The organism is Pseudomonas sp. LjRoot71 (assembly GCF_964253255.1).
Lineage (GTDB): Bacteria > Pseudomonadota > Gammaproteobacteria > Pseudomonadales > Pseudomonadaceae > Aquipseudomonas.
In genome coordinates, this window is the sequence record NZ_CAXURA020000001.1 from 1 (window position 1) to 57671 (window position 57671).

At 61.5% G+C, this 57671-nt stretch carries 46 protein-coding genes (1 of these 46 running past the window's edge); 28 read left to right on the forward strand and 18 right to left on the reverse strand.

Features of this window, described 5'->3' with window-relative positions; all coding sequences use genetic code 11:
• Positions 1–97 precede the first annotated feature (97 nt).
• A complete protein-coding gene (locus tag ACSQ17_RS00005) occupies positions 98–1120 on the reverse strand; it encodes a zinc-dependent alcohol dehydrogenase family protein (RefSeq protein WP_436067053.1) in 1023 nt (340 codons plus the stop codon).
• 261 nt (positions 1121–1381) lie between these two features.
• Here ACSQ17_RS00005 and ACSQ17_RS00010 point away from each other — a divergent pair, with 261 nt between their 5' ends.
• The 4 genes from ACSQ17_RS00010 to ACSQ17_RS00025 all read left to right on the forward strand — a co-directional run bounded on the left by ACSQ17_RS00010 (position 1382) and on the right by ACSQ17_RS00025 (position 8391).
• On the forward strand, positions 1382–2299 hold the full coding sequence (locus tag ACSQ17_RS00010) for a LysR family transcriptional regulator (RefSeq protein ID WP_233684904.1): 918 nt from the start codon (positions 1382–1384) through the stop codon (positions 2297–2299).
• 173 nt (positions 2300–2472) lie between these two features.
• Positions 2473–3711: a multidrug efflux RND transporter periplasmic adaptor subunit MexE gene (mexE, locus tag ACSQ17_RS00015; RefSeq protein WP_436067054.1), complete on the forward strand. Its 1239-nt coding sequence runs from the start codon at positions 2473–2475 to the stop codon at positions 3709–3711.
• Between the two features lie 100 nt (positions 3712–3811).
• Entirely contained in the window at positions 3812–6991 is a 3180-nt protein-coding gene (locus ACSQ17_RS00020) for an efflux RND transporter permease subunit (RefSeq protein ID WP_436067055.1), read from the forward strand.
• Positions 6988–8391 carry an efflux transporter outer membrane subunit gene (locus tag ACSQ17_RS00025; protein WP_436067056.1) on the forward strand — a complete coding sequence of 468 codons (1404 nt, stop codon included), beginning with the start codon at positions 6988–6990 and terminating at the stop codon, positions 8389–8391. Before ACSQ17_RS00020 ends, ACSQ17_RS00025 begins: the two co-directional genes overlap by 4 nt.
• A gap of 365 nt (positions 8392–8756) precedes the next feature.
• Here the strand turns inward: ACSQ17_RS00025 and ACSQ17_RS00030 are convergent, their stop codons facing one another.
• Positions 8757–9761, reverse strand: a complete 1005-nt coding sequence (locus ACSQ17_RS00030) for an AraC family transcriptional regulator ligand-binding domain-containing protein (RefSeq protein ID WP_436067057.1) — start codon at positions 9759–9761, stop codon at positions 8757–8759.
• 121 nt (positions 9762–9882) lie between these two features.
• Here ACSQ17_RS00030 and ACSQ17_RS00035 point away from each other — a divergent pair, with 121 nt between their 5' ends.
• Together ACSQ17_RS00035 and ACSQ17_RS00040 are read left to right on the forward strand one after the other, a co-directional pair.
• On the forward strand, positions 9883–10680 hold the full coding sequence (locus tag ACSQ17_RS00035) for an SDR family NAD(P)-dependent oxidoreductase (protein WP_436067058.1): 798 nt from the start codon (positions 9883–9885) through the stop codon (positions 10678–10680).
• A 39-nt stretch (positions 10681–10719) separates the two neighbouring features.
• Positions 10720–11772, forward strand: a complete 1053-nt coding sequence (locus tag ACSQ17_RS00040) for a hypothetical protein (protein ID WP_436067059.1) — start codon at positions 10720–10722, stop codon at positions 11770–11772.
• Positions 11773–11815: 43 nt separating this feature from the next.
• On the opposite strand, the gene ACSQ17_RS00045 is transcribed toward ACSQ17_RS00040, so the two are convergent.
• Together ACSQ17_RS00045 and katG are read right to left on the reverse strand one after the other, a co-directional pair.
• Complete coding sequence (locus ACSQ17_RS00045) at positions 11816–12286, reverse strand: ATP-dependent zinc protease family protein (protein WP_436070398.1); 471 nt, start codon at positions 12284–12286, stop codon at positions 11816–11818.
• Between the two features lie 244 nt (positions 12287–12530).
• Positions 12531–14741 carry a catalase/peroxidase HPI gene (gene katG, locus ACSQ17_RS00050; RefSeq protein WP_436067060.1) on the reverse strand — a complete coding sequence of 737 codons (2211 nt, stop codon included), beginning with the start codon at positions 14739–14741 and terminating at the stop codon, positions 12531–12533.
• 230 nt (positions 14742–14971) lie between these two features.
• Between katG and ACSQ17_RS00055 the strand changes: the two genes are divergently transcribed.
• Positions 14972–15160: a hypothetical protein gene (locus tag ACSQ17_RS00055; RefSeq protein WP_436067061.1), complete on the forward strand. Its 189-nt coding sequence runs from the start codon at positions 14972–14974 to the stop codon at positions 15158–15160.
• 70 nt (positions 15161–15230) lie between these two features.
• Here the strand turns inward: ACSQ17_RS00055 and ACSQ17_RS00060 are convergent, their stop codons facing one another.
• Positions 15231–15731, reverse strand: a complete 501-nt coding sequence (locus ACSQ17_RS00060; protein ID WP_436067062.1) for a DUF1203 domain-containing protein — start codon at positions 15729–15731, stop codon at positions 15231–15233.
• Between the two features lie 278 nt (positions 15732–16009).
• On the opposite strand from ACSQ17_RS00060, the gene ACSQ17_RS00065 reads away from it, so the two are divergent.
• Positions 16010–16510, forward strand: coding sequence for a disulfide bond formation protein B (locus ACSQ17_RS00065; protein ID WP_436067063.1), 501 nt, complete (start codon positions 16010–16012; stop codon positions 16508–16510).
• Between the two features lie 285 nt (positions 16511–16795).
• Complete coding sequence (locus ACSQ17_RS00070) at positions 16796–17800, forward strand: TRAP transporter substrate-binding protein (protein WP_436067064.1); 1005 nt, start codon at positions 16796–16798, stop codon at positions 17798–17800.
• Positions 17801–17809: 9 nt separating this feature from the next.
• Here ACSQ17_RS00070 and ACSQ17_RS00075 read toward each other — a convergent pair whose 3' ends face one another.
• Positions 17810–19027 carry a CynX/NimT family MFS transporter gene (locus tag ACSQ17_RS00075; protein ID WP_436067065.1) on the reverse strand — a complete coding sequence of 406 codons (1218 nt, stop codon included), beginning with the start codon at positions 19025–19027 and terminating at the stop codon, positions 17810–17812.
• On the reverse strand, positions 19020–19478 hold the full coding sequence (locus tag ACSQ17_RS00080) for a nucleoside deaminase (protein WP_436067066.1): 459 nt from the start codon (positions 19476–19478) through the stop codon (positions 19020–19022). The genes ACSQ17_RS00075 and ACSQ17_RS00080 overlap by 8 nt, the downstream gene beginning before the upstream one ends.
• 105 nt (positions 19479–19583) lie before the next feature.
• On the opposite strand from ACSQ17_RS00080, the gene ACSQ17_RS00085 reads away from it, so the two are divergent.
• Positions 19584–20435 (forward strand): LysR family transcriptional regulator, encoded by an 852-nt coding sequence (locus ACSQ17_RS00085; RefSeq protein WP_436067067.1) that lies wholly within the window; start codon positions 19584–19586, stop codon positions 20433–20435.
• Here the strand turns inward: ACSQ17_RS00085 and ACSQ17_RS00090 are convergent.
• The 9 genes from ACSQ17_RS00090 to ACSQ17_RS00130 all read right to left on the reverse strand — a co-directional run bounded on the left by ACSQ17_RS00090 (position 20383) and on the right by ACSQ17_RS00130 (position 38062).
• The gene (locus tag ACSQ17_RS00090; protein WP_436067068.1) at positions 20383–21870 is read right to left on the reverse strand and encodes an efflux transporter outer membrane subunit; all 1488 of its coding nucleotides are present in this window, start codon (positions 21868–21870) and stop codon (positions 20383–20385) included. The genes ACSQ17_RS00085 and ACSQ17_RS00090 overlap by 53 nt on opposite strands.
• A 142-nt stretch (positions 21871–22012) precedes the next feature.
• Complete coding sequence (locus ACSQ17_RS00095; protein ID WP_436067069.1) at positions 22013–25120, reverse strand: efflux RND transporter permease subunit; 3108 nt, start codon at positions 25118–25120, stop codon at positions 22013–22015.
• The gene (locus tag ACSQ17_RS00100; protein ID WP_436067070.1) at positions 25117–28215 is read right to left on the reverse strand and encodes an MdtB/MuxB family multidrug efflux RND transporter permease subunit; all 3099 of its coding nucleotides are present in this window, start codon (positions 28213–28215) and stop codon (positions 25117–25119) included. Before ACSQ17_RS00100 ends, ACSQ17_RS00095 begins: the two co-directional genes overlap by 4 nt.
• On the reverse strand, positions 28212–29441 hold the full coding sequence (locus tag ACSQ17_RS00105) for an MdtA/MuxA family multidrug efflux RND transporter periplasmic adaptor subunit (protein ID WP_436067071.1): 1230 nt from the start codon (positions 29439–29441) through the stop codon (positions 28212–28214). The genes ACSQ17_RS00100 and ACSQ17_RS00105 overlap by 4 nt, the downstream gene beginning before the upstream one ends.
• Before the next feature lie 206 nt (positions 29442–29647).
• A complete protein-coding gene (tpx, locus tag ACSQ17_RS00110; RefSeq protein ID WP_257778454.1) occupies positions 29648–30148 on the reverse strand; it encodes a thiol peroxidase in 501 nt (166 codons plus the stop codon).
• A gap of 141 nt (positions 30149–30289) precedes the next feature.
• Complete coding sequence (locus ACSQ17_RS00115; RefSeq protein ID WP_436067072.1) at positions 30290–31633, reverse strand: alanine/glycine:cation symporter family protein; 1344 nt, start codon at positions 31631–31633, stop codon at positions 30290–30292.
• Positions 31634–31930: 297 nt separating this feature from the next.
• Positions 31931–35599, reverse strand: a complete 3669-nt coding sequence (locus ACSQ17_RS00120; RefSeq protein WP_436067073.1) for a translocation/assembly module TamB domain-containing protein — start codon at positions 35597–35599, stop codon at positions 31931–31933.
• Positions 35596–37323 (reverse strand): autotransporter assembly complex protein TamA, encoded by a 1728-nt coding sequence (locus tag ACSQ17_RS00125; RefSeq protein WP_436067074.1) that lies wholly within the window; start codon positions 37321–37323, stop codon positions 35596–35598. The genes ACSQ17_RS00120 and ACSQ17_RS00125 overlap by 4 nt, the downstream gene beginning before the upstream one ends.
• Before the next feature lie 97 nt (positions 37324–37420).
• Positions 37421–38062 (reverse strand): GNAT family N-acetyltransferase, encoded by a 642-nt coding sequence (locus ACSQ17_RS00130; RefSeq protein ID WP_436067075.1) that lies wholly within the window; start codon positions 38060–38062, stop codon positions 37421–37423.
• A gap of 142 nt (positions 38063–38204) precedes the next feature.
• On the opposite strand from ACSQ17_RS00130, the gene xthA reads away from it, so the two are divergent.
• From xthA to ACSQ17_RS00150, 4 genes are all read left to right on the forward strand, one after another.
• Positions 38205–39020, forward strand: a complete 816-nt coding sequence (gene xthA, locus ACSQ17_RS00135) for an exodeoxyribonuclease III (protein ID WP_436067076.1) — start codon at positions 38205–38207, stop codon at positions 39018–39020.
• Between the two features lie 104 nt (positions 39021–39124).
• Positions 39125–40507: a phosphate ABC transporter substrate-binding/OmpA family protein gene (locus tag ACSQ17_RS00140; RefSeq protein ID WP_436067077.1), complete on the forward strand. Its 1383-nt coding sequence runs from the start codon at positions 39125–39127 to the stop codon at positions 40505–40507.
• A gap of 172 nt (positions 40508–40679) precedes the next feature.
• The gene (locus ACSQ17_RS00145; RefSeq protein WP_436067078.1) at positions 40680–41666 is read left to right on the forward strand and encodes a TerC family protein; all 987 of its coding nucleotides are present in this window, start codon (positions 40680–40682) and stop codon (positions 41664–41666) included.
• 4 nt (positions 41667–41670) lie between these two features.
• Entirely contained in the window at positions 41671–41874 is a 204-nt protein-coding gene (locus tag ACSQ17_RS00150) for a hypothetical protein (RefSeq protein WP_267925804.1), read from the forward strand.
• Between the two features lie 54 nt (positions 41875–41928).
• Here ACSQ17_RS00150 and ACSQ17_RS00155 read toward each other — a convergent pair whose 3' ends face one another.
• Positions 41929–43158, reverse strand: a complete 1230-nt coding sequence (locus ACSQ17_RS00155) for an acyl-CoA dehydrogenase (protein WP_233684874.1) — start codon at positions 43156–43158, stop codon at positions 41929–41931.
• 158 nt (positions 43159–43316) lie between these two features.
• Here ACSQ17_RS00155 and ACSQ17_RS00160 point away from each other — a divergent pair, with 158 nt between their 5' ends.
• The 10 genes from ACSQ17_RS00160 to ACSQ17_RS00205 all read left to right on the forward strand — a co-directional run bounded on the left by ACSQ17_RS00160 (position 43317) and on the right by ACSQ17_RS00205 (position 54768).
• Positions 43317–44249, forward strand: a complete 933-nt coding sequence (locus ACSQ17_RS00160; RefSeq protein ID WP_233684873.1) for a LysR family transcriptional regulator — start codon at positions 43317–43319, stop codon at positions 44247–44249.
• Between the two features lie 3 nt (positions 44250–44252).
• Positions 44253–44597 (forward strand): low molecular weight protein tyrosine phosphatase family protein, encoded by a 345-nt coding sequence (locus tag ACSQ17_RS00165; RefSeq protein WP_436067079.1) that lies wholly within the window; start codon positions 44253–44255, stop codon positions 44595–44597.
• Between the two features lie 124 nt (positions 44598–44721).
• A complete protein-coding gene (locus ACSQ17_RS00170; protein ID WP_436067080.1) occupies positions 44722–45123 on the forward strand; it encodes a MerR family transcriptional regulator in 402 nt (133 codons plus the stop codon).
• A gap of 29 nt (positions 45124–45152) precedes the next feature.
• Positions 45153–46316 (forward strand): isovaleryl-CoA dehydrogenase, encoded by a 1164-nt coding sequence (locus tag ACSQ17_RS00175; protein ID WP_436067081.1) that lies wholly within the window; start codon positions 45153–45155, stop codon positions 46314–46316.
• A gap of 70 nt (positions 46317–46386) precedes the next feature.
• A complete protein-coding gene (locus ACSQ17_RS00180; protein ID WP_436067082.1) occupies positions 46387–47994 on the forward strand; it encodes a carboxyl transferase domain-containing protein in 1608 nt (535 codons plus the stop codon).
• A gap of 63 nt (positions 47995–48057) precedes the next feature.
• Entirely contained in the window at positions 48058–48858 is an 801-nt protein-coding gene (locus ACSQ17_RS00185) for a gamma-carboxygeranoyl-CoA hydratase (protein WP_436067083.1), read from the forward strand.
• Positions 48855–50810: an acetyl/propionyl/methylcrotonyl-CoA carboxylase subunit alpha gene (locus ACSQ17_RS00190; RefSeq protein ID WP_436067084.1), complete on the forward strand. Its 1956-nt coding sequence runs from the start codon at positions 48855–48857 to the stop codon at positions 50808–50810. Before ACSQ17_RS00185 ends, ACSQ17_RS00190 begins: the two co-directional genes overlap by 4 nt.
• A gap of 106 nt (positions 50811–50916) precedes the next feature.
• Positions 50917–51819 carry a hydroxymethylglutaryl-CoA lyase gene (locus tag ACSQ17_RS00195; protein WP_436067085.1) on the forward strand — a complete coding sequence of 301 codons (903 nt, stop codon included), beginning with the start codon at positions 50917–50919 and terminating at the stop codon, positions 51817–51819.
• A 192-nt stretch (positions 51820–52011) separates the two neighbouring features.
• Positions 52012–53967, forward strand: coding sequence for an acetoacetate--CoA ligase (locus ACSQ17_RS00200; RefSeq protein ID WP_436067086.1), 1956 nt, complete (start codon positions 52012–52014; stop codon positions 53965–53967).
• Positions 53968–54039: 72 nt separating this feature from the next.
• Positions 54040–54768, forward strand: a complete 729-nt coding sequence (locus ACSQ17_RS00205) for a substrate-binding periplasmic protein (RefSeq protein WP_436067087.1) — start codon at positions 54040–54042, stop codon at positions 54766–54768.
• A gap of 29 nt (positions 54769–54797) precedes the next feature.
• Here ACSQ17_RS00205 and ACSQ17_RS00210 read toward each other — a convergent pair whose 3' ends face one another.
• On the reverse strand, positions 54798–56024 hold the full coding sequence (locus ACSQ17_RS00210; RefSeq protein WP_436067088.1) for a PilT/PilU family type 4a pilus ATPase: 1227 nt from the start codon (positions 56022–56024) through the stop codon (positions 54798–54800).
• A 143-nt stretch (positions 56025–56167) separates the two neighbouring features.
• Here ACSQ17_RS00210 and ACSQ17_RS00215 point away from each other — a divergent pair, with 143 nt between their 5' ends.
• The 4 genes in view from ACSQ17_RS00215 to ACSQ17_RS00230 are tightly spaced (at most 10 nt apart) and all read left to right on the forward strand, a layout consistent with a single transcriptional unit that may run on beyond the window.
• Positions 56168–56446, forward strand: coding sequence for a peptidylprolyl isomerase (locus ACSQ17_RS00215; protein ID WP_090253882.1), 279 nt, complete (start codon positions 56168–56170; stop codon positions 56444–56446).
• A 6-nt stretch (positions 56447–56452) separates the two neighbouring features.
• Positions 56453–56815 carry an MmcQ/YjbR family DNA-binding protein gene (locus ACSQ17_RS00220; protein ID WP_436067089.1) on the forward strand — a complete coding sequence of 121 codons (363 nt, stop codon included), beginning with the start codon at positions 56453–56455 and terminating at the stop codon, positions 56813–56815.
• Positions 56816–56825: 10 nt separating this feature from the next.
• A complete protein-coding gene (locus tag ACSQ17_RS00225; RefSeq protein WP_436067090.1) occupies positions 56826–57536 on the forward strand; it encodes an AzlC family ABC transporter permease in 711 nt (236 codons plus the stop codon).
• Positions 57533–57671, forward strand: partial view of an AzlD family protein gene (locus tag ACSQ17_RS00230; protein WP_436067091.1) — the start only. It continues 170 nt past the right edge of the window; only the first 139 of its 309 coding nucleotides appear in the window; the start codon lies at positions 57533–57535; its stop codon lies beyond the right edge, outside the window. Before ACSQ17_RS00225 ends, ACSQ17_RS00230 begins: the two co-directional genes overlap by 4 nt.

Sequence of the window (57671 nt, forward strand, 5' to 3'; positions counted from 1 at the left end):
ACATTATACGAACTAGCATGCTGCGAGCGGTGAACCCAGATCACTCAGGATTCACTGCTCTCGCCCTAATTCGGGCTTCGCATAATGTGAGTTATGTTTAACCTGCACCAAGATCCAGCACTACACGGCCACGGCTTGGGCACGTTTCCATGTAACGATGCGCTTCGACTACTTCGTCGAATCTGTACACCTTGTCGACCAGCGGCTTGAGCAAACCATCTGCCGTCAGCTGATTGATGCCTTGCACGGCCTTGGCAACAGCGGCTGCATCCTGCGGAATATTCAGCTCTTCCTTGCCGGTGAAGTTGCCGATGCAATGCACGAAGAACTGAATGTTCTTCTGGAACGCTGCGCAGGCTGGGAACGGCGTTTCGTTGCCGCCTTGCAGATCAAACAGGATCAGTCGACCGCGTGGCGCGATGGCATCACCCAGCAGGCACATCTGCGGGCCTCCGAGTGCGTCCATCACCACGTTCACGCCACGGCCATCGGTGAGCTTGCTGACGCGGCTGACCAGATCCTGCTCCTCAGTGAGGATGATGTGATCAGCGCCCAGCTGCTTGAGAAAATCGCTGTCCTCGGCAAAAGCTGTGGCTGCAATGACCGTTGCGCCCAGGGCTTTGCCCATTTGCACGATGTACGGACCCCAACAGCGGCTTGCGGCCGTTACCAACACGGTTTCACCGGGCTGCAAACGTGCCAGTTCGTTGAAACCGAACCAGCCGACCATCGACGGCAGATAGTGCACGGCGGCCTGTTGTACGGTCAGGTTGTCCGGGTAACGCGCCAAGGAACTGCGTGGCAACACCACGTGCTCTGCATAACTGGGATAACGGTTGGCGCTGTGCCCCGGGAAGCTCGCTACTCGATCGCCCACCGCCAAATCAGTCACGCCATCGCCGACGGCCAGCACCACACCGGCCAGTTCGTGGCCCAGGCCTGCTGGTAATTGCGTCGGTGTATTGGCCAGGTTCTGCCGCCAGAGCACGTCGTACCAGCTGACACCTACGGCTTCAACACCGACCAGCACTTCACCTGCAGCGGGCGCAGGTGCTTGGCGCTCTTCGATCTTGAGGACATCGGCCTCACCAAATTCGTGGAAACGCACTATGCGGGACATCGCAAACCTCTTCGTTTGACCCATTCAGGTCGCGGCAGCTGTTCAGCATTTCTGCGCGATACAGTCATGGCGACCTCTTATGGCCACGGACTTTATCCGGGCTTTGCCATCAATTCCACCGCTCAGGGCTGATATTCACCATGCTTGTCGGTGATGATGCGTCACGCACACATCATTTCTCCGCGCATATTGCCTGGTGACAGCATTCGGCATTAGCCTGATTCGCGCGCAAAACCGCAGCCACTCCAGAATGGACACCGGATGAACCGTAACGATCTTCGCCGCGTCGATCTCAACCTGCTGATCGTCTTTGAAACGCTGATGCATGAACGCAGCGTGACCCGTGCGGCGGAAAAACTGTTTCTCGGCCAGCCGGCTATCAGTGCTGCCCTCGCCCGTTTGCGCAGCCTGTTCGATGACCCATTGTTTGTGCGCACCGGCCGCAGCATGGAACCCACCGCCCGCGCCATGGAGATTGCCGCCCTGCTCTCGCCAGCGCTGGATTCGATCTCTACGGCAGTCAGTCGTGCAGCAGATTTTCATCCAGCCACCAGCAATGCGGTATTTCGTATTGGCCTGTCGGATGATGTCGAATTCGGTCTATTGCCACCGCTGATCAAACGCCTGCGCGCCGAAGCACCCGGCGTGGTACTGGTGATTCGCCGTACCAACTACCTGCTGATGCCTGCTTTGCTGGCCTCCGGGGAGATTTCCGTGGGCGTTGCCTATACCGAGGAATTGCCCGCCAACGCCAAGCGCAAAGTGCTGCGCCGTAGCAAGCCGAAGCTGCTACGTGCCGATACCGCACCAGGCGCGCTGAGCCTGGATGACTTCTGCGCCAGGCCGCACGCGTTGGTGTCCTTTGCCGGCGACTTGGGTGGTTTTATCGATACCGAACTGGAAAAACTGGGTCGCAAGCGTCGCGTAGTACTCGCCCTGCCCCAGTTTAATGGCCTGGGCACCCTGCTCGCCGGCACCGATATTCTCGCCACCGTGCCGGATTACACCGCAGCAGCATTGACCTCTGCGGGCGGGGTTCGTGCCGAAGAACTGCCCCTGCCGACGCAGACCTTCGAACTGCACATGGCCTGGCGTGGCGCTCAGGACAACGACCCGGCGGAACGCTGGCTGCGTTCGCGCATCCAGATGTTCTGCGGTGATCCGGACAGCCTGGAGTAAGCCCTGCCCCGCAATCAAGGTGCGTCCGAGCACCTTGCCCACATAGTTGAAATCGATATAAGCCCCTTCATCATCATTCACGATGATAGTCACCTTCGCAGCATTCGATTCGTTCAACGCCAAAGCGCGCAGCAGACTCCGCCCCATCACAACACCCTCGGGCGGATACACACATGGAACAGTCCAATAACAATCGCTGGCATTTCCCTTTGGCCCTGGCCGCAGTGCTGGTCTTGAGCGCATGCGGTAAAGCGCCGGAAACTGCACAGCAGATGCCAGCAGCAAAAGTCAGCGTGGCAGCAGTCATCGAACAGCCGATCAATGAATGGGATGAATTCACCGGACGTCTGGAAGCGCCTGAATCGGTCGAGATCCGCCCACGGGTATCCGGTTTCGTTGATCGCGTTGCCTTTGCCGAAGGCAGCCTGGTGAAGAAAGGCGACCTGCTGTTCCAGATCGACCCCCGGCCGTTCCAGGCCGAAGTTAAACGCTTCGAGGCTCAGCTGCAGCAAGCCCGTGCTAGCCAGGCGCGCACGCAAAGTGAGGCCAATCGCGGCGAACGCCTGCGCCAGAGCAACGCCATCTCTGCCGAACTGGCGGATGCCCGCGCCAGCGCCGCCGCCGAAGCCAAAGCTGCAGTGGCCGGCATTCAGGCAGAACTGGATAACGCCCGTCTCAACTTGAGTTTTACCCGCGTTACCGCGCCGATTGATGGCCGCGTCAGCCGGGCAGAAATCACCGAGGGCAACCTGGTCAATGCCGGGCAGAGCCTGCTGACCACCCTGGTCAGCACCGACAAGGTGTACGCCTATTTCGATGCTGATGAGCGCGTGTTCCTCAAGTACGTCGAGTTGGCACGCCAGGCCGGTGCTCAGGCGCGTGATGCCAGCCCGGTGTACCTGGGCCTGTCCAGCGAAGACGGTCACCCGCACCTGGGACAGTTGGACTTTCTCGACAACCAGGTTAACCCGCAGACCGGTACCATCCGTGGCCGCGCGGTGTTCGATAACCGTGATGGCCGCTTCACACCGGGTCTGTACGCACGCCTGAAACTGGTTGGCAGCGGTCAGTACGCCGCCGCGTTGATCAAGGATGAAGCGGTCGGCACCGACCTGGGCAAGAAGTTCGTCCTGGTGCTCGACAAGGACAACGCCGTGCAATACCGCGCCATTGAACTGGGGCCAAAGCTCGAAGGCCTGCGCATCGTGCGTCAGGGCCTGGTCAAGGGCGAGAAGATCGTGGTCAACGGCCTGCAACGCGCCTTCCCCGGTGCCACAGTCGACCCGCAGAACGTACCCATGGCCGACGAGGCCACCCTCGCCCAACTGCTGCGCCTGCGCCAGTCAGTCGATGAGCACGATGCGCCACGGGTCGCCAAGCAAGATACCAACAGCGGCAAGCCGCGCGGCTGACATGACGCCTGGGGCGTACTGCGCCCCCTACCCGACAACCTGATTCGTAGGGTGCGCGTGGCCGTTTGGGCCTGGCGCACCAGCGTCCGAGGACTTTCTGATGAACTTCTCGCAATTCTTTATTCAGCGGCCGATTTTCGCCGCCGTGCTGTCACTGCTGATCCTGATCGGCGGTGCCATCTCGCTGTTCCAGCTGCCGATCAGCGAATACCCGGAAGTGGTGCCGCCCACTGTGGTGGTCCGCGCGGCCTTTCCTGGTGCCAACCCCAAGGTCATCGGTGAAACCGTTGCCTCGCCGCTGGAACAGGCGATTACCGGTGTGGAAGGCATGCTCTATATGTCTTCCCAGGGCACGGCCGACGGCAAGATGACCCTAACCCTGACCTTCGCCCTCGGTACCGACTTGGACAAAGCCCAGGTGCAGGTGCAGAACCGCGTCACCCGGACCATGCCGACCCTGCCCACCGAAGTGCAGCGTCTCGGCGTGACCGTCGACAAGGCCTCGCCCGACCTGACCATGGTCGTGCACCTGACCTCGCCGGATGACCGCTACGACATGCTGTACCTCTCCAACTACGCAGCGCTCAACGTCAAGGACGAGCTGGCGCGTCTGGATGGCGTGGGTGATGTACAGCTGTTTGGCTTGGGTAACTACTCGCTGCGGGTCTGGCTTGATCCGAACAAGGTCGCGTCACGGGGCCTGGCCGCCAGCGACGTGGTCAATGCCATTCGCGAACAGAACCGTCAGGTTGCAGCCGGCTCGCTCGGTGCGCCGCCCTCGGATGCCGGCAACAGCTTCCAGCTGTCGATCAACACTCAAGGCCGTCTGGTCAGCGAGGAAGAGTTCGAGAACATCATCATTCGCGCCGGTGAAAACGGTGAAATCACCCGTTTGAAAGACATCGCGCGCATTGAGCTGGGCTCCAGCCAATATGCCCTGCGCTCCTTGCTGAACAACAAGCCGGCGGTTGCCATCCCGGTTTTCCAGCGTCCCGGATCCAACGCCATCGAGATTTCCGATGCGGTGCGCGCGCGCATGGCTGAGCTGAAACAGAGCTTCCCGCAGGGTGTGGACTACGAGATCGTCTATGACCCGACCATCTTCGTGCGGGGCTCCATCGAGGCGGTGGTACATACCCTGCTGGAAGCCATCATTCTGGTGGTGCTGGTGGTGATTCTGTTCCTGCAAACCTGGCGCGCGTCGATCATTCCGCTGGCCGCCGTGCCGGTATCGTTGATCGGTACCTTTGCCGTGATGCACATGTTCGGCTTCTCGCTCAACGCGCTGTCGCTGTTCGGCCTGGTGCTGGCCATCGGCATCGTGGTGGACGACGCCATCGTGGTGGTGGAAAACGTTGAACGGAATATCGGCCTGGGCAAAACCCCGGTAGAGGCCACCAAGCAGGCGATGAAGGAAGTCACCGGCCCGATCGTCGCCACGGCCCTGGTACTGTGCGCGGTGTTTATCCCCACAGCCTTTATCTCCGGGCTTACCGGGCAGTTCTACCAGCAGTTTGCGCTGACGATTGCCATCTCCACGGTGATCTCGGCCTTCAACTCGCTGACCCTGTCCCCTGCCCTGGCCGCCGTGCTGCTGAAAAGCCACGACGCGCCGAAAGACCGTTTCTCCAAGGTGCTCGACAAACTCTTTGGCGGCTGGCTGTTCAACCCGTTTAACCGCGCCTTTGACCGCGCCAGCCATGGCTATGTCGGCACGGTGAAGCGCGTCTTGCGCGGCAGCGGCATCGCCCTGTTCGTTTACGCCGGCTTGATGGGGCTGACCTACCTGGGCTTTGCCAGCACGCCGAGCGGTTTCGTGCCGGCGCAGGACAAGCAGTACCTGGTGGCCTTCGCCCAGCTGCCGGATGCCGCGACCCTGGACCGCACCGAAGACGTGATCAAGAAAATGTCGGAAATCGCCGGCAAGCATCCTGGTGTGGAAAACACCGTGGCCTTCCCCGGCCTGTCGATCAACGGCTTCACCAACAGTCCGAACAGCGGCATCGTCTTCACCCCGCTGAAACCGTTCGATGAGCGCAGTGATCCGTCGATGAGCGCCACGGCGATTGCGGCCGAGCTGAACGCGCAGTTCAGCGAGATTCAGGACGCCTATATCGCCATCTTCCCGCCACCACCGGTGCAGGGTCTGGGCACCATCGGCGGCTTCCGCCTGCAGGTGCAGGACCGTGGCAACCTCGGCTATGACGAGCTGTACGTGCAAACCCAGAACGTTATCGCCAAGGCCCGCGCGCTGCCAGAGCTGGATCCGATGTCGGTGTTCACCAGCTACCAGGTGAATGTGCCGCAGATCGATGCCGCCATCGACCGCGAAAAAGCCAAGACCCACGGCGTGGCGATCAGCGACATCTTCGACACCATGCAGATCTACCTGGGTTCGCTGTACGCCAACGACTTCAACCGCTTTGGCCGTACCTATCAGGTCAACGTGCAAGCCGAGCAGCAGTTCCGCCTGGAGCCGGAGCAGATCGGCCAGCTAAAGGTGCGCAATAACCGCGGGGAAATGGTGCCGCTGTCGGCCTTCCTCAAGGTGGATGCCAGCTCAGGCCCGGACCGGGTGATGCACTACAACGGCTTCCTCACTGCCGAGATCAACGGCGCGGCAGCGCCCGGTTACAGCTCCGGCCAGGCCGAAGCGGCGATGGCCAAACTGCTCAAGGAAGAACTGCCCAACGGCATGAGCTTCGAGTGGACCGACCTGACCTACCAGCAGATTCTCGCAGGTAACAGCGCGATCTTCGTCTTCCCGCTCTGCGTACTGCTGGCCTTCCTGGTACTGGCCGCCCAGTACGAGAGCTGGAGCTTGCCGCTGGCAGTGATCCTGATCGTACCGATGACCCTGCTGTCGGCCATCACCGGGGTGATCCTGGCGGGGGGCGACAACAACATCTTCACCCAGATCGGCTTGATCGTACTGGTGGGATTGGCCTGTAAGAACGCCATTCTTATCGTCGAATTCGCCAAGGAGAAACAGGAAGAAGGCATGGACCGCGTGAGCGCGGTACTGGAAGCCTGCCGCCTTCGTCTGCGGCCGATTCTGATGACCAGTTTCGCCTTCATCATGGGTGTGGTGCCGTTGGTGCTGTCTTCCGGCGCTGGCGCAGAAATGCGTCATGCCATGGGCGTGGCGGTATTCAGTGGCATGCTCGGCGTGACCTTCTTCGGCCTGCTGCTGACCCCGCTGTTCTATGTGCTGATCCGCGCCTTCGTGGAGAAGCGCGAGGCGCAGAAAGTAACCCGTCTGCAGGAGGTGCAGGTATGAAGTCCCTTAACGCCAAGCCTCTGGCCATCAGCCTGCTGACCCTGGCGCTGACGGCCTGCGCCGTAGGCCCGGACTACCAGGCCCCGCAGACCGAGGCCGGCACACTGAGCAGCGCGCAAAGCAGTAGCTACGACCGCTCGCGCTTTGAAGCCAGCTGGTGGCAGCAGTTCGATGACCCGGTACTTAACCAGCTGGTCGAGCAATCGTTGCAGGAGAACCGCCAACTGCGCGTGGCCTTTGCCCGCCTGCGGGCGGCCCAGGCCATCCGTGATGACATCGGCAACGATCAGCTGCCGACCATCACCAGCCGCGCCAGTGGTGAGTTTGGCAAAGCCCAGCAACCCGGCGTAACCGAGCAGCGCGTGCGCGGCGAACGTTACGACCTGGGCCTGGACATGCTCTGGGAGCTGGACCTGTTTGGCCGCATCCAGCGCCAACTGGAAGCCAGCGATGCCGAGTTGGATGTGGCCGAAGCCGATTATCAGCAGCTGCAGGTCAGCCTGATCGCCGAACTGGTAGATGCCTACGGCAGCCTGCGCGGCGCGCAACTGCGTGAGCGTATCGCCCGTGACAACCTGAACAACCAGCAGGAATCCCGCGCCATTACCGAGCAGCTGCGTGAAGCCGGCGTTGGTAGCCAGCTCGATGTACTGCGCAGCGACGCACGCCTGGCCAGCACCGAAGCCAGCCTGCCGCAACTGCAAGCGCAGCAGCAGCGCGCTAAACACCGCATCGCCACCCTGCTCGGCCAGCGCCCGGATCAATTGAGCGTGGACCTCTCGGCCCAGGATCTGCCCGCCATCGCCAAGGCCCTGCCGGTTGGCGACCCCGGCGAGTTGCTGCGCCGCCGTCCGGATATCCGCGCCGCCGAACGGCAACTGGCCGCCGCCACCGCCAATATCGGCGTGGCCACCGCGGATCTGTTCCCCAGAGTGAGTCTTAGCGGCTTTCTCGGCTTTACCGCCGGGCGTGGCTCGCAGCTGGGCTCGTCCGCGGCGCAGGCCTGGGGCCTTGCGCCAACCATCAGCTGGGCCGCCTTTGATCTGGGCAGTGTGCGTGCGCGCCTGCGCGGGGCCGAAGCCGAAGCCGATGGCGCACTGGCCAACTATGAGCAACAGGTGCTGCTGGCCCTGGAGGAATCCGCCAACGCCTTTAGTGACTACGGCAAACGCCAACAGCGCCTGCTCGCCCTGCTGCGCCAATCCGACGCCAGCCGCGCCGCCGCCGAACAGGCCCGCGTGCGCTACCGCGAAGGTGAAGTGGATTTCCTCGTGCTGCTGGACGCCGAACGCGAACGCCTAAACGCCGAAGACGCCCAGGCCCAGGCGGAAGTCGAGCTGTATAGCGGCATCGTCGCCATCTACAAGGCCCTTGGCGGCGGCTGGCAGCCTAACGCTTAACCTTGAGAACCTGTTTACGATCTCGCGAGCTAGAGACCTGCAAGGCGCTACGTAGTAACAGCCCTCGGCTGGTCAAAACGGCAAGGAAGCGGAGTTTACTGGTGTAAATGAGCATTACTCGTTTCACTCGCCCTTCGGGTCGCGCTAAAGCGCGTTAGCCGCAAGCGGCTTACCGAGCCTGTGTTTAACGCAGCAGGGCCGAAGCGCAGCAGATTGTAAGCCGGTTCTTACAGACTCTCCCCCCGGTTGGCTTGGCCAACCCCTTCGCGCCCCACGGCAGTTGCTCCTTGCCGTGGGGATTTTTTATTTGCATGGGCAGTGAACCCTTTACCAAGTAGAAGTCCGACTCAAAAGATCGAACGGAATTACCCGTGCCGCTGGGCCTGGCGATAGTGCCGGGGGCTCTGCCCCGTCCAACGGCGGAAACTACGGGTGAAGGCGCTGTGCTCGGAGTAACCCAGGAGCATGGCGATATCCATCAGACTCAGGCGTGTCTCGCGCAAGTAACGCTCGGCAATCTCCCTGCGCACGGCGGCAATTTCGTCGCGCAGACAGGTGTTCGCCTCGCGCAAGCGCCGCTGCAAGGTGCGCGGCGACAGCCCCACCGCCCGAGCAATGCACGCAATGCCGGGCTCCTGCCCATGGGGCATGCGCCCAATCAGGCGGCGCACCTGGTCGATAACCGGTAGCCCCGCTGGCAATGCGCACAGCAGGGCATCGGCCTGTTGCTGCATCAGTTTGAGCAGGGCCGGGTCGGCGCTATTGAGCGGCGCTTGCAGGGTTGCCCGGTCGAGGCGCACCAGGGTTTCCGCCTGGGCGAAAAGCACCGGGCAGGCGAAGAAGTCGAGATAAGGCTGCAGATCAGCGGGACGTGGATTGATGAAATGCACCTCGATCGGCCTAACGTCCCCGCCGCTGAGCGTGCGCCCCAGCTGCAATAAGGCGGTGATGGCGGTTTCGTCAACCAGCGGCCCGGGCCGCCCATGCTGCGCATCCCAGACCAGGTCTACGCAGGTCTGTTGTGGGCGGACCAGCATCGGCGTGACGTCGTAGATCAGGCGCTGGTAGTGATGGATATGCGTCAGGGCCTCGCCCAGGGTATGCGAGGCCATCACCAGGTAACCCAGCACGCCCACATGGCGGGCCGCGATGGTTTGCCCCAGGTGCAAACCGAGCTGCGGGTCGTGCAGGTGGTCGGCGGCACGCTGCAGCAGGCTGGCCCAGGTCTGAATGGGCATGGCGTCGAGGGCATTGACGGTTGGCGACGGGCGCGGATGCCGGAGCACCTGTTCGGCGCTGGCACCTTGGCCATCCAGATACTCATAGAGCAGCAGGGCAAAGCTATCCGGAATGCAACGCCTGTTATGCAAAGCATGAGCCCTCGAAAGTTGGCGCAAAGTGTCAAATTGACCGGCAGCTACTGTCAAGCCGCAAGCGGGCTTTTTTGCCACCATGGGGCACTTCAAGAAGCTACCTCAAGGTGCCTGCCAGATGAATCTACTAATTACCGGTGCCGCCAGTGGCATTGCTGCCTGCATGGCCGAACTGGCGATAAAACAGGGGCATCGGGTGATTGCGGCCGATGTCGATGAGGCGGCACTGACATCGCGCTGGCAGCACCAAGCCAAGGTCACTTGCATAAAGCTGGATGTACGCAGCCAGGACTCATGGGACCGACTTCTGGCTCAGCTGGATGAGCAGCGTTGCCCGGCGGATGTGCTGATTAACGTGGCCGGGGTGTTGCGCAGCGGCAGAGTCGGCGAGCTGCAACTGGACGATATCGAGCTGATGCTCGACGTCAACGTCAAGGGCGTCATTCTCGGCACCAATGCCGTGGCCGCCAGCATGATCGCCCGGGGCTATGCCGGCCACATCATCAACATCGGATCACTGGCATCGCTCTATGCCACGCCCGGCACCACCATCTACGCCACCAGCAAATATGCCGTGCGCGGTTTCAGTATCGCCGCCGCCGGTGATCTCAAACCCCATGGCATCGCCGTCAGCCTGGTCGGTCCCGGGCCGGTAAAAACCGCCATGCTGGAGTTGCAGCGCGGTGACGAAAAGGCCGCGCTGACCTTTTCCGGTGCTCGCGCCCTTACCCCGGAGGAAGTGGCCAGCGCCGTCCTCGGCCCGGTGATGCGCAAACGCCCACTGGAGCAGTTTATTCCCTGGCATGAGGGCCTGCTGGGCAAGCTGTGCAGCATCGCGCCAGGGCTGTTCCTGCGCATGACCAAGCAGGCAGCGGAACGCGGTAAAAAGCACTTCACCGCCGACAGCTACCGCTAAACCGATAATAAGAACCCACCCCGATTCGAGGAGATGGCAGTGACGCAATTCAAGGCAATTACCGATTTCGATGGCTCGCGCAAGGCGAGCGGACAGCAGGCCAGGGTCGAGGACACGCGTGCGGCGGCGAGCGATTTTCGCAAGCATATGCTGGCCGGTCCCAAGGCCCGCTATTTCCGCTCATTCGATCTGGTGCGCCTGCCCTATCCGTCGCGCTACGGACTGCGCAATGCCTTCTCCCGGGAAAAGTGGGTGGAGTATCTGCATATCCAGAACCGGCTTTTCGTCGTGCAGTTCGACACCCCCGAGGGGGTAAAAACCCTGCTGGTGTCACCGTCCGACCATGAGCGCAACGGTGAAACGCCATTCTTCCGTCGCCTGCAGGACAAGACCCCGGATTTCATCACCAACCTGGCGCTGAAACGACAAAACACCGTGCCGAGCATCATCGCCGCGCTCGGGCTTAAGCCTGAGGATATCGACTACATCACCTATGACCACCTGCACACCCAGGATCTGCGGCGCTGGCTGGGCACGGCCAATCAGCCGGCGTTGTTGCCCAACGCCAAGCTGCTGGTGCACCGGCAAGAATGGGCCTCGGCCCTCGACTTGAACCCCTACCAGGCGGACTGGTATTGCCCCCACGGCCTGGCGGGCATTGGCGAAGACAAGATCGTCAGATTCGACGGCTCGATCATGCTCGGCGATGGCGTGGCGCTGGTGCATACGCCGGGCCACACCGAGGGCAATCACTCGATCGTCGTGCATACCGACGAAGGGCTCTGGGTCACCAGTGAAAACGGCGTGAGTGCCGATGCCTATGCCCCGCATTTGTCCGCCGCCAGTGGCGTGGCCGAGTATGCGAAAGCCCTGGGCGTGGAGGTCATCATCAATGGCAATACCCTGGAAAACTCCGTTGACCAGTACATTTCCATGGTTCAGGAAAAAACCATTGCCGGCCCATCGGCCCGCGATCCGCGCTTTCCCAACGTATTCCCCTCATCGGAAATGACTCCATTCTGGGCCTTCCCGGGCGCGAAACCCGCGTTTTATGTCGGTGAAGCGCATCACGGCACCCTGCATCGCCCCTGATTCAGGCTTGGCACAGCCAGAATTACAGCTGGGAGCCCTGCTCTCAGCTGGTCTGCGTACAGCTCGGTTGCCCGGCGGAGTACTTAATGCCGGGGCTGACTGCGGCATTGAACTCTTTTAGCGCGGATGAGCCGATCAGCAGCGGGAATTCAAAAGCGCTGCGGTCGGTCAGGTTGACCTCGATATTCTTCAGCTCATCACCCACGCAGATATCCATCTCGACCACCGGGCGCGCGGTATACAGCTGCTTGTCGCCGGGCTGGCGGTCGTCGGCGCGGCGTTTGATATAGCTCATGCGCGTCAGCGGTTTTTCGATGACTGGGGCCTGTTTGGCGTTATCCAGGCCCACCTGGAAGCGCACCCATTCGCCGCCATCACGTTTGAACACTTCAATATTCTTGGCGCTGAGCGAGGCGGTTTCTGCCCCGGTATCGAGTTTGGCGGGCAGTTTCAGGGCCAGCTCATGCAGGGAAACGTGCTCATGCAGGCCATAGATCTGCGGCTGGTTGGCCATCGCGCCGGTGCTGAACAGTGCGGCGCACAATGCCAGCGTTGCGGTGATCTGTGGGGACGGTACGAGGTTACGCATGCTGAGGCTCCAGTCGAGATTGAACGTGGGGCCACAATAACGATGCTGGCTGAATTCAAACTGAATCAGGCACTTATAGCACCTGTTCCTATAGCCACTTCGCCCCGTCATGAATGACCATGACAGGGCGAAGTGGTTTCACATACGGCGTGTTAAGCCGTTAGCGGGATTACTTCAGATCGAAGCGATCCAGGTTCATCACCTTGGTCCAGGCGGCGACGAAGTCCTGCACGAACTTCCCTTGTGCATCGCTGGTGGCGTAGACCTCAGCCAGGGCACGCAGCTGGGAGTTGGAGCCAAACACCAGGTCCACCTGGGTGCCGGTCCATTTCAGGTCGCCGGTTTTGCGGTCGCGGCCTTCCAGCACACCGTCGGTAGCCGACTTCTGCCACTTGGTGCCCATGTCGAGCAGGTTGACGAAGAAGTCATTGCTCAGGGTTTCCGGGCGTTTGGTGAACACGCCGTGCTGGGCTTTGCCAGCATTGGCATTCAAGGCACGCAGACCGCCAATCAGCACGGTCAGCTCCGGTGAGGTCAGTTCCAGCAGTTGCGCCTTGTCGATCAACAGCTCGGCTGCCACGCCCTCGTAACCCTTGCGGGTGTAGTTGCGGAAGCCGTCTGCCTTGGGCTCCAGTACCGCGAAGGAGTCGACGTCAGTCTGCGCCTGAGTAGCATCGGTGCGGCCAGGCGTGAATGGCACCACGGCGTCAACACCGCCCTTCTTCGCTGCGGCTTCGACAGCGGCGCCACCGGCGAGGACGATCAGGTCGGCCAGGGAGATTTTCTTGCCGCCGGCAGCTGCTGCATTGAAGTCCTTCTGAATGCCTTCCAGTACAGCCAATACCTTGGCCAGTTCGGCCGGTTGGTTAACCTCCCAGTCTTTCTGCGGCGCCAGACGAATACGTGCGCCATTGGCCCCGCCGCGCTTGTCGCTGCCACGGAAGGTGGAAGCCGAAGCCCAGGCGGTGTTGACCAGTTGGCCAATCGACAGGCCGGATGCCAGTACCTTGGCTTTCAGCGCTGCAATGTCCTGAGCATCGACCAGGGCATGGTCAACGGCCGGCACCGGGTCTTGCCAGATCAGCACTTCGGCCGGTACCAGCGGGCCGAGGTAACGGGCGCGCGGGCCCATGTCGCGGTGGGTGAGTTTGAACCAGGCGCGGGCGAAGGCGTCGGCGAACTCCTGAGGGTTCTGGTGGAAGCGGCGCGAGATTTTCTCGTAGGCCGGGTCCATGCGCAGCGACATATCGGCGGTGGTCATCATCGGCGGGTGTTTCTTCGCCGGGTCATGGGCGTCCGTAATCAGGTGCTCGGGCTTGCAGTTTTTCGGCGTCCACTGTTTGGCGCCTGCCGGGCTTTTGGTCAGTTCCCACTCGTAGCCGAACAGCATGTCGAAATAGCCGTTATCCCAAGTGGTGGGGTTGGGTTTCCAGGCACCTTCGATACCGCTGGTGGTGGTGTGCACGCCTTTGCCGGTGCCGAGTTTGTTGATCCAGCCCAGGCCCTGCTCTTCAAGCGGTGCAGCTTCCGGCTCGGGGCCTACCAGTGCGGGGTCGCCGGCACCGTGGGCTTTACCGAAGGTGTGACCACCGGCTACCAGGGCTACGGTTTCTTCATCATTCATGGCCATGCGGGCGAAGGTTTCACGTACATCACGCCCCGAGGCGATGGGGTCAGGGTTGCCGTCCGGGCCTTCCGGGTTGACGTAGATCAGGCCCATCTGCACGGCGGCCAGCGGGTTTTCCAGCTCGCGATTACCGGTGTAACGGCTGTGTGGTTTTTCGCTGGTGGCCAGCCACTCGGTTTCCGAACCCCAGTAGGTGTCTTCTTCCGGCTCCCAGATATCCGGACGACCACCGGCAAAGCCGAAGGTTTTGAAGCCCATGGATTCCAGTGCAACGTTACCGGCCAGGACGAACAAGTCGGCCCAGGAGAGTTTGCGCCCGTACTTTTGCTTGATCGGCCAGAGCAGGCGACGTGCCTTGTCTAGGTTGCCGTTGTCCGGCCAGCTGTTGAGCGGAGCAAAACGCTGGTTGCCGGTGCCTGCACCGCCACGGCCATCGTGGATGCGGTAGGTGCCGGCGGCGTGCCAGGCCATGCGAATCATCAGACCGCCGTAGTGGCCCCAGTCAGCGGGCCACCAGTCCTGAGAATCGGTCATCAGGGCGGTGAGGTCTTTGACCACGGCGTGCAGATCAAGGCTCTTGAATTCGTCGGCATAGTTAAAGCCCGCGCCCATGGGGTCGGACTTTGCAGAATGCTGGTGGAGGATTTTCAGGTTGAGCTGGTTGGGCCACCAATCGGCGTTCTTCGGGGCGCCACCAGTCACGCTGTTCTTGCCGGCACCGCCCGAGAACGGGCACTTCGCTTCATTGGACATGATTCTCTCCTGTTGTATTCACCTAACGGGGTGGACTCAGCTTGGTAGCTGGACGGCGAACGGGCCAATAGGATTTCGGTATGACCTTTATAGTAGTCAGGGAATATGACGCCAGGACGATGGATTAATGTCCGGCACTGAGCTGGCAATTGTGAGTGAATATTCTTAAAGCGCAGCGAATCGGGCACACTCACCGAACGTCGAATTTTATTCAGCAAGAGCCGCAGACCGTGAATCAACCCAGCCCTTCCCCCGCCACTGACGCCGAGGTACTGGCATACATGCAACGCCAGTTGCGTTCCGGCCGTGTCAAACCCGGTGTGCTGGTCAGCCTGACGCAAAAAACTTTTGCCGATGTCAGCCATGAGCGCATCGTGCAGTGCTTCAACCAACTGGATTCTGCGTTGCTCAAACGCTGAGCCAAGGCGTCCTGTCTGAACCTGCTCAGCAGCGTCTGACTAACGCTTGGGCCCGGCCGACATATTTGATTTAGCCGGCGCTTGCACGTTCCACCCGGCACTGGAAACAGTTGAATTTGGAGCGGATGTGCACGTAGGCCACGCGAGGATCACGGAGAATCTGCTGGCAGGTGTTATGCAGTGCAGCCCCCGGCACCACCTGACCGGTGTCATAGAGAATCCAATCATCACTGTCGTAGCCCCTGATGAGCGCGGGTTCAAGGAACGCAAACCAGGCCGGTAGCTGTGCCTGGTCGTAGTGCTGACAGGGCTCGGTATGCAAAAAGATCGGGCCGGTCTCAGCATAGGGTTGTAACTGGGTAAAGGGACGGTGGGCCAGGACCAGTTTGCTCGCGCCGGGGGTGATCAGGTTCAGGCAGTGTCGGCACGGATTGGCCATCCCCTGCGCCACCCGACGCAACGGCAACTGGCCATTGGCGTCCAGGCTGCCTTGCCAGATACGTTCAGCTTCTTCGCTGCTGATACCGCGAACACGTAGCACCACATCAACTGCGTTATGGAGTGAAGTCATCGCCGAACACCTGTGCATGAGGGGTGTGGCAGACATTAGCCAGTCGCCTTGCCGCCCGCGATGCAGTTCTGGCTTTCAAACTGCGTTGACCGAACACACGGAATAATCACCCAGTAGCGGTATCCGGGCTTGTCTAGCTATGCGCTGGCGATCATCCTTGCGCGGTTGGCCCTGTGTCTGCTGCGTCCACCAGGGCTGCAACTTAAGCCTGTGCCGCCTATCTGATGGGGTGGCACACGGCTGCTTAAGCCAATCGACCTGGCCTTTCGGAGATTCAGATGTCCCGCCCCACCTCACTCAAGCCCCTGCTCGTCCTGATTTGCCTTGCCTGCTTTGCCATGCTCGGCGGTGCCTTGCTGCTGCAACACCTGTTCGGCTGGGAGCCTTGCACCCTGTGCATTCAGATTCGCTTGTGGCTGCTCTGCGGCGGTATTCTGAGCCTGCTGATCCTGCTGCTGGAAGGCATCGGCTTGCACTGGCTGACCTTGCCTTTATGGCCGTTGCTGCTGGCCGCGGCCGGTATGGCGGTATACGACAATAGCCATCTGGTGCTGATTGAAAGCGGAGTGCTGGAAAGCTCCAGCTGCTCGCCCTTCCCGTTCTACGCCTTCTACCTGCCGCTGCATGAATGGCTGCCTGAGGTGTTTATGAGCGCGGGTGTGTGTGGCGAAAACGATCACCGCATTCTCGGGCTGTCGTTCACCTACTGGACGCTGCTGAGTGTGGTGGTGCTGCTGGTGATGAGTCTGCTGGCCAGTTGGCGTGCCATTCGCCGCTGAGTCAGTGGCCTGAGGGGTTGGCGACAGCGGCCAACCCCTCCTTGGATAAGCGGTTTTCTGCCGATATTCGCGTGAAAATGGCGACTTATCGCCACCCACTGTGCGCCTGATCACGCACCTTTTCTCAGCCTCCCTGCCCTCCAGCGTGCCAGCCACTCTGGCATAGGCATTGCGATACAGCCCTGGCATTGCGCAGAGCAATGCAGTGACAGCCTCACCCGCCAGACTGTCGAGACGTTCTCTGGCCGCCGTCACCCCCTCCATAAGAAGAACAGGGACACCGCTATGTTCAAGTCGATCTGCGCCATCGCCGTTGGCAGCTTGCTGCTCGCGTCCACCTCACTGCATGCGGCCAGTGACAACGGGCCGATTGTCATCAAGTTTGCCCATGTGGTGGCAGACAACACGCCCAAAGGCCAGGGTGCACTGCTGTTCAAGAAGCTCGTCGAGGAGCGCCTGGGCGACCAGGTAAAGGTTGAGGTCTACCCCAACTCGAGCTTGTATGGCGATGCCAATGAACTCCAGGCTCTGACCAACAATGACGTGCAGTTGCTGGCCCCGTCGCTGGCCAAGTTCGAGAAATACACCAAGCAGTTGCAGGTGTTCGACCTGCCGTTTCTGTTCGATGACCTGGACGCCGTCAACCGCTTTCAGAAACGAGCCAAGGGGCGTCAGTTGCTGCGTTCCATGGAAGACCACAACATCGTCGGCCTGGCCTATTGGTACAACGGCATGAAGCAGCTTTCGGCAACCAAACCGCTGTTGCTGCCCAGCGATGCAGCCGGTTTGAAGTTTCGCATTCAGCCGTCCAGCGTGCTTGAAGCGCAATTCAACCAACTCGGAGCCACACCACTGGCACTGCCGTTTGCCGAGGTGTTCGAGGCGTTGAAAAGCGGCAAGGTACAGGGCGCGGAAAACCCCTGGTCAAATATCTACAGCAAGCAACTGCATAGCGTGCAGCCGTTTATTACCGAGACCAACCACGGCGTGCTCGACTACATGCTGGTGAGCAATCCACGCTTCTGGTACGCCATCCCACACCAGGTCCGCATGCAGCTGGAAGGCATCATCGATGAAGTGACCTTTGAAGTGAACCGCCAGGCAGAAGCCGCCAACCAGGCTGACCGCGCACGCATTGCCGCGGCCAGCGGCAGCCAGGTGATCACCCTCAATGCCGAGCAACGGGAAGCCTGGCGTCAGGCCATGCAACCGGTCTGGCAGCAGTTCGAAGGGGCGATCGGTGCGGACGTGATGAAGGCCGCGCAAACGGTCAACCGTAAGCGCGACTGAATTCAGGCCTTACTCAGGCACGGCGCTGCCCGGTGGTTGCTGGCGATTGCTGGAAATACGCCAGTAACTGGCCGGGCTGAAGCGCTGCGTCAGTGCCAGCATCAGTACGACGCAAAACAGCATCAGCAGCCAGGTGCTGGCAAAGCTGCCCATGTGCTCACGCAGCCAGCCACCTGCCGCCGGTGCCAGGGCATTGAGCAGAAAACCAATGCCCTGCACGAAGGCCGCCAGTTGCCCGGCAGCACGTGGTTCCTGCAAATGGTCGAGGCTGAGGATCAGGCTCAAGGCAAAACAGGCACCCAGGCCAAAACCGATCAGTGCCACCCACAGCAAGGGCACCTGCTGCGGGTAGAGCAACAGCCCGGCAAAACCCATTAACTGTGCCAACAGGCTGATGCTCAGCAAGCCACGACGCTCACGGGTGCGCTGAGCCAGCGCCGGCATGGCCAGGGCTGCCAGTACCTGAAACAGCGTCATCCAGGCCAACAGCGCCCCGCTGTTCTGGCTGCTCCAGCTCAACTGCTGGTAATAGGCCGGCAGCCAGGCCACCACGGTCATATAGCCGCAGTTGCTTAAACCGAAATACAAGGCCAGTGTCCAGGCGCGCTTATTGCGCACAAATCGCCCCAGGCCTTGATCCACCGCCAGGGCCTGGGCCTCGCGCCAGGGCGTGCGCAGCCATATCAGCAACGCCAACAACGCCGGCAGTGCCCACACCGCAAGGCCCATCTGCCAGTGGCCGGTGCGCTGGGCCAGCTGCGGGCTGAGCCATGCGGCCAGGCCACCACCGCCCATCAAGGCAGCGCTGTACAAGCCCATGGCCATTGCCACCCGCCCGGCAAAACGGCGCTTGATCAAACCAGGCACCAGTACCTGAATCAAGGCAATGCCCAAACCGGCCAGCAGCGCCGTGAGCAAGAGCAGCAGGCTGTGATCGACCACGCCGCGTGCCGCACCGGCCAGCAGGATGCACAGCAGGCCGCAGGCAATGCCCCTGCCCTCGCCCAGGCGCGCTTCGATCTGAGCGCTGAGCAGCGCCACCAGGCCCATGCACACCACTGGCAAGGTAGTCAGCAGGCCCGCCATCTGGAATCCCAGACCGACGCCTGCGCGAATGTCATTGAGCAGCGGGCTGATGGCCGTCAGGCTCGGCCGCAAATTGAGCGCCAGACTGATCACCACCAGCAGCCAGGCCATACTGCGCCAAGCGGATTCGTGTTTATCCATGCTGCGCCTGCCAGCGCTGATACAACCCGCGCATGGCGCTGTGTGGCTGCTGCTCGATACGCAGGGTCTGTTCTGCCAGAGGCCGGCTCAGTTGCTGGTACAACGCGGCCGTGGACAGGCCAAAGGGTTCTGCGTCGGCGTTAGCGGCGGCAAACACCACCCGGCTGATGCCGCACAGGTGCATGGCGCTCAAACACATGGGGCATGGCTGGCCACTGGCATAAATCACGCAGCCATCCAGGCGGTTGCTGCCCAGCAACTCGCTGGCCTGGCGTATGCACAACAACTCGGCATGAGCGCTGGGATCGTGGCGCATGTGCAGCTGATTGCTTGCCGCACTGATCACCTGGCCGTCACGCACCAACACTGCGCCGAAAGGTCGACCGCCCTGGGCCAGGTTGGCAGCAGCCAGGTCAACGGCCTGTTCGAGAAAATCGCGGTCATCGCACATGGCGTACTCATCATCGACTGATCACGGCAGACGATTATCCCGAGCCAGCCAAGTATGCTGAAATTAAATATAAGCATGCTTATCAGTTGATTCAGGAATAGTTTGATGCTCGATCACCAGTTGCTACGCGCTTTTGTTGCCGTGGTCGATTGCGGCAATTTCACCCGCGCGGCTGAACGCCTGCACCTCACCCAATCGACGGTCAGCCAGCAGATACGGCGCCTGGAGGATGACCTTGGCTGCCGTCTACTGGACCGGAGCGCACGGCAGGTGCTGATGACCGCCGAAGGCGAACAATTGTGCAGCTATGCCCACCGTATCCTGGCGCTGCACGATGAGGCCGAAGATGTGCTGCGCCACCAGCAGAGCGAAGGCGTGTTGCGTTTGGGGGTACCAGAGGACTTTGCCGCCGAACGCCTGATGCCGCTGCTCGCCGACTTTGCCGCCACGCAAACCAGCGTGCGCCTGGAAGTCACCAGCGGCCTCAGCCCGGAGTTGCTGCGCCAGTACCGCGACGGTCAGTTCGATGTGCTGCTGAGCAAGCAGATGAACCCCGGCAGCGATTGCCTGGCGGCCTGGGCGGAACCGCTGTGCTGGCTGGACAGCCGACAACAGCCGGCCTTGCAGCGCGAGCCCTTGCCGCTGGTAGTGTTTGCCCCTGGCGGCTTGTATCGCCAGGAAATGATTCAGACCCTGGACATGCAGGGCCGTGCCTGGCGGATCAGTTACGCCAGCAGCAGCCTGGCCAGCGTCTGTGCGGCCGTGGCTGCCGGGCTGGGTATCAGCCTGCTCCCCCGCCGGGTCGTGCAGGCGGAGCACCGGATCATCGACAGCCTGCCGGTGATCGAAGGCCTGCACCTGACGTTATACGCCCGGGCGAACCTCGGCCCGGCCGGCAATGCCCTCAGGGAGCGCCTGTACCGGTTGTGTCAGGAGCAGGCTGGCGCTCAGCCTTAGGCGGCGCGTCCTGTAACGCCTGCTGTTGCCAGCCACCGCCGAGCGCGGCGATCAGTTGCACGCTGGTGGTCAAGCGATTGCCCAGCAGGCTGAGGGTGCTGCGTTCGTTGCTCAGCGCCGTGGCCTGTACATTGACCACGCTGTTGAAGTCCACCGTGCCGGCACGGTACTGGTTTTCGATCAGGCGCAGGGACTCGCGCGCGGCCGACAGGGCTTCCTGCTGCACCACGGCTTCGTCCTGCAGGACGCGCAGTTGCACCAGGTAGTCCTCCACTTCACGGAAGCTGTCGAGCACCGACTGGCGGTATTGCGCCACGGTCTGGTCGTAGACAGCCTCGCTACGCTCCAACTCGGCACTGCGTGCGCCGCCATCGAACAGGGTCAACGCCAGCTGTGGGCCGAGGGACCAGAAACGGTTGGGCAGATCGATCCAGTCGGCAAAGCTGCTGCCACGGTAGCCACCGCTGGCGGAGATACTCAGGTCTGGGTACCAGGCGGCTTCTGCAACACCGATTTCGGCGTTGGCGGCCATCACCCGGCGCTCGGCGGCGGCGACATCCGGACGACGCTCCAGCAGTTGCGACGGCAGCGCCACGGGAATTTCCGGCAACGTCGGCAGTTGTTCACGCACGGCGATACTCAGTTCGCTCGGCGGTACGCCGATCAGCACAGCAATCGCATGCTCCAACTGCGCGCGCTGCCATTTCAGGTCAATTGCCTGGGCCTGAGTGCTTTTCAGCTGAGTCAGGGCCTGGCTGACATCGGATTTCGGCACGATGCCGGCGTTGTACTGGTTTTCCGTCAGTTTCAATGATCGTGCATAGGCGGCGACGGTGGCATCGAGCAGGCGCTGCTGATCATCCAGCACGCGCAGTTGCAGGTAGTTCTGCACCAGTTCGGCCTGCAAGCTGAGCTTGAGTGCGGCCAGGTCGGCGGCGCTGGCCTCGAAACCGGCGCGACTGGACTCCAGCGAGCGGCGCAGCTTGCCCCAGATATCCAGCTCCCAGGTGGCATTCAGGCTCAGGTCATAGCTCTTGCTGACGCCACTGGTACTGCTGTTGGTATTGGTGGTGCCGTTGCCCTGGCTGCTGCGAGTAGCACCGGCGCTGCTCGACAGGCTCGGGTAAAACGCCGCGCGTGCCCCCCGTACCAAAGCGCGGGCCTGGCGATATTGCGCCTCGCTGGCGGCCAGGTTCTGGTTGGAGACATTCAGCCGCTCAACCAGCGCATTCAGCTCGGCATCGCCATACAACTGCCACCAGCTGCTACGCGCCAGCGCATCGCCGGGCTGTGCCTGAGTCCAGCCCTCGATCTGTTTGAACTGCGCCGGGGTTTGCAGCTGTGGGCGCTGATAGTCGGGACCAAGGGTGCAGGCCGTCAGCGCCAGGCTGAGTGCCAGTAGGGTTGGTAAAGGGAAAATGGCTAGGGCTTTCATAAGGCGATGTACCAATCAGGTCGTGCACAAGGCAAATAGGTAGGGTGCGCCGCGCGCACCGATGCGGAAGTCGATCTCTGGTGCGCACAGCGTACCCTACGAAGTGCAGCCGACCCTGCCATACAGTTGCGGTCGTAAACACTCATAACGGAGTATCCAACGCAGCGTCAGTGCGCACACCGCGCCAACGGTTGACCCGGTGGCGCAGGCGGTCGAAGTACAGGTAGATCACCGGTGTGGTGTACAGGGTCAACAGTTGGCTCAGCACCAGCCCGCCGACAATGGTAATACCCAGCGGCTGGCGCATTTCCGAGCCTTCGGCGCTGCCCAGCATCAGTGGCAAGGCACCGAGGATCGCGGCCAGGGTGGTCATCATGATCGGGCGGAAGCGCAGCAGGCAGGCCTGGCGGATCGATTCTTTTGGGCTCATGTGCTGCTGACGCTCCAACTGCAAGGCCAGATCGATCATCAGGATGGCGTTCTTCTTGACGATACCAATCAGCAAGAACAGCCCCAACAACGAGATCAGACTGAATTCGATGCTCATCAGCTGCAACGCCAGCAGTGCGCCGACGCCGGCCGAGGGCAAGGTGGAGAGAATGGTCAGCGGATGCACGTAACTCTCGTAGAGCACGCCAAGGACGATATACACCACCACCAGCGCCATCAGGATCATCCACGGCTGGTTCTGTTGGGTCTGCTGGAAAGCCCCGCCGGTGCCGCCTAGCACGCCCTGCACATCGGTCGGCAGGCCGACCCGAGCAATCGCGGTGTTGATCGCCTGACTGGCTTGATCGAGGCTGACCCCTTCGGCCAGGGCAAAGCCGATGTTTTCCGCAGCAAACTGGCCCTGGTGGTTGACCCGGTCTTCTTCCAGGCTGCGCTCCCAACGGGCAAAGCTGGACAGCGCCACACGCCCGCCATCGGCAGTGATCAGTTGAATCTGATCGAGGGTTTCCGGGTATTGGGCGAACTGCGGGTTGATCTCCATGACCACGCTGTACTGATTGAGGCTGTCATAGATGGTCGACACCTGACGCTGGCTGAAGGCGTTGTTGAGCACCGCAGTGATCATGTTCATGTCCACGCCCAGGCGCTTGGCCACATCACGCTCGACTACCAGGCGGATCTGCTGGGTGCCGTCGGCCTCCTTGGCATCGATATCAGTCAGCTCCGGCAAGGCGCGCAGGGCTTCGCGCACGGGCGGCAGCCACTTGCGCAGCTCGTCGAGATCGCCCGACAGCAGCATGTATTCATTTTCCGAGCTGCGCCCTTCTCGCCCGCCAATCTGCAAGTCCTGGTCCGGCATCAGGAACATGCGCCCACCGGGCACCTTGGGCACCGACTGGCGCAGGCGATTGATCACCTCCTGGGAGCTGGCATTACGCTCGCTGATCGGCTTCAGGCGCACGATCATAAAGGCGTTGCTGATACCGCCACCGCCGCCGATAAACCCGGCCACGCTTTCCACCGCTGGGTCGGCGAGCACCGCGCGGCGGTAGATTTCCAGCTTGGGTTGCATGACCTGGAATGACAGGCCGTCATCACCACGGATAAAACCGATCAGCTGGCCGGTGTCCTGCTGCGGCATAAAGGTCTTCGGCACACTGACAAACAGGAAGATGTTCAGCGCGATGGTTGCCAGCAGGCTGAACAACATCAGCAGGGAATGACGCAGCGCCCAGTCCAGGCTGCGTTGGTAGAACGCCAATACCCGCGTTTGTAGGGCCCCGCCCCAACGCTGCATGGCGCTGGGTTGCTGCTCAATGGCTTCGGCCTTGAGCCAGCGCGCGCAGAGCATCGGCGTCAGGGTCAGCGACACCAGCAGCGAGATGACAATGGCCACGGCCAGGGTCAGGGAGAACTCGCGGAACAGGCGCTCGACGATACCGCCCATAAACAGAATCGAGATAAACACCGCAACCAGCGACAGGTTCATCGCCAGCAGGGTGAAGCCCACCTCGCGCGCGCCCTTGAAGGCCGCCGCCATCGGCGTTTCGCCGGCCTCGATATGCCGCGAGATGTTTTCCAGCACCACGATGGCATCGTCCACCACCAGGCCGGTGGCGATGATCAGCGCCATCAGCGACAGGTTATTCAGGGAAAAATCCAACAGGTACATGACCGCAAAGGTGCCGACCAGGGATACCGGTACCGCCAGCGCCGGAATCAGCGCCGCACGCCAGCGGCCAAGGAAGGCAAACACCACCAGAATCACCAGCACCACGGCAATCAGCAGGGTCTGCTCGGCCTCCTGCAAGGTGGCGCGGATCACCGGCGAGCGGTCCATCGCCACCTCCAGCTCGATGCTGGCGGGAATCACTGCACGCAGAGCCGGCAACTGCTCGCGAATGCCGGCGATGGTTTCGATGATATTGGCCCCGGTCTGGCGGTTGATCACCAGCAGCACCGCTTGCTCATCATTGAAGAAGCCGCTGTTGTAGCGGTCCTCAACACCATCGCTGACCTTGGCCACATCGCCCAGGCGCACCGCCGCGCCATCCTGATAACGAATGATCAGCGGCAGGTAATCGGCGGCTTTTTCCAGTTGATCGCTGGCCTGCACCTGCCAGTGCCGCTGGTCATCCTCCACCGCGCCTTTGGGCCGTTTGGCGTTGGCCGCGCTGATGCTCTGACGCACTTCATCGAGGGCGATGCCGTAGTGATCGAGCAGGCGCGGCTCCAGGGCCACACGCACTGCCGGCAAGGAGCTGCCTCCAATCTGCACTTCACCGACGCCGGTAACCTGAGCGAGCTTTTGCGCCAGGATGGTCGACGCCACGTCGTACAGCTGACCTTTGTTCAGCACGTCACTGGTCAGCGACAGCACCATGATCGGTGCCTGCGACGGGTTGACCTTGCGATAGGTTGGCATGCTGCGCATGCCGCTGGGCAGCAGCTCGCGCGAGGCATTGATGGCCGCCTGCACTTCGCGGGCGGCGGCGTTGATATCGCGATCCAAGTCAAACTGAATCATGATCCGCGTGCTGCCCTGACTACTGCGGCTGTTCATCTGGCTGATGCCGGCAATGGTACCGAGCGAGCGTTCCAGCGGTGTGGCCACGCTGGAAGCCATGATCTGCGGGCTGGCGCCCGGCAGGCTGGCTTGCACGGTGATGGTGGGAAAGTCCATCTGCGGCAACGGTGCCACCGGCAGCAGGCCAAAGCTGACGCCGCCGAGCAGCATGATCGCCAGGCTCAGCAGCAGGGTCGCCACCGGCCGGCGGATAAAGGGTGCAGAGAGATTCATCGACTGACCACAAGCCCGGCCGCGCTACGGCCACTGATGCGGCGCGACAGGCGATCGAAGTACAGGTAGATCACCGGCGTGGTGAACAGCGTGAGGATCTGGCTCAGCAGCAACCCGCCGACCATTACCAGGCCCAGCGGCTGACGCAGCTCAGCGCCGGAGCCGGTGGCGAGCATCAGCGGAATCGCCCCAAACAGCGCGGCCAGGGTGGTCATCAAAATCGGCCTAAAACGCAGCAGCGCCGCCTGGTAGATCGCCGCCTCCGGCTGCATGCCCTGGTTGCGCTCGGCGTCGAGGGCGAAGTCGATCATCATGATCGCGTTCTTTTTGACGATGCCGATCAGCAGGATGATGCCGATGATCGCAATCAACCCCAGCTCGTTACCGCTGAGCAGCAAGGCCAGCAGCGCGCCGACCCCGGCCGACGGCAAGGTGGAGAGAATGGTGATCGGGTGGATATAGCTCTCGTAGAGCACCCCGAGCACGATGTACATGGTGACGATGGCCGCCAGAATCAGCAGCAAGGTGCTCGACAAGGATGCGCGGAAGGCTTCTGCCGCGCCCTGGAAGCGCGTCTGCACTGCCGGCGGAATGCCAATTTCCTGCTCGACCCGCTCGATCACCGCCACCGCTTCACCCAGCGATACACCGCTGGCCAGGTTGAATGACAAGGTGGCGGCCGGGAATTGGCCGATGTGGTTGATCAGCAGGCTGGCGGCGCGCTCCTCAACCTGAGCCAGGGTCGACAGCGCGACCTGCTGACCATCAGCAGCCTTGACGTGAATCTGCCGCAACGCGGCCGGGCCGATGCTGCCGGCATTCTCACTTTCCAGTACGACGCGGTACTGGCTGGCCTGGGTGTAAATGGTGGAAATCTGCCGCTGACCGAAGGCGTCGTACAGCGCGTTGTCGATATCGGCGATGCTGACGCCGAGACGCCCGGCCATATCGCGGTCAATCTGCAGAAACACCTGCAGGCCACGGTTCTGCAGGTCACTGGCCACGTCCGTCAGCTCCGGCTGCTCGCGCAGCGCGCTGACCAGCTTGGGCACCCACTCTTCCAGCAGGCTGATATCCGGCGACTCCAGGCTGAACTGGAACTGCGTACGGCTGACCCGATCCTCGATGGACAGGTCCTGCACCGGTTGCAGGTACAACTCGATGCCAGGAATGCGTGCAAGCTCCGGGCGCAGCCGTTCGATGATCTGGCTAGCGCTGACATCGCGTTCGGCCCGTGGCGTCAGGTTGATCAGCAGGCGGCCGCTATTGAGTGTCGGGTTGTCACCATCGACGCCGATATAGGACGACAGACTGGCCACCGCCGGGTCCTGCAGAATCACTTCGGCCAAGCGCTGCTGACGCTCACTCATGGCGCGGAAGGAGATCGACTGCGGTGCCTCGGAAATGCCCTGGATCACCCCGGTGTCCTGCACTGGGAAAAAGCCCTTGGGCACCGCCAGGTACAGCACCACAGTCAATGCCAGGGTGCCGATGGCCACCAGCAAAGTCAGCGGCTGATGCTTGAGCACCCAGGTCAACCACACGCCGTAAAGGGCGATCATGCCGTCGATCACTGCCCCGGCAGCACGGTAGAAGCGCCCTTCCTCTTCAGGCTTCTCCGCCTTGAGCAGGCGTGCGCACATCATCGGTGTGAGGGTCAGCGACACCACCAGGGAAATCAGAATGGCCACCGCCAGGGTGATGGCGAATTCACGGAACAGCCGCCCCACTACGTCGGCCATAAACAGCAAGGGGATCAGCACCGCAATCAGCGAAATGGTCAGCGACACCAGGGTAAAGCCGATCTGTTTGGCGCCCTTCAGCGCCGCATTCAGCGGCGTTTCGCCTTCTTCCAGATGGCGGGCGATGTTCTCCAGCATGACGATGGCATCGTCCACCACAAAGCCGGTGGCGATGGTCAGGGCCATCAGCGTCAGGTTGTTGATGGTGAAACCGGCCAAGTACATCACCCCGAAGGTGCCGATCAGCGACAGCGGCACGACGATGGACGGGATGATGGTCGCCGAGACCTTGCGCAGAAACAGGAAGGTCACCAGCACCACCAGGGCGATGGCCAGCAGCAGCTCATGCTGCACGCCTTTGACCGCCGCGCGGATGGTTTCGGTACGGTCGGTCAGCACGCTGACTTCGACGCTGGCCGGCAGACCCTGGGTCAGCTGGGGCAACAAAGCCTGAATACTGTCGACCACATCGATGACATTAGCGCCGGGCTGGCGCTGCACATTGACCAGCACCGCTTCACTGCGGTTGGCCCAGGCCGCCAGGCGCTGGTTTTCCGCGCCATCGACGATTTCCGCGACATCCTTGAGGCGCAGCGTGGCGCCGTCCTTGTAGCCGAGAATCAGCTCGCGGTATTCGTCGACGGACTTCAGTTGGTCGTTGGCATCCAGTTGCGACACGCGCGTCGGGCCGTCGAAGTTGCCCTTGGGCTGGTTGACGTTGCTGGCAGTGATCAGCGTGCGCACATCGCTGAGGTTCAAACCATAGGACGCCAGTGCCTCCGGGTTGACCCGCAGACGCACGGCCGGTCGCTGACCGCCGGCCAGGGTCACCAGGCCAACGCCGCTGGTCTGTGCGAGTTTCTGCGCCAGGCGGGTATCGACCAGATCGAACACCTGCGGCAGCGGCATGGTTTTCGAGCTGATGGCCAGGGTCAGCACTGGGGTATCGGCCGGGTTGACCTTGTTGTACACCGGCGGCGCCGGCAAATCGTTGGGCAGCAGGTTGCTTGCGCCATTGATCGCGGCCTGCACCTCCTGCTCGGCGACATCCAGCTTCACCTCCAGGTTGAAGCGCAGGGTAATCACCGATGCACCGCCCGAGCTGGTCGAGGACATCTGTTTCAGCCCGGCCATCTGCCCGAACTGGCGCTCCAGCGGCGCGGTGACCGCACTGGTCATCACATCCGGGCTGGCGCCTGGATACAGGGTCATCACCCGAATGGTCGGGTAATCCACTTCCGGCAGCGCCGAGACGGGCAGCAGGCGGTAGGCGATCAGACCGCTCAAGAAGATCGCCAGCATGATCAGCGTGGTGGCGACCGGGCGCAGGATAAACAGGCGAGAGGCGTTCATTGGACGCGCGGCGCTCCTTTGCGCTCAGGCGTGGCCGGCTCGGTCTGGGCGGCGACCGGTTTGTCCCCAATCACCTCGACCTTGTTGCCGGAGCGCAGGCGATCGGTGCCTTCCAGCACCAGGCGATCACCGGCCTTGAGACCCTGCTCGACCACACTGAGCAGGCCGTCGCTGGCGCCAACGCTGATCGGCGTCAGCTGCACCTTGTCTTCAGCGTCCACCACATAGGCGAAGGTGCCGCTAGCGCCGAATTGCAGCGCGGCGGCCGGCATCAGGGTGACGTTCTGCAGGGTTTTCACCCGTAGGCGCACGTTGACGAACTGGTTGGGGAACAGCAGCTCTTCGGCGTTGGCGAAACGCGCCTTGAGCTTGACCGTGCCGGTGGCGGTGTCGATCAGGTTATCGACGCTCTCCAGTTGGCCTTCGGCCAGCTTGAGTTTCTCGCTGCGATCCCAGGCCTCGACTGCCAGGGTTTCGCCGGTACGCAGCTGCTGCACCACGGCAGGCAGTTCGGCTTCCGGCAAGGTAAAGGTCACGGCGATGGGCAGGGTTTGGGTAATCACCACCAGCGGCAAGGTATCGCCGGAGCCGACTAGGTTGCCCACATCCGCCTGACGGATACCCAAGCGGCCACTGATTGGCGCACGTACCTGGGTGAAGTCGAGGTTGAGCTTTGCAGTGGCGACATTCGCTTGCAGGCTTTTGATCCCGCCACGGTACTGATTGACCAGCGCTTCCTGGGTATCGAGGGTCTGCTTGGCAATCGAGTCTTCGGCATACAGGCCGCGATAGCGCTTTAGGTCCAGCTCGGCGTTGCGCAGCTGCGCCTGACTTTCCTGCAACGCACCCTGGGCCTGTTGCAGGGCAATTTCATAGGGACGAGGGTCGATGACCGCGAGCAGATCGCCGGCCTTGACCTGCTGACCATCCTTGAACAGCAACTTGACCAGTTCGCCATCCACCCGGCCACGCACATTGACCGTGTTATAGGCCGTGACGGTGCCCAGGGCCTTGAGTTCGACCGCAAAGTTGCCCTGGCTGACATCGGCAACCCGTACGGGAACCGGCCCCATATCGCCAAAAGGTCCACGGCGCATCTGTTGCGGTTGCGTCTTGCTGGGCCAGAACCACCAGAGCAGGAGCAGTAGCGCGGCGAGCAGCAGCAGGCCGATCAGCCATTGGCGCGACAGGTTGCGGGGGCGATGGGTGAACTGTGTATCAGGCATGGCAACGATCACTTCCTTGGGGAGCGTGAACGATATTCAGTATCAGCCAGCCTGCAAAGCCTCTTTACCGCCTATTTACCTTTTCCTTACGTAACTAAATATCTGATCCGCAAATGAAAATACCCGGCCCGAGGATGGCCGCACTGGATGATCGGCCAATAAAAACGGCCTGCAAGGCAGGCCGTTGGTGTATCGCTCAAGTGCGTTTACTTGAGTGCAGCCAGGGCCGCGTCGTAGTTCGGCTCGTCGGCGATTTCGCCAACCAACTCGCTGTGCAGCACCTTGTCGTTTTCATCCAGCACCACCACTGCGCGAGCGGCAACACCGACCAGCGGGCCGCTGGCGATGGCCACGCCGTAATTCTTGAGGAACTCGACACCACGCATGGTCGACAGGTTGATCACGTTTTGCAGGCCTTCTGCACCGCAGAAGCGCGCCTGAGCGAATGGCAGGTCGGTGGAAATGCACAGCACCACGGTGTTGGCCAGTTGGCTGGCGCGGGTGTTGAACGTGCGCACCGAGGTGGCGCAGGTCGGGGTATCAACACTTGGGAAAATGTTCAGGACTTTACGCTTGCCGGCCAGGCTGGCCAGGCTGACGTCACTCAGGTCACCGGCGACCAGACTGAACGCTGGCGCCTGCTGGCCTACCTGCGGCAGTTGACCGGCGACTTCAACCGGGGAACCTTTGAGCGTGACTTGTGCCATGGGATTGATCCTTATCTGTGCAATTGAGGGGCGGAAAACAAGTAAGGGCGTGAACCCGCCAAATGGCAAGCGGATGCCCGTGCAACACGGCGAGCAGAGCTGACCAGAAAGTCAGACTACCCTGCTCACCGATGCGGCACATCAATTTTTTGCGAAGTGATCCTTGGTCAGCTTGACCACAATCGGGCTGAGCAGCAGCAGCGACAGCAGGTTGGGGATTGCCATCAGGCCGTTGAGGGTATCGGCCACCAGCCAGGCAAAGTCCAACTGGGCAATCGCCCCGAACGGCACGGCCAGTACCCAGAGCACACGGAACGGCAGAATGGCCTTGGTGCCCACCAGGTACTCCCAGCAGCGCTCACCGTAGTAACTCCAGCCCAGGATGGTGGTATAGGCAAAGATCACCAGGGCGATGGTCAGGATATAACCACCGACGCCCGGCATGGCTGACTCGAAAGCCGCTGCCGACAGCGCCGCGCCGCTGGCACCGCTGGTCCACACGCCGGAGCAGATGATTGCCAGACCGGTCATCGAACAGATGATGATGGTGTCGATAAAGGTGCCGATCATGCCGATCATTCCCGAGCGCACCGGGCTATTGGTAGTGCCGGCCGCCTGGGCGATACCGGCCGTACCCAGGCCGGCTTCGTTGGAGAAAATGCCGCGCGCCACCCCAAAGCGGATCGCCGCCATGACAGCCGCACCGGCAAATCCACCCGTGGCTGCGACAGGGCTGAAGGCATGAGTGAAGATCAGTTCAAATGCACCCGGAATCGCGTCGGCATGCACCACCAGCACCACAATCGAGGCAATGATGTAAGCCACACACATAAACGGCACCAGCGAGGCCGCGACCTTACCAATGCGCTTGATCCCGCCAAGAATCACCAGGCCGGTGATCGCCATGGTCACCACGCCGGTCACCCACAGCGGAATATTGAAGCTGGCCTGCAGCGCGGCAGCCATGCTGTTGACCTGCACCATGTTGCCAATGCCGAAGCCGGCAAAACCGCCAAAGATGGCGAACGCTGTGCCCAACCACAGCCACTTCTTGCCCAGGCCGTTCTTGATCGCATACATCGGCCCGCCGACATGCTCGCCGCGCTCATCCTTCTCGCGGTAATGCACCGCCAGCACCACTTCACAGTATTTGGTGGCCATGCCGACCAATGCAGTACACCACATCCAGAACAGCGCACCCGGCCCGCCGAGGAAGATCGCAGTGGCCACTCCGGCGATATTGCCGGTGCCAACAGTGGCGGCCAGGCAGGTCATCAACGCCTGGAACGGGCTGATCTCACCACTTGCCGCATCGCCTTTCTGCCGGCCTTGCCACATCAGTTTGAAGCCTGCGCCAATCTTGCTCAGCGGCATGAACTTCAGGCGCAACATGAGGAACAGGCCGGTGCCGAGAATGATCACCAACATGGGTGGGCCCCAGACCAGACCGTTGAGTTGGTTGACCAGGGTGTTGATAAATTCCATGGGTATTTCCTTATTCTTGTCGTGAGTGCGAAGTGGATAGCCTTCGCTTGTCCGATTGCCGGGTAGGCCAGGCTGGTGCACAGATTGCGAACCGGGTGGGTGCGTCTGTAGGCAGCGGATCGGGCTGTCCCAGCCAGTACAACGACTGCCAGGGCATCAGCGGCGGTCAGTATATGAAGACAGGGACAGTGGTTTTCACTATTTAGATTTGAACGCTCAGAGATTTTGAGCGAGGTGCGCAATTTAAACGCGAACTAACGGGCTTAATCCAGCATCACCCCGCAGAAAATTGGTTTGCTAAAAGTCGCGGCGATAGAACAGATCAAGCGAACTGGCCAGCCCGCTGGCAGCCTCAAGATAGAGCCTTCGGCTCAGTTCGTAACGCAAAGCGATGGTGTTCGCCGGCTCGAACACCCCAACGCCATAACGCAGGCTCAGGCGTTCGGACAAATTACCGCTGGCCACCACGCTGGTGGTCACGCCACTGCCCTGGGTGTCGAGCTGAAAGTCGCTGATACCCAGGCCTTGCGCCAGGCTGTTGACCAGCGGCGCACTGCCGGCCATGCCCAGTGCCAGCGCGGCTTGCGCCAGCATGTTGTTGTCGCCGCCGCCCTGCCCCAGCGGCCGTCCCATGATCAGGTAGGACAACGCCTGTTCCTGGCTCATCGCCGGCTCGGAAAATACCGTGCTGGTGGGCTGCGCCGCGTTGCCGCTCAAGCGCAGACCGGCAGTGACGTCATCGACCTGACGCACCGCCTCGATATCGAGAAACGGCTGATCGATCGGCCCGGCGAACAGCAGGCGCGCCCGGCGCACATTCAGGCGCTGGCCATAAGCGCGGAAACGCCCCTTGTTCAGGCTCAGCTCGCCACGGGTATCGAGGTCATTGCCGATATGCACCTGGCCGAGCAACTCGGCATTCAGACCAAAGCCGCTAAAGGTCAGGCGCTGCTGACCAACCTCGACATCGATATCCATGGCAATCGCCGTGGCCTGTTGTGCCGCGCTGTCACGCCCAAGCACCTGGGCATCGCTGGATACCTGTACGGTTGAAGGTGGCAGCTCGCGCACTTCGATCTTGCCGCTGGGTATCAGCACTTTGCCGGCCAGCGACAGCTGCTCATCGTGCAGGCTTAAACGCAGATCCGGCTCAACTTCCAGCGCTGCGTAAGGCTCCACTGTCACCGGTAGACGGCGGCCACGCAGTTGCATATCAGCCCGCAATCCATCGGCCCAGCTCAACTCGCCATTGAGGCTGCCCTGTCCTTGCTCGCCGCTGCGCCAGTCGCCTTCCAGTTGCAGGCGCTCACCCTCGATGCGTGCGAGCAATTGCAGTTGCTCGATATTCATCGGCAGCTCGCCCCCGGCAATCTCACCGCCCTGCACCCGCAAGTTACCGTTGATCTGCGGTGCCAGCAGCCCGCCGGTGAGCGTGCCGGCACCATTCAGCTGCCCGGCAATACGCTCGACCATTGGTACAAACGGACGTACCAGGGCCAGGTCCAGTCCGTTCAGGCGGAAGCTGCCGGACAGCGGTTTGCTCGCAGGGCGTGGGTCCAGCTGCGCCTGCAGCGACAGCTCACCGATAGCCGGGCCATGCAACTCGAACAAACTGTCGATACGCTGTGGGCGCAGTTGAGTGCTCAGGCGCAGGCTGTCATAGGCAAATTCCAGCCACTGCTGCTGATCACGGATACGCCAGATGCCACTGCCGGCATCCAGCTCCAGGCGGCCATTTGGCCCGCTGGCCGGCAGATCCAGTTGCAGCCGGCCATTGAGTTCACCTTGCCAGGCGAAATCCTCGGGCCACAGGGCCGCCAGGCTGTCCATGGGGAAGTTGCTCAGCTGGTAGTTCAGCTTGGGCTGTGGCAGCAGGCGCTGCTCTGTGCCACACAGGCTGGCCTCGCCTGAACGCCAGCAATGCGCGCCTAGGCTGAGCTGCCCGTTGGCCAGGCGCTGCAGGCTGGCCGGTTGTTGCAACCGCCAATCCTGACCGCTGCTTTGCACCTCGGCCCGGCTCAGGCTGCCGCGCCAGTTACCCTTGTCCAGTTTGCCGGCCAAGGCCAGTTGGCTGTTCAGCAGTGGGCCTTGCAGCTGTAACTCGAGACTTTGCTGATGTTGATTGCCCGTGGCGTTTGCATCCAAACGTCCCAGCTCGGTTTCGCCCAGCGCAATGCCCAACGCCTGCAGGCTGATCTGGCCACGCTGGGCGCTGTTCAGGCTGGCGTCGAGTTTGAGTTGTTGCAGGCGCTGATCTGCAAGGGCCAGGCGCTGGCCTTGCAGCTGCAACTGGCCTTGCGGTGCGTACACGCTGCCGGCCAGATCCAGCTGGCCATTAAGCTGTCCCTGAAGACCCGGCCACAGCTGACCCAGGCGCGGCATCGCTAGTAATAATTGGCCGCTCAGCTGTTGCTGCAAGGCCGCTTTGCCGCTGATGCGGTTATCACCCAGGCGGATATCCAGAGCACTCAGCTCACCCTGCTCCAGGCCGCCGGCAAACGTCGCCAGCAGCTTGGCCGGCTGCCCACGCAAACGGCCGTTAAGGTCGATATCGGCGTTCAACTTGAGCTGCTGATTGATCAGGCTGCCCGAGCTGTTGAGTGGGCCAGCCAGGCTGCCGGGCAACTCGGCCAGCCAATAGGCCGGGTCAAGCTGGCTGAGTTGCAGGCGTACATCCCAGCTCAGTTGCTCGGCAAAACCCAGGCTGACCTGGCCTTCGGCGAGGCCCTGGCCGGCCTGTAGACGCAGCTCGGGCAGGTAGAGTTTCTGTAAATCGCCACTCAGCGGGCTTTGCAGGCTAAAGGCACCGGCAGGGCCATCCAAGTCGGCGGCGAAATGCCCGAGGTAATTGCCGTTCTGATAGGCCAGCTCACCGGTAAGCGTACGTAACGCCACAGGCGGTGCATCCGCCAGCGGGTAGAGGCGCTGCCAGGGGAAGTTCTGCCAGTCGAAGCGGCTATCCAGGCTCAGGCCCTGCTGCCAGTTCAGTTCGCCGCTGAGTTGTACACGCTGCTCCGGGCTGGCTGTCAGGCTCAGGTTGCTGAGCGTTGCACCATCCGCCTTGAGTAATCCTGCTAACGCCAGAGCAACCGGCCCGTCTACCGCTGGCAGGCTGGCACTGCCGATCAGTTGATAACCGGCTTGCAGATCGCCTTGGGCATTTAGCTCAATCTGCTCAAGCGTCAGGCTATCCGGCAACTCGGCGCTGGCCTTGAAGGCAGCAACCTGCACGCGCAGTTGCGCCGGCAGGTGCTCCGCCAGCGGTTGCAACCAGCCGCTCAGCTCACCTTGCAGATAGCCGCTGCTGCTGGCTGTCAGTTGCACCCGCTCGCGCAGCTCACCATTGAGTTGTAGTGCTATGGGCCAAGCCTGTTGCTCGGGCGCTAGCAATTGCAGCTGTCCGTTCAGTTGCAGCGGCCAGTTGCCCGAGGTCTGCACCCGCCCCTGCAACGCCACCTGCAGATCGGCAGTATCCAGGCTGAGGTTATCAATCTGAATGCCTTGCGCCGTCCAACGCGCCGCCAATTGCAGTCCGTGCAGCTGCTCGACGCCATTGAGTTGCAGGCTGTCGATCCGTACCTCGCCCAGTTGCAGCGCCAACGGCAGGCTCAGATCCGGCAGGCTGAACGGCTCGCTGCTGGGCTGCTCATCGTCAGGGAAAACCAGGCTGATCGGCCCGCTACGCAGTTGTTTGATGCACAGGGTCAGGCGTAACAGGCAGCTCGGCGACCAGTCCAGGCTGAGGGCCATGACCTGCACGCTATTCTCGCCCTGCTGCCAGCGCAGCTGTGTCGCAGTCCAACTGCCACCCAGGCGGCCATTGAAGTCGTCGACCTGCAAGCCCGGCACCTGCGCCAATAACCAGCGGCTGCCGCCCTGGGTGCCGAGTAGCAGACTCAGGCTGGCAAACATCACAAGCAGTAGCCCGAACAAGCCGAGCAGCGTATTACGCAGCCCGCGCTTCACAGTTCCGGTCCCATAGAGAAATGCAGCCGCACACCGCCTTCATCATCCAGTGGATGCGCCAGGTCGAGGCGCAACGGCCCCAGCGGTGATACCCAACGTACGCCAACGCCCACCGCGCTTTTCAGCGAGGGGATCTGCAGCGAATCAAAGGTATTGCCCTGATCGAAGAAACTCGCCAGCCGCCAGCGTTCGGTCAGGCTGTATTGGTATTCCAGGCTGCTGGTGAACAGATAGCGCCCGCCGATCTTGTCGCCGGCACGGTTTTCCGGGGACAGGCTCTGGTAGTCATAGCCGCGCACGCTCTGGTCGCCACCAGCAAAGAACCGCAGCGATGGCGGCACATTGGCGAAACCATCGGATTCGGTGCCACCCAGCTGCACCCGGCCCAGCACGCGATGGCGCTGGAAGAACGTGGTCAGGCCCTTGAGCTGGATATTGCCGTGCAACACATTGGCATCGGACAGCAACCCCTTGGCCGCGCCTGCCAGGTCGAATTGCAAGCGGTAGCCGTGGTTGGGGTCGATCTGATTGTCGCTGTGCAGGTAGGAGTAACTGATGCCGGGCATCAGCAGCGTGCTGGTGCCGGCGTCATCGCCCAGGTCGTACTGCTCATGCTGCCATTTCAACGACAGTACGCGCTGCCAGCCGTTGTCGAGCTTGCTGTGCCACTCCGGGCCGAAGGTCAGCAGGCGGCTGTTGCTGTCAGTATTGGCCAGATCCTCGGCCTGGTAGCCACCGGCAACACGCAGCTTATCGGTGAGCGGCGGATCCAGCGGCACGTCATACCAGAGTCCGACATTCTGCCGGGGTGCCGACAGCTCGAACTCGGCGCCATAACTGTGCCCCTGCGGATTGGCCCAGTGGCGCGTCCAGTTGGCCCGGCCGCGCGGACCGACGTCGGTAGAAAAACCCAGGCCAAGGCCCATGCTGCGTGGCTTGCGTGCCTGCAGCTGAACCTGCACCGGAATCTGCTCACTGGCGGCACTGCTGGGATTGGCATCCACCTGCACGGACTCGAAATACCCGCTGGAACGCAGCGCCTGATACAGCTCGGCAATCAGCGTCGAGTCATAGGGCGTATCCGCCGGGAACGGCACCATGCGCTGCAACAACTGCTCATCGAAGGGCGCATCGCCGACAAACTGCACGGCACCGAGCCGGTAACGCGGACCACTGTTATAAATCAGCTCGATGTCCGCCACCCCGGCATCTGGGTCAATCGTCAGGCGCTGGCGGCTGAAACGCCCGGCGAAGAAGCCATAACGCGACGCCTGGTTCTGGATCTCGCGTTTGGCGGCATCGTAATGCCCGTGGTTGAGCGGCGCGCCACTGCGCAGTTGCGGATCATTGGGGGTGCGAAAAGCCCGCAATTCTGTCGCTGGCCCCTCGATACGCACTACCACATCACGCAAACGCACCGGCTCGCCTGGTTGAATCCGCAAGGTCAGGCGCGGTGTTGCGCCCTCGCTTACCTCGGTGGTGATCTGCGCCTGATAATAGCCCAGCGCCTGGGCGGCTTTCTCGGCCTGGTTCTCGGCCACGCGGCGATAGCGTTGCAAGGCCTCGGCATCACGGTCGCCCAGGCTGCCGATATAGCCTTCGATATTGCTTTTCAGCGCGCTATTGGCCGGTTCAACCCGCACACGCAGCTGCGCTTCGGCCAGGGCCGCAGCACTCAGCAAAAGCAGGCAAACGCCACTGACTAGGTTGGGAAAAACAGGCATGGAGGCGATGCTAGCACGAGCCAATGGCCGATTTAGAGCCGCAGTGCCGGCAAATAGTTGCGATGCGATGTGTCATCCGGCACATCGCATCGCCGTTTCAGGCACTGGCTTTGACTGTGACCTGCGGGTTGGGATGGAAGAACACGTGCTCGATAATCGGGCCGATGGCCACCTCGCCAATTTCCTCGTAACCCTGGCGTTTGTAGAACTCCAGGTAGTGCGCGTTGCCGGTATCGAGCACCACGCCCTGCGAGCTGGCGTCCTCTGCGCACCAGTTGTGCAACGCTTCGAGCAGCTGCTCACCGAGGCGTTTGCCCTGGTATTGTGGGTGAACACCGATTAACGGCAGCACGTGATACGGCCCCGGCGGCAGACAGGCGATCACGGCGTCGTGGTAGGCCAGGTAGCGTTTGGTGCAGCGAAAACCGGTGGTCAGCAACATGCGCATGCGCCACGCCCAGCTTTCGGTGATGTCCATCCGCCGCTGCGGCGGTGCGATCAGGGCCATGCCGATCAGCCGGTCGTCGATCAGCAAACCGATGGCGGGCAGGTCTTCGGCAAAGTGCTGTTGCACCAGTTCACGCACCGTGGCGCGTACCCGTTGGTCATAACCCGCCCGTTCGGCTTCGAACAGATAGGCAAACGTGGGGTCATGGCGGTAGGCCTGATACAGCAGGGAACGGGCTTCACGGGCATAACCGCCGTCGAGCAGACGGACTTCGGCGAGACTGTCGGGCATCAGGGACCTCTGTTGTTCTTGATTTATTGGGCCTTCAGCCACGTTAGCACCGGCCATCCGGCACCGCCACAGGCTGGCAGATGGCGCGCTCGCTGGGCTAGCATTGCCGGCTTTCCCGCTGCTTTATTCAGGACTGCCGCCCATGAAGATCGTCTCCTTCAATATCAATGGCCTGCGTGCCCGCCCGCATCAACTGGCAGCGCTGATCGACAAACATCAGCCGGATGTGATCGGTTTGCAGGAAACCAAAGTGGCCGACGAGCAGTTCCCCGAGGCAGAGATTCGTCAGCTCGGTTATCACGTGCATTACCACGGGCAAAAAGGTCACTACGGCGTCGCCCTGCTCTCGCGCCAGGCGCCCCTGAGCCTGCACAAGGGCTTTCCCGGTGATGCCGAAGACGCCCAGCGGCGCTTTATCTACGGCACCTTCGCCGACGCCCAAGGCAACCCGGTGACGGTGATGAACGGCTACTTCCCGCAAGGTGAAAGCCGCGATCACCCCACCAAGTTCCCGGCCAAGCAGCGCTTCTATGCCGACCTGCACAATCTGCTGGTCAGTCAGTTCAGCCCCGAGCAGGCGCTGGTGGTGATGGGCGACATCAATATTTCTCCGGAAGATTGCGACATCGGCATTGGCGAGCCAAACCGCCTGCGCTGGCTGAAAACCGGCAAATGCAGCTTTCTGCCGGAAGAGCGCGAGTGGCTGGCTACCTTGAAAAACTGGGGCCTGGTCGACAGCTTCCGCCATCTCAACCCGGCGGTGAATGACCGTTTCAGTTGGTTCGATTACCGCAGCCGGGGCTTCGAAGATGAACCCAAGCGTGGCCTGCGCATCGACGTGATTCTCGCCTCCCAGGCGCTGCAAGGGCGCATCAAGGATGCCGGGGTCGACTACGACCTGCGCGGCATGGAAAAGCCGTCTGATCACGCCCCCATCTGGCTGGAGCTTGGCCAGTAAGCCCAGCGCAGAGCCTTTGCATGGATGAGTGACTGTCATATTGCAGTCACTTGTTTGTCTTATCGTCGCGGCACTTTCACTCACCCATACAAGGTGTTTGCCGCATGCCGCGCACCCGCTCTGCTTCCGATCACGAAACCTGGACCCGCACCATCAGCTTTCTGCTGCTCGGCTCAATCTGCTATGCCCTGCCCTGGTCAGTGTTTGCCGCCGTGCCGCTGCCCAACAGCGACAGCAGTGTGCTGCGCATCCAGGGTTCGAACACCATTGGCGCACGGCTTGGCCCGGCGTTGGTCAAGGGCTTGCTTGAGGAACAGGGGCTCAGCGCTATTCGCATCGAAGCCGGCAATGCCGAAAACGAACAGATTGTCAGCGGCAAGGCCACAGACGGCCGCAGCGTGAGCATCGAAGTGGCCGCCCACGGTTCGGGTACCGGTTTTACTGCCCTGGGCGACGGCAGTGCCGACATCGCCGCCTCTTCCCGGCCGATCAAGGACAGCGAGGCCAACAGTCTGCAGCCGCTGGGTGATCTGAAAAGCCCGGCCGCCGAACAGATCATTGCCCTGGATGGCCTGGCGATCATTCTGCACCCCAGCAACCCACTGGTCGCGCTGAATACCACGCAACTGGCGCAGGTCTTTGCCGGCGAGATCAGTGACTGGGCGCAACTGGGGGCGCCAGCCGGTCCCATCACCTTGTACGCCCGCGATGACCAATCCGGCACCTTCGATACCTTCAAGGAGCTGGTGCTGAGCGCCAATGGCAAAGCCCTGAGCAGTAAGGCAAAGCGCTTCGAATCCAGTGAAAAACTTTCTGATGCCGTCAGTCAGGACCTTGGCGGCATCGGTTTTATCGGCCTGCCGTATATCCGTCAGGCCAAAGCCGTGGCCATCGCTTCCGGCGAGTCGCAGGCGATGTTGCCCAGCCTGACGTTGATCGCCACGGAGGACTACCCCTTGTCGCGCCGCCTGTTTCTCTACAACCAGCCGGAGCTGAGCAACCCCTGGGCCCGGGCTCTGGTGCAATTTGCCCACAGCCCTCGGGGGCAGGCAATTGTCGAGCAAAACGGCTTTATCGCGCAGACCGTACAGGCCGTGAAAATACCCCGCCAGGCACATATGCCGGCGAACTACCAGGAACTGGCGGAAAACGCCCAGCGCTTGTCAGTGAACTTCCGTTTTCAGGAAGGCAGCGCCAGCCTCGATAACAAAGCCCTGCGCGATCTCAACCGTTTGAAGAGCTACCTGCGCGAGCAGAACAAGCTGCACAGCAAGGTGGTACTGGTCGGTTTCGGCGATGCCAAGGCCGATCCGGCCCGCGCTGAGCTGCTGTCCAAGCTGCGTGCGATGGCCGTGCGCCGTGAACTGAACAAGGATGGCGTGGTCATGCGTGACATCATCGGCCTGGGGGACGAGTTGCCGGTGGCCGCCAATAGCGCCGACGAAGGCCGGATCAAGAATCGGCGGGTCGAAGTCTGGGTCTACTGAGCCGCCGTGCATGCTGCCACCGCTACACCCGCACAAAGGGCACGCTTGGCAGGACAGCGGCAGATGGCTACTCTTTACCTGCGTGACGCCGGGCCCCTCTGGCGGTGAAGCCTTCACCGTGATGTCGGAGTCACTGAGTCGATTTCAACTCAGGCAGACATAGGGAGGGCTCATGGACGCTCTACTTGCCTTTTTTGCAACCCCACTCTTCGGTACACCTGGCTGGTTCTGGCTGGCCTTTCTGCTCCTAATCATCAGCCTGCTGGTACTCGACCTCGGTGTGCTGCACCGCGATCAGCATGAAATCGAAATGCGCGAAAGCCTGCTGCTGTACAGCGGCTATTTCAGCGTCGGTGTGGCCTTTGGCGGCTGGATCTGGTGGCAGCTCGGTGCAACCAAAGCGCTGGAGTACTACACCGGTTTTCTCGTCGAACAGTCGCTGTCGATGGACAACGTGTTCGTCATGGCGATGATTCTCGGCTACTTCAACATTCCCCGGCGCTTTCAGCACCGCGTGCTGTTCTGGGGCATCCTCGGGGTGATCGTGCTACGCGCGATCATGATTGGCCTGGGCACAGCGCTGGTGCAGGAGTTCGAGTGGATTCTCTATATCTTCGGCGCGTTCCTGCTGTTCAGTGGCGTCAAGATGCTGCGCAGCAATGACGAGGAATCCCACCCAGACCTGGCACAAAACCCGATGATCCGCTTCGTGCGCCGGCACATGCGCGTCACCGACGAGATGCACGAGGGGCGCTTCCTGGTGCGCGTGCCCGATAAGGTCAGCGGCAAGCCCCAGCTCTATGCCACGCCATTGTTGCTGGCCCTGGTGCTGATCGAGCTGGCCGACCTGGTGTTTGCCGTGGACAGCGTACCGGCGGTACTGGCTATCTCCCAGGATCCGTTTATCGTCTACACCTCGAACATCTTCGCCATCCTCGGCCTGCGCTCGCTGTACTTTGCCCTGGCGGCATTGATGCACCGGTTCATTTACCTGAAATACGCCCTGGCACTGGTACTGATCTACATTGGCGGTAAGATTTTTCTGCATGATCTGGTCAAGGTGCCTGCTCTGCTTTCGCTGGGGGTGACCCTCGGTTTGCTGGCCGGTGGCGTGATATTGTCGCTGCTGCGAACCCGAGCCCAGCCCTCAAAGGATTGAACGCGTGAACCCACCCGCCATCGTCATCGAACCGCTGCTGCAACGCGGCCAGCTGCACTGGCAAGTGCGCATGGGCCGTCGCGCCCTGACCTTTCACGAAGAACAGGCAGCCCGTGCCTTTGCTGCGCAATTGCATATGCGCATGCTCTGGTTGCAGCAAAGCAGCGAGCTGGCTGGCCACTACGCCCCGCCGGAAAGCGCGCACTGACCCAAAACGCACAAGGCCCGCAATTGCGGGCCTTGTGCGTTTCGCTAGAAGCAATCAGCGGCTTGCTTTCATCATGTCCTTGGACACGTACTTGCCGATCTCGAACTTGCCGATCGCCGCGCGGTGCACTTCGTCCGGGCCGTCGGCCAGACGCAGGGTGCGCTGCATGGCATACCAGTAAGCCAGCGGGAAGTCGTTGGACACCCCGGCACCACCGTGAATCTGAATGGCGCGGTCGATCACCTTCAGCGCGACATTGGGGGCCACTACCTTGATCTGGGCGATTTCGCTGGCAGCGATCTTGTTGCCCACGGTGTCCATCATGTACGCGGCGTTCAACGTCAGCAGGCGCGCCATGTTGATTTCCATACGCGAGTCGGCGATGTGATCGATGTTGCCACCCAGACGTGCCAGCGGCTTGCCGAAGGCGGTGCGGCTGATCGAGCGCTCGCACATCAGTTTCAGTGCGCGCTCGGCCATGCCGATGGAGCGCATGCAGTGGTGGATGCGACCTGGGCCAAGGCGACCCTGGGCGATTTCGAAGCCACGACCCTCCCCCAGCAGCACGTTCTCATACGGCACGCGGACGTTTTCGAACAGCACTTCGGCGTGACCGTGCGGCGCGTCGTCGTAACCGAATACTGGCAGCGGACGCAGCACTTTCACGCCCGGTGCGTCCATCGGCACCAGAATCATCGAGTGTTGCTGGTGGCGTGGGCCGTCCGGGTTGGTCAGGCCCATGAAAATCATGATCTTGCAGCGCGGGTCGCAGGCACCGGAAGTCCACCATTTACGGCCGTTGATGACCCACTCGTCACCTTCGCGCACCGCGCGGGCTTCCATATTGGTGGCGTCGGACGAGGCCACACCAGGCTCGGTCATGGCGAATGCGGAACGGATGGTGCCGTCCAGCAGCGGCTTGAGCCACTGCTCCTTCTGTGCTTCGTTGGCGTAACGCACCAGTACTTCCATGTTGCCGGTGTCCGGCGCGGCGCAGTTGAACGGCTCGGCACCGATCAACGAACTGCCCATGATTTCCGCCAGCGGCGCGTATTCGGTGTTGGTCAGCCCGGCGCCCAGCTCGGATTCCGGCAGAAACAGGTTCCACAAGCCTTCAGCTTTGGCCTTGGCCTTCAGCTCTTCCATGATCGCGGTGGGCTGCCAGCGGTCGCCTTCGTTGACCTGTTGCTCGAACACGGCTTCGGCTGGATAGACATGGGTCTCCATAAACGCGGTGACGCGTTCACGCAGTTCCTGAACCTTGGGGGAGTAGGCGAAATCCATGGGTGGCTACCTTCTGACGCTGATTATGAGGGATTCGGTGGAGTGGAAATGATGCTAGAACAGGGCTTAGGATTTATCTAATCTATTCTCGCTGTGTATAAACATTCATCACCGATATATGATCCACTGATACCGACAACCTGCGGAGCGAGCGTGTAATGAATCTGAACAAGGTCGACCTCAACCTCTTTGTCGTCTTCGATGCCATCTACACCGAGGCCAATCTAACCCGCGCCGGACAGATCGTCGGTATTACCCAGCCCGCCGTCTCCAACGCCTTGGCGCGTTTGCGGGAAACCTTTAATGACCCGCTGTTTGTGCGCACCGCTCAAGGCATGGTGCCCACGCCCATGGCGCAGAACATCATCGGCCCGGTGCGCAACGCGCTGCAGCAGCTGCGCATCTCCGTGCAGGAAAGCCGCATTTTCAACCCAGCCCAGGCCAACAAGACCTTCCGCATCAGCATGACCGACCTCACCGAGGCCATCGTCCTGCCGCCTTTGTTCCAGCGCCTGCGCCGTATGGCGCCCAATGTGAATATCGAAAGCATGCTGGCGCGGCGCCGCGAAACCACCAAGGAGCTGGCCGCCGGCCGCTTGGACTTTGCCGTAGACGCCCCGCTGAATACCGACCCGCAGGTGCGCCACGTCAAGTTGATGGAAGACCGTTACGTTTGCGCCCTGCGCCGTGGTCATCCGTTGGCCAAAGACAAGATCACCCTGGATGAATACATGGGCCTGACCCACATCCATATTTCCAGCCGCCGCAGTGGCCTTGGTCACGTCGACCTGGCCCTGGGCCGCATGGGCATCCAGCGCAAGATTGCCCTACGTTCGCAGCATTACCTGATGGCCACCACCGTGTTGCAAAGCACGGATATGGCCATGACCGTGCCGGAGCGCTTTGCCCGGCGTAACGACCTGCATTTTGTCGAACTACCGATCAAGGACATGACGCCCTTGGAAACTCACCTCTACTGGCACGAAAGCACCGATCAGGATCCGGCTAACCGCTGGATGCGCGAGCAGATCATCGAGATTTCCCAGCAAGCCATGGCTCAGGAAAAGAAAGCCGACAAGGCCCAGGGCTGAGCCTTGACCCGCACGCATGCGCCCTTGCGGGTGCTATTTATCTGCGCCAAAAACCGCCTGCGCAGCCCGACCGCAGAACAGCTGTTTGCTGACTGGCCTGGTGTCAAAACAGCCTCAGCCGGGGTCAACCGCGATGCCGATAATCCGGTCAGCCCGGAGCTGCTGGAGTGGGCCGAACTGATCCTGGTGATGGAAAGCCGCCATCGACGCAAACTGGCCGAAAAATTTCGCCGTCTGCTTGGCAACAAGCGCATTCACAGCCTCAACATTCCCGACGATTACGCCTTTATGGAGCCCGCGCTGGTGCAGATACTGCAGCAGCGTGTACCTCCCTATTTTTCTAGATAAGTGTTGTAAGCAATTATCTAGAAGAAACTTTCTCGATTACATCAGTTGTCTTCGCATTCACCTGGCTTGACGGCAGGCACTGGCATGTTTACGTTAACGTAAAGGTAAACGAGAGCGCTGCCGCATGTCTGCCACCACCTACTCGATCTCCGAACTGGCCCGCGAGCTGGATATCACCACCCGCGCCATTCGTTTCTATGAAGAACAGCAGATGCTCAGCCCCGAGCGGCGCGGCCAGGAACGCATCTACACCGCCAAGGACAAGGTCACCCTCAAGCTGATTCTGCGTGGTAAACGCATCGGTTTTTCCCTCGCCGAATGCAAAGAACTGATCGAGCTGTACGACCCGGTGCACGGAAACCACAAGCAGCTGCACACCTTTATGGCCAAGATCGCCGAGCGCCGCGCCCAGTTGCAGCAGCAACTGCTGGATATCGAACAGATGCAGCTGGAGCTGGATACCGCCGAGGAGCGCTGCCTGGCGGCACTAGCTGAAACCGATAAAAAACAAACGCTTATTTCCTGAACTTAACTCTAAAAATTACAGGTGGAACCATGAGCTACCCAACCCTCAACTTCGGCCTCGGCGAGACCATCGATATGCTGCGCGACGCGGTGTATCAGTTCTCGCAAGCCGAGCTGGCCCCCCGTGCCGCGCAGATCGACCGCGACAACGAGTTCCCCATGGACATGTGGCGCAAGTTCGGCGACATGGGCCTGCTCGGCATGACCGTGGAAGAGGAATACGGCGGCACCAACATGGGTTACCTGGCGCATGTGGTGGCCATGGAAGAGATCAGCCGCGCCTCGGCTTCGGTCGGCCTGTCCTACGGTGCGCATTCGAACCTGTGCCTGAACCAGATCCGCAAGAACGGCACTCACGCGCAAAAGGCCAAGTACCTGCCCAAGCTGTGCTCCGGTGAACACGTCGGTGCCTTGGCCATGAGTGAGCCCAACGCCGGCTCCGACGTGGTGTCGATGAAACTGCGCGCCGAGAAGCGCGGTGATCGCTACGTGCTCAACGGCAACAAGATGTGGATTACCAACGGCCCGGATGCCAACACCTACGTGATCTACGCCAAAACCGACATCAGCGCCGGCTCGCGCGGCATGACCGCGTTTATCGTCGAGCGCGACTACAAGGGCTTCTCCCGCCACCAGAAGCTGGACAAGCTGGGCATGCGCGGCTCCAACACCTGCGAACTGGTGTTCGAGGACTGCGAAGTGCCGGAAGAGAACATTCTCGGTGTCAAGGGCGGCGGTGTGCGCGTGCTGATGAGCGGCCTGGACTACGAACGCACCGTGCTCTCCGGCGGCCCGACCGGGATCATGACGGCCTGCATGGACGTGGTGCTGCCCTACGTGCACGAGCGCCAGCAGTTCAAACAGTCGATCGGCGAATTCCAACTGGTGCAAGGCAAGCTGGCCGACATGTACGCCGGCATGAACGCCTCCAAGTCCTACCTCTATAACGTGGCCAAGGCCTGCGACCGCGGCGAGGAATCGCGCAAGGACGCCGCGGCGGTGATTCTCTACACCGCTGAGATGGCCACCAAGATGGCGCTGGACACCATCCAGCTGCTCGGCGGCAACGGCTACACCAACGAGTACCCGGCCGGCCGCCTGCTGCGTGACGCCAAGCTCTATGAGATCGGCGCTGGCACCAGCGAGATCCGCCGCATGCTGATCGGCCGCGAGCTATTCAACGAAACCAAGTGACCCGTAGGGTGCGTCGCGCGCACCGCACACACTGCCATGGTGCGCACGGCGCACCCTACAGGAAGCACAGATGACCATCCTGCACACCCAGATCAACACCCGTTCACCGGAGTTCGCTGCCAACAGCGCGGCGATGCTCACTCAGGTAAACGACCTGCGCGCCCTGCTCGCCCGCGTTCACCAGGGCGGCGGTGCCAAAGCCCAGGAACGCCACACCTCGCGCGGCAAGCTGCTGCCACGTGAGCGGATCAACCGCCTGCTGGATATCGGCTCGCCGTTTCTGGAAATAGGCCAGTTAGCCGCTTATGAGGTGTACGGCGAAGACGTACCCGCCGCTGGCGTAGTCGCCGGCATCGGCCGGGTCGAGGGTGTCGAATGCATGATCGTGGCCAACGATGCCACGGTTAAAGGCGGCAGTTACTACCCGCTGACGGTGAAAAAGCACCTGCGCGCGCAGACCATCGCCCAGCAAAACCGCCTGCCCTGCATCTACCTGGTGGACTCCGGCGGGGCCAACCTGCCGCGTCAGGATGAGGTGTTTCCCGACCGTGAGCACTTTGGGCGGATCTTCTTCAACCAGGCCAACATGTCGGCCATGGGTATCCCGCAGATCGCCGTGGTGATGGGCTCCTGCACCGCTGGCGGCGCTTATGTGCCGGCCATGGCCGATGAAGCGATCATGGTGCGCAACCAGGCGACCATTTTTCTCGCCGGTCCGCCGCTGGTAAAAGCCGCCACGGGTGAAGTGGTCAGCGCCGAAGACCTCGGCGGTGCCGATGTGCACTGCAAAACCAGCGGTGTAGCCGACCACTATGCCGACAACGACGAACACGCCCTAGCTCTGGCCCGCCGCTCAATTGCCAACCTCAACTGGCGCAAGCTCGGCGTGCTGAACAACCGCGCGCCGATTAATCCGCTGTACGGCAGCGAAGAGCTGTATGGGGTGATTCCGGCAGATGCCAAGCAGCCCTTCGATGTGCGCGAAGTCATCGCCCGCACCGTCGATGGCAGCGTGTTCGATGAATTCAAGGCCCTGTTCGGCACCACCCTGGTGTGCGGTTTTGCGCATATCCACGGCTATCCGGTGGCAATCCTCGCCAATAACGGCATCTTGTTTGCCGAGTCTGCACAGAAAGGCGCGCACTTTATCGAGCTGGCCTGCCAGCGCGGCATTCCGCTGCTGTTCTTGCAGAACATCACCGGTTTTATGGTCGGGCAGAAATACGAGGCCGGCGGCATCGCCAAGCACGGGGCCAAGCTGGTCAATGCTGTGGCCTGCGCCAAGGTGCCGAAATTCACCGTGATCATCGGCGGCAGCTTCGGCGCGGGTAACTACGGCATGTGCGGCCGCGCCTACGACCCACGCTTTCTGTGGATGTGGCCAAACGCACGTATCGGCGTGATGGGTGCCGAACAGGCCGCCGGCGTGCTGGTACAGGTCAAGCACGAGCAGGCCGCCCGCGCAGGGCAGCGTTTCTCCGCAGAAGAAGAAGCGGCGCTTAAACAGCCGATCCTCGAGCAGTACGAACGCCAGGGCCACCCCTACTACTCCAGTGCGCGCCTGTGGGATGACGGCGTGATCGACCCGGCACAAACCCGTGACGTACTGGGCCTGGCGCTGTCGGCCAGCCTCAACGCGCCGATTGAGCCGACCACTTTCGGCGTATTTCGTATGTAGGGTGCGCTGTGCGCACCACTATTCAATGTATCGGTGCGCACGGCGCACCCTACGGAATTGATCATGACCAACTTCACCACCGTACAGCTTGAAACCGATAAGCGCGGCTTTGCCACCCTCTGGCTCAACCGTGCGGACAAGAACAATGCCTTCAACGCCGAGATGATCCGCGAGCTGATTCTCGCCCTCGACGCGGTAATGGCCGATAAGAGCCTGCGTTTTCTGCTGCTGCGCGGCCGTGGCAAGCATTTCTCCGCCGGGGCCGATCTGGCCTGGATGCAGCACGCCGCCACGCTGGACTACAACGCCAACCTGGCAGATTCGCGCGAGCTGGCCGAGCTGATGCACAACCTATATCAACTGAAGATCCCCACCCTGGCCGTGGTGCAAGGTGCGGCCTTCGGCGGCGCGCTGGGTTTGATCAGTTGCTGCGATATGGCCATCGGCACCGCTGATGCCCAGCTGTGTTTGTCCGAAGTACGCATCGGTCTGGCGCCAGCGGTGATTAGCCCCTTTGTCGTGCAGGCCATCGGCGAACGCGCCGCACGGCGCTATGCCCTGACCGCCGAGCGCTTCAGCGGTGAACGTGCCCAGGCACTGGGGATATTCGCCGAATGCTACCCGGCAGAACAGCTCGATGAGGCAGTAAACACCTGGGTCGATAACCTGCTGCTCAACAGCCCGCAGGCCATGCTGGCGAGCAAGGATCTGCTGCGCGAAGTCGGCAGCGGCGTACTCACCCCGGCGCTGCGCCGCTACACGGAAAACGCCATCGCCCGTATCCGCGTCAGCCCCGAAGGTCAGGAAGGTCTGCGGGCCTTTCTGGATAAACGCAAACCCGCATGGCAGGAGCCGCAAGCATGAGCCTTAAGCCTATCGACACCCTGCTGGTGGCCAACCGTGGCGAGATTGCCTGCCGGGTGATGCGCACCGCCAAGGCCATGGGTATTCAGACAGTAGCAGTGCACAGCGCCATCGATGCCAGCGCGCGGCATGTGCGCGAAGCCGATCTGGCGGTCAATCTGGGCGGCGCCAAACCGGCGGACAGCTACCTGCTGATCGACAAACTGATTGCCGCCGCCAAAGCCAGCGGCGCTCAGGCGATTCACCCCGGTTACGGCTTTCTCTCGGAAAACGCCGGCTTTGCCCGCGCCATCGAAGCCGCCGGTTTGATTTTTCTCGGCCCGCCCGCCTCGGCTATCGACGCCATGGGCAGCAAATCCGCCGCCAAAGCGCTGATGGACGCCGCCGGCGTGCCGCTGGTGCCGGGTTATCACGACGAAGCCCAGGATGTGGAAACCTTCCGCGTCGCCTCTGAACAGATCGGTTATCCGGTGCTGCTGAAAGCTGCTGCCGGTGGCGGTGGCAAGGGCATGAAGGTGGTCGAGGTTGAGAGCGAACTGGCCGAGGCCCTGGCCAGTGCTCAGCGCGAGGCGCAGTCGTCGTTCGGCGACTCGCGCATGCTGGTGGAAAAATACGTGCTCAAGCCGCGCCATGTGGAAATCCAGGTATTTGCCGACTCGCATGGCAACTGCCTGTACCTGAATGAGCGCGACTGCTCGATCCAGCGCCGTCACCAGAAGGTCGTCGAAGAAGCTCCTGCGCCTGGGCTCTCAGCAGAACTGCGCCGCGCCATGGGCGAGGCGGCGGTCAAGGCGGCGCAAGCCATCGGCTATGTCGGCGCGGGCACCGTGGAATTTCTGCTGGATGAACGCGGCGACTTCTTCTTTATGGAGATGAACACCCGCCTGCAGGTGGAACATCCGGTTACCGAGCTGATTACCGGCCTGGATCTGGTGGCCTGGCAGATCCGCGTGGCCCGTGGCGAGGCGCTGCCGATCAGCCAGGATCAGGTGCCGCTGATTGGCCACGCCATCGAGGTGCGGCTGTACGCCGAAGACCCGGACAACGACTTCCTGCCTGCCACCGGCACCCTGGCGCTGTACCGCGAAGCCGCTGCTGGTCCGGGCCGCCGGGTCGACAGCGGCGTCAGCGAAGGCGATGAAGTCTCGCCTTTCTATGACCCGATGCTCGGCAAGCTGATCGCCTGGGGCGAGAACCGCGAAGAGGCTCGCTTGCGCCTGCTGGCCATGCTCAAGGAAACCTGCGTGGGCGGCGTTCGCACCAACCTGGCGTTTCTATCTCGCGTACTGGCCCACCCGGCTTTTGCCAATGCCGAGCTGGATACCGACTTTATTCCACGCCATGAAGCGCAGCTACTGCCGCCAGTCAGCGAACTGCCTGCCGAGTTCTGGCAACTGGCAGCCGAAGCCTTTGTACAGAGCGAAGCGCCGCAGCAGCGCCACGACGATTTCCATTCTCCCTGGAGCAACCATAACGGCCTGCGTTTAGGCCTGCCGGCAGAAACTGACGTGCATCTGGCCTGCCAGAGCGAGCGCCAGGTGATCCGTCTGCGTCAGGCAGCGACCTCCACCGTACAACTGCAAGACGAAACCCTGTCGGTAGAGCGCGACGGCCTGCGCCAACAGCATCTGGCGATTCGCCGGGGCGACAGCCTCTATTTGCACTATTCCGGCGAGTTGCGCAGCATCCAGCGTGTCGACCCAATTGCCGAAGTCGAAGCCAGCCATCAGCATCACGGCGGCCTGACGGCACCGATGAACGGCAGCATAGTGCGCGTGCTGGTCGAGGCCGGCCAGCAGGTCGAAGCCGGCACCGCCCTGGTTGTGCTGGAAGCGATGAAGATGGAACACAGCATCCGCGCGCCGCATGCCGGTACCGTTAAGGCGCTGTATTGCGGCGAAGGCGAGATGGTCAGCGAAGGTGCGGTATTGGTGGAGCTGGAAGACGCATAAGTATTGCAACGGTGCGCGCAGCGCGCTCTACGCAAATCCATGATGCGCGTATCACCGCAAATTGTAGGGTGCGCCGTGCGCACCATTGCCTCCACAGGAGACGCACATGAATCTGCCCAAACAAGTTCGCCTGGTCGAAGTCGGCCCGCGCGATGGTTTGCAGAACGAGAAACAGCCGATCAGCGTGGCCGACAAGGTGCGCCTGGTCGATGACTTGTCAGCCACAGGCCTGGGCTATATCGAGGTCGGCAGCTTTGTCTCGCCCAAGTGGGTACCGCAGATGGCGGGCAGCGCCGAGGTATTTGCGCAGATTCAGCAATTGCCGGGCATCACCTACGCCGCCCTTGCCCCTAACCTGAAGGGCTTTGAAGGTGCGCTGCAAGCGGGTGTCAGGGAAGTTGCGGTATTTGCTGCCGCATCGGAAGCCTTCTCGCAGAAGAATATCAACTGCTCGGTCAGCGAGAGCCTGGAGCGTTTCGTGCCGGTAATGGACGCCGCCAAACAGCATGGCATCCGCGTGCGCGGTTATGTGTCCTGCGTGTTGGGCTGCCCGTATGACGGCTTTGTGCCGCCCGAGCAGGTCGCCATGGTTGCTCGCGAGCTGTTTGCCATGGGCTGCTACGAGGTGTCGCTGGGTGACACCATCGGAGCCGGCACTGCGGGTGACACACGCAAGCTGTTCGAGGTGGTTGCCCGCGATATTCCCCGAGACAAGCTGGCCGGACACTTCCATGACACCTACGGCCAGGCCCTGGCGAATATCTACGCCGGCCTGCTGGAAGGCATCAGCGTATTCGACAGCTCGGTCGCCGGCCTCGGCGGTTGCCCTTATGCCAAGGGCGCAACCGGCAATGTCGCAACCGAAGATGTGCTTTACCTGCTCCAGGGTTTGGGTATTGAAACTGGCGTCGACATGGGCCGACTGATCGCCGCCGGCCAGCGTATTTGCGCAGTCCTGGACAAGCCCAATGGCTCGCGAGTGGCACGGGCCAAGCTGGCTAACGCCTAGGCGTAAGATTTTATTTACACCCTGTAAAGCGCCGCACTCAGGCTTGCTGCCGGCTGCCTGAGCGCGGTGCACAGCGGCTACAGCCGCAGTAACTGCTGTGGCGGATCTGCCGCGCACCGGCCGCCGCAAGCCAGGCAGCAGCCAGTAGGCTAGCCGGCACAAGCCGCACAACAAGAATGATGAGGACGCACGATGCAACAGCCCCTGTGGACGCCTTCTGCCGAACGTATCGCAGCAACCCGGATGGACAGCTTCCGCCGCTTCGTCAATCAGCGTCACAGCCTGCAACTGGCCGACTACCCGGCCCTGCATGCCTGGAGCGTGGCGCAGCGTGAAGCCTTCTGGCAGGCAGTGGTCGAGTTCTTCGAGGTGCGTTTCAGTGCACAACCCAGCGCCGTGTTGCAGGAAGGCAAGGCCATGCCCAGCGCCCACTGGTTTCCTGGCGCAACCCTGAATTTTGCCGAACATCTGCTGCGGCGCCGTGATAGCCACCCGGCCCTGATCGCCATTGGCGAAGACGGCTCGCGCGAACAGCTGAGCTACGCCGAACTGGCCGCCCATGTTGCCGGCTTGCAGCGCAGCCTGCGTGAAGCTGGCGTGGGGATCGGCGACCGGGTGGCCGCCTTTATGCCCAACACCTGGCAAACCCTGGTCGGAATGCTCGCCTGCACCAGCCTGGGCGCCACCTGGTCGAGTTGCTCGCCGGACTTCGGCACCCAGGGTGTCATCGACCGTTTCGGCCAGATCGAACCCAAGGTACTGATTGCCGCCGCCGGCTATCGCTATGCTGGTAAGAATCTCGATCTGACCGCCAAGCTCAATGAAATCCTCGAGCGCCTTCCCTCGCTTGAGCAGCTGATTCTGGTGCCCTACTCCAACACCCAGACCAAAGCCGCCGATTTCCATTCAGCGGCCAAAGTCGCGCTGTGGCAGGACTTCTACCAAGCCGGCGGCGAACCCGAATTCACCCAGGTTCCGTTCGATCACCCGCTGTATATCCTCTACTCCAGCGGCACCACCGGCGTGCCCAAGTGCATCGTGCATGGCACCGGCGGCACCCTGTTGCAGCACGTCAAGGAACTCGGCCTGCACACCGACCTGACGGCTGACGACACGCTGTTCTACTACACCACCTGCGGCTGGATGATGTGGAACTGGCTGGTCTCCGGCCTGGCCTTGGGTGCGACCCTGGTGCTGTTCGACGGCTCACCGTTCCACCCAGGGGCCGAGCGTCTGATCGACCTGATCGATGCGGAAAACATCAGCCTCTTCGGCACCAGCGCCAAGTTTCTTGCCGCCCTGGAAAAAGCCGGTGCCAAGCCAGGCAGCACGCACAGACTGCAACGGCTTAAGGCGATTCTCTCGACCGGTTCGCCGCTGTCCCATGAAAGTTTCGAGTACGTCTACCGCGAGATCAAAGCCGATATCTGCCTGTCCTCGATCTCCGGCGGCACCGATATCGTCTCCTGCTTTGCCCTAGGCAACCCGGTACTGCCGGTGTGGCGCGGCGAGTTGCAGTGCAAGGGCCTGGGCATGGACGTTCAGGTATGGAACGACGCCGGCCAGCCGGTGACAGGCGAAAAAGGCGAGCTGGTTTGCGCTCAGCATTTCCCTTCCATGCCGATTGGCTTCTGGAAGGACGCCGATGGCAGCAAGTTCCAGGCGGCCTACTTCGACACCTTCCCCGGTATCTGGGCCCACGGCGACTACGCCGAGATTACCGAGCACGGCGGTTTGGTGATCCATGGCCGCTCCGATGCAGTGCTGAATCCCGGTGGCGTGCGGATCGGCACCGCCGAGATCTACCGCCAGGTGGAAAAGGTCGAAGCCGTGCTGGAATCCATCGCCATCGGCCAGGAGTGGGACGACGACGTGCGCGTGGTGTTGTTTGTCCGTCTGCGTGAAGGCGTACAACTTGACGATGCCCTGCAAGCGCAGATTTGCCAGGTAATCCGCGCCAACACCACACCGCGCCATGTACCGGCGAAGATCATCGCCGTAGCCGACATCCCGCGCACCATCAGCGGCAAGATCGTCGAGCTAGCAGTGCGCAACGTGGTGCACAGCAAACCGGTAAAAAACACCGATGCGTTGGCCAACCCGCAGGCGCTGGAGCTGTACCGCGATCTGGCAGAGCTGCGGTACTGAAGTACCAAAAACTCCAGCCGAGCCCGGCGCGCAGTGCTTATAATCCAAGCCAGTCGTTGTTGGAGTGCTGCCGTGGCTGTGCGCTGGATCTGTCTCGCTGTACTGCTAACCTCGCTGACCCTGAGCGCAACAGCACAGGAACCGCTGGAGCTGCACATGCCGGACGCGCCGCCGCTGACCTTTGTCAGCTTTCAGGGCGGCTACGGTATGGTCGGCGATGTGGCGCTGGCTGCGATTGCCCGCGCGGGCTATCTCAGCCATATCCATGTCACCCCCTGGGCTCGTGCCCAGCAGCGGGTTAGTCGCGGGAAGAATCTGCTGATCATCCCGCTTTCGCGCACCCCAGAGCGCGAAACGTTGTACAGCTGGATCGCCCCGATCATGCCGCTTGAGCGCGCCTTTTTCAGCCTTGACGCGCCGGTGGCTGATTTTGCCGAAGCCCGCCAGCGTTACCGACGCATTGCCGTCGGTCATGGCACTGCACAAATGGAAATACTCAAGAGTGAGGGGTTTATCGAAGCGCAGATTGTCAGCCTCAAACTTGGCGATAATCCCGCTCGCATGCTTGAGCTAGTGCGTGTCGATGCCTGGTTTACTGGAGTACCGGAAGGTTTGTATCTGTGGCCGAAAAGCAACAATCGATTGCAGATGAGCCCCGTGCTGGCCAGTACCGATCTGTACCTGGCCTGCTCGAAAGACTGTGATGCGCAGTTGCAGGAAGATCTGCGCAAGGCCGTTGCAGCGCTAAGTGCCGAAGGCATGATCCAGCGTATCCAGGAAACCTACCAACCCGAGCGCTAACGGCACACAACCTCCTCACAGCCGGGACTTCAAATGCCTTTGCGGCCGGGGTCCTCTGGCGCTTGCTCCTCTTCGATATCTTCCAGCGTCAATTCCAACCCCCACTCGGCAGCGGAAGCAGCCGGTGCCACCGCAGGGCGAGGCGCGGCAGCCACAGGGGCCGGCGCTGCGACAGGTGCGGCAGGCGCAGCGGGGTTGTCGCGGTATAGCTTGAGCTTAAGCCGCACATTGTTGGCTGAATCGGCGTTCTTCACAGCCTCTTCTTCATCAATCGAGCCATCGTTGACCAGATCGATCAGCGCCTGGTCGAAGGTCTGCATGCCAAGATTTTTTGACTTCTCCATGGTTTCCTTGATTTCGGAGAAGTCGCTGCGCTTGATCTGGTCGCGAATCGTTGGGGTGCCGAGCAGCACCTCCACCGCTGCGCGGCGCTTGCCGTCGATGGTCTTGACCAGGCGCTGGGAGACAAACGCCTTGAGGTTGTTGCCCAGATCGTTGAGCAGCTGCGGTCGGCGGTCTTCGGGGAAGAAATTGATGATGCGATCCAGCGCCTGGTTGGCGTTGTTCGCGTGCAGCGTGGAGATCGCCAGGTGGCCGGTGTCGGCAAAGGCCAGGGCATGCTCCATGGTTTCGCGGTCGCGGATCTCGCCGATCAGGATCACATCCGGCGCCTGACGCAGGGTGTTCTTCAGCGCGGCATGAAAGCTGCGGGTGTCCACGCCGACTTCACGCTGGTTGATGATCGACTTCTTGTGCTTGTGCACGTACTCCACCGGGTCTTCGATGGTGATGATATGCCCGCCGCTGTTGCGGTTGCGGTAGTCGATCAGCGCCGCCAGGGAGGTCGACTTACCCGAGCCGGTGCCACCGACAAACAGCACCAGACCGCGTTTTTCCATCACGGTCTTGAGCAGCACTTCCGGCAGTTTCAGGTCCTCAAACCGGGGGATGTCCATCTTGATATTGCGCGCAACAATCGACACTTCGTTACGCTGCTTGAAGATATTGATGCGAAAGCGCCCGACGCTGGCAATCGAGATGGCCAGGTTCATTTCCAGCTCACGCTCGAACTCCTCACGCTGCGCGCTATCCATCACCGAGTCGGCGATGGCCGCTACCTCGCCGGCCTTTAGCGGCTCGGCGCTAAGTGCCTTGAGCACACCGTTGAACTTGGCGCAGGGCGGTGCCCCGGTGGAGAGGTAAAGATCGGACCCGTCCTGGCTGGACAGGATTTTCAGCATGGCATTGAGGTCCATAACGCGCGATTCCGTGTGTTGGATGTATTACGTTAGGCCAAGATTACGCATCGCTCCCGAGAAAATCGGAGCTTGCCCGGCCGAGGCGCTAAGCGGCTGAAAATACTGGCACAATACGCCCTTGGAAATCCGAGGAGCCCGTCATGGCTAAGGCAATGGCCCGCCACATTCTGGTGAAAACCGAAGCAGAAGCCGCCGCACTGAAGAAACGTATCGCCGCCGGCGAAGCCTTCGATGTGCTGGCACGCAAGTACTCCACCTGCCCCTCCGGCAAGAAAGGCGGCGACCTGGGTGAAGTGCGCCCTGGGCAGATGGTGCGCGCCATCGATCAGGTGATTTTTAAAAAGCCGGTGCGTGAAGTGCACGGCCCGGTGAAAAGCCAGTTTGGCTACCATCTGGTGCAGGTTTTCTACCGCGAGTGATCTGAGATGACGCCTGAACACGTAGCTGCTTTCTGCCTGAGCCTGCCGGGTGCCCGTGAGGACATCAAATGGGGCGGCGTGCGGGTGTTCTCGGTGGCTGAGAGCAAGATGTTCGCCCTGTTTCACCTGGGTAGCCATGACGGTTTGGCCTTCAAGGTGGATGCCGACCTATTTCTCGGCTATTGCGACCGTCCGGGCATCCGTCCAGCTCCTTATTTGGCGCGCGCGCACTGGATCAGCATGGCCGCGCCCTACCCGCTCGGTGATAACGAACTGCAAGCATTGCTGACGCGCTCCCATCAACTGGTGGTTGGCAAATTGCCCAAACGCCTGAAACTGGCTCTGCTGCTCGACCCGAGTGCAGAGTAACGGCTGCAAGATGTCGGACAACACCACTGCGTTGCATGAATTCAGCCGCCAGGATGTCTGGGCCGGCTTTAAGCAACTCGTCCCACTTTCCATTTTCGTGATCGCCTTTGGCGCAGCGTTTGGCCTCGCAGCAGTACAGACGGGGCTGGATAACCCGTCGGCGCTGCTGATGAGCATCCTGGTCTTCGCCGGTGCCTCACAATTTGCCGCGCTGGAGTTGTGGGGTGTGCACATCCCCATCGTGCCATTGGCCCTCACCGTGTTCGCCATCAATGCGCGTCACCTGCTGATGGGCGCATCGCTGTATTCCTGGCTGCGCCATCTGTCCCCAACCAGGCGCTATGGGGTGATGCTGGTTGCTTCCGATGCCAACTGGGCGCTAGCCATACAAGCCTTCAATCGCGGCCAACCGGGCTTTGGCCTGCTGCTCGGTGGTGGCCTTGCGCTGTGGTCATTCTGGGTCTTTGGCACCTGGTTGGGGATTTATTTCGGCGGCGCCATCCATGACCCCAAGAGTTTTGGTCTGGACATGGTGATGGGCTGTTTTCTGTTGGCGATGGCCGTGGGCGGTGAAAAGAACCTCAGGTTATTGCTGATTTGGACGGTCGCTGCCGGCTCATCACTGCTGGCTTACTGGTACCTGCCGGACAATAGCCATGTGGTTGTCGGGGCTCTGGCAGGCGGCGTATTCGGTGCGCTGTGGATGGAGAAGAAAAAATGAGCATGGCCACGACGGGCTGGGGCGCGCTGATCATCGTCTTGGTCATGGCGGCCGTGACACTGGCGACACGCTGGGGTGGCGTGTTCGTGATGGCGTATGTGCCGATCAGCTACAGGGTTCAGCAATTTATCAGGG

Excerpts from the sequence above, each read along its gene's own strand:
- ACSQ17_RS00045 (WP_436070398.1), bottom strand. The coding sequence starts at position 12,286 with ATGGCCAACCAGCCGCAGATCTATGGCCTGCATGAGCACGTTTCCCTG.
- mexE (WP_436067054.1), top strand. The coding sequence starts at position 2,473 with ATGGAACAGTCCAATAACAATCGCTGGCATTTCCCTTTGGCCCTGGCC.
- ACSQ17_RS00020 (WP_436067055.1), top strand. The coding sequence starts at position 3,812 with ATGAACTTCTCGCAATTCTTTATTCAGCGGCCGATTTTCGCCGCCGTG.
- ACSQ17_RS00215 (WP_090253882.1), top strand. The coding sequence starts at position 56,168 with ATGGCTAAGGCAATGGCCCGCCACATTCTGGTGAAAACCGAAGCAGAA.
- ACSQ17_RS00145 (WP_436067078.1), top strand. The coding sequence starts at position 40,680 with ATGGACGCTCTACTTGCCTTTTTTGCAACCCCACTCTTCGGTACACCT.
- ACSQ17_RS00025 (WP_436067056.1), top strand. The coding sequence starts at position 6,988 with ATGAAGTCCCTTAACGCCAAGCCTCTGGCCATCAGCCTGCTGACCCTG.
- ACSQ17_RS00085 (WP_436067067.1), top strand. The coding sequence starts at position 19,584 with ATGCTCGATCACCAGTTGCTACGCGCTTTTGTTGCCGTGGTCGATTGC.
- tpx (WP_257778454.1), bottom strand. The coding sequence starts at position 30,148 with ATGGCACAAGTCACGCTCAAAGGTTCCCCGGTTGAAGTCGCCGGTCAA.
- ACSQ17_RS00190 (WP_436067084.1), top strand. The coding sequence starts at position 48,855 with ATGAGCCTTAAGCCTATCGACACCCTGCTGGTGGCCAACCGTGGCGAG.
- ACSQ17_RS00070 (WP_436067064.1), top strand. The coding sequence starts at position 16,796 with ATGTTCAAGTCGATCTGCGCCATCGCCGTTGGCAGCTTGCTGCTCGCG.
- ACSQ17_RS00210 (WP_436067088.1), bottom strand. The coding sequence starts at position 56,024 with ATGGACCTCAATGCCATGCTGAAAATCCTGTCCAGCCAGGACGGGTCC.
- ACSQ17_RS00125 (WP_436067074.1), bottom strand. The coding sequence starts at position 37,323 with ATGCCTGTTTTTCCCAACCTAGTCAGTGGCGTTTGCCTGCTTTTGCTG.
- ACSQ17_RS00065 (WP_436067063.1), top strand. The coding sequence starts at position 16,010 with ATGTCCCGCCCCACCTCACTCAAGCCCCTGCTCGTCCTGATTTGCCTT.
- ACSQ17_RS00060 (WP_436067062.1), bottom strand. The coding sequence starts at position 15,731 with ATGACTTCACTCCATAACGCAGTTGATGTGGTGCTACGTGTTCGCGGT.
- ACSQ17_RS00115 (WP_436067072.1), bottom strand. The coding sequence starts at position 31,633 with ATGGAATTTATCAACACCCTGGTCAACCAACTCAACGGTCTGGTCTGG.
- ACSQ17_RS00095 (WP_436067069.1), bottom strand. The coding sequence starts at position 25,120 with ATGAATCTCTCTGCACCCTTTATCCGCCGGCCGGTGGCGACCCTGCTG.
- ACSQ17_RS00185 (WP_436067083.1), top strand. The coding sequence starts at position 48,058 with ATGACCAACTTCACCACCGTACAGCTTGAAACCGATAAGCGCGGCTTT.
- ACSQ17_RS00035 (WP_436067058.1), top strand. The coding sequence starts at position 9,883 with ATGAATCTACTAATTACCGGTGCCGCCAGTGGCATTGCTGCCTGCATG.
- ACSQ17_RS00090 (WP_436067068.1), bottom strand. The coding sequence starts at position 21,870 with ATGAAAGCCCTAGCCATTTTCCCTTTACCAACCCTACTGGCACTCAGC.
- ACSQ17_RS00080 (WP_436067066.1), bottom strand. The coding sequence starts at position 19,478 with ATGTGCGATGACCGCGATTTTCTCGAACAGGCCGTTGACCTGGCTGCT.
- xthA (WP_436067076.1), top strand. The coding sequence starts at position 38,205 with ATGAAGATCGTCTCCTTCAATATCAATGGCCTGCGTGCCCGCCCGCAT.
- ACSQ17_RS00200 (WP_436067086.1), top strand. The coding sequence starts at position 52,012 with ATGCAACAGCCCCTGTGGACGCCTTCTGCCGAACGTATCGCAGCAACC.
- ACSQ17_RS00225 (WP_436067090.1), top strand. The coding sequence starts at position 56,826 with ATGTCGGACAACACCACTGCGTTGCATGAATTCAGCCGCCAGGATGTC.
- ACSQ17_RS00100 (WP_436067070.1), bottom strand. The coding sequence starts at position 28,215 with ATGAACGCCTCTCGCCTGTTTATCCTGCGCCCGGTCGCCACCACGCTG.
- ACSQ17_RS00155 (WP_233684874.1), bottom strand. The coding sequence starts at position 43,158 with ATGGATTTCGCCTACTCCCCCAAGGTTCAGGAACTGCGTGAACGCGTC.
- ACSQ17_RS00130 (WP_436067075.1), bottom strand. The coding sequence starts at position 38,062 with ATGCCCGACAGTCTCGCCGAAGTCCGTCTGCTCGACGGCGGTTATGCC.
- ACSQ17_RS00010 (WP_233684904.1), top strand. The coding sequence starts at position 1,382 with ATGAACCGTAACGATCTTCGCCGCGTCGATCTCAACCTGCTGATCGTC.
- ACSQ17_RS00195 (WP_436067085.1), top strand. The coding sequence starts at position 50,917 with ATGAATCTGCCCAAACAAGTTCGCCTGGTCGAAGTCGGCCCGCGCGAT.
- ACSQ17_RS00170 (WP_436067080.1), top strand. The coding sequence starts at position 44,722 with ATGTCTGCCACCACCTACTCGATCTCCGAACTGGCCCGCGAGCTGGAT.
- ACSQ17_RS00180 (WP_436067082.1), top strand. The coding sequence starts at position 46,387 with ATGACCATCCTGCACACCCAGATCAACACCCGTTCACCGGAGTTCGCT.
- katG (WP_436067060.1), bottom strand. The coding sequence starts at position 14,741 with ATGTCCAATGAAGCGAAGTGCCCGTTCTCGGGCGGTGCCGGCAAGAAC.
- ACSQ17_RS00220 (WP_436067089.1), top strand. The coding sequence starts at position 56,453 with ATGACGCCTGAACACGTAGCTGCTTTCTGCCTGAGCCTGCCGGGTGCC.
- ACSQ17_RS00005 (WP_436067053.1), bottom strand. The coding sequence starts at position 1,120 with ATGTCCCGCATAGTGCGTTTCCACGAATTTGGTGAGGCCGATGTCCTC.
- ACSQ17_RS00075 (WP_436067065.1), bottom strand. The coding sequence starts at position 19,027 with ATGGATAAACACGAATCCGCTTGGCGCAGTATGGCCTGGCTGCTGGTG.
- ACSQ17_RS00160 (WP_233684873.1), top strand. The coding sequence starts at position 43,317 with ATGAATCTGAACAAGGTCGACCTCAACCTCTTTGTCGTCTTCGATGCC.
- ACSQ17_RS00175 (WP_436067081.1), top strand. The coding sequence starts at position 45,153 with ATGAGCTACCCAACCCTCAACTTCGGCCTCGGCGAGACCATCGATATG.
- ACSQ17_RS00105 (WP_436067071.1), bottom strand. The coding sequence starts at position 29,441 with ATGCCTGATACACAGTTCACCCATCGCCCCCGCAACCTGTCGCGCCAA.
- ACSQ17_RS00140 (WP_436067077.1), top strand. The coding sequence starts at position 39,125 with ATGCCGCGCACCCGCTCTGCTTCCGATCACGAAACCTGGACCCGCACC.